Origin of the sequence: Halorutilus salinus (genome assembly GCF_026242195.1) — an archaeon.
Classification (GTDB): Archaea; Halobacteriota; Halobacteria; order Halobacteriales; family Halorutilaceae; genus Halorutilus; species Halorutilus salinus.
The window spans coordinates 24,295-77,158 of the sequence record NZ_RKLV01000011.1 but is presented as its reverse complement, the minus strand read 5'-3'; the positions used below and the strand labels follow the sequence as shown (position 1 = coordinate 77,158).

The 52,864-nt window shown below is 59.0% G+C and carries 69 protein-coding genes and 2 pseudogenes (1 of these 71 cut by a window edge); 41 read left to right on the top strand and 30 right to left on the bottom strand.

The annotated features are described in order from the left end of the window. Positions 1-687 carry the 5' portion of a CPBP family intramembrane glutamic endopeptidase gene (locus tag EGH25_RS10505; RefSeq protein ID WP_266088348.1) on the bottom strand. The gene continues 114 nt to the left of window position 1, outside the view, so 687 of the gene's 801 nt are visible here — the first part of the coding sequence; its start codon is at positions 685-687; the stop codon falls past the left edge of the window. 610 nt (positions 688-1,297) lie between these two features. On the opposite strand from EGH25_RS10505, the gene EGH25_RS10500 reads away from it, so the two are divergent. The 8 genes from EGH25_RS10500 to EGH25_RS10465 all read left to right on the top strand — a co-directional run bounded on the left by EGH25_RS10500 (position 1,298) and on the right by EGH25_RS10465 (position 4,589). After that, positions 1,298-1,594, top strand: coding sequence for a hypothetical protein (locus EGH25_RS10500; protein ID WP_266088346.1), 297 nt, complete (start codon positions 1,298-1,300; stop codon positions 1,592-1,594). After that, positions 1,595-2,107, top strand: coding sequence for a PIN domain-containing protein (locus EGH25_RS10495; RefSeq protein ID WP_266088345.1), 513 nt, complete (start codon positions 1,595-1,597; stop codon positions 2,105-2,107). Positions 2,108-2,342: 235 nt separating this feature from the next. Continuing rightward, on the top strand, positions 2,343-2,681 hold the full coding sequence (locus EGH25_RS10490) for a hypothetical protein (RefSeq protein WP_266088343.1): 339 nt from the start codon (positions 2,343-2,345) through the stop codon (positions 2,679-2,681). Positions 2,682-2,841: 160 nt separating this feature from the next. Beyond that, entirely contained in the window at positions 2,842-3,279 is a 438-nt protein-coding gene (locus EGH25_RS10485; RefSeq protein WP_266088342.1) for a DUF7718 family protein, read from the top strand. Continuing rightward, a complete protein-coding gene (locus EGH25_RS10480) occupies positions 3,276-3,440 on the top strand; it encodes a hypothetical protein (RefSeq protein WP_266088341.1) in 165 nt (54 codons plus the stop codon). Before EGH25_RS10485 ends, EGH25_RS10480 begins: the two co-directional genes overlap by 4 nt. A gap of 131 nt (positions 3,441-3,571) precedes the next feature. Further along, positions 3,572-3,901 (top strand): UPF0175 family protein, encoded by a 330-nt coding sequence (locus EGH25_RS10475; RefSeq protein ID WP_266088340.1) that lies wholly within the window; start codon positions 3,572-3,574, stop codon positions 3,899-3,901. A 48-nt stretch (positions 3,902-3,949) separates the two neighbouring features. After that, positions 3,950-4,195, top strand: coding sequence for a hypothetical protein (locus tag EGH25_RS10470; RefSeq protein ID WP_266088339.1), 246 nt, complete (start codon positions 3,950-3,952; stop codon positions 4,193-4,195). A 7-nt stretch (positions 4,196-4,202) separates the two neighbouring features. After that, entirely contained in the window at positions 4,203-4,589 is a 387-nt protein-coding gene (locus tag EGH25_RS10465) for an HVO_A0114 family putative DNA-binding protein (RefSeq protein ID WP_266088338.1), read from the top strand. Between the two features lie 19 nt (positions 4,590-4,608). Here EGH25_RS10465 and EGH25_RS10460 read toward each other — a convergent pair whose 3' ends face one another. Together EGH25_RS10460 and EGH25_RS12375 are read right to left on the bottom strand one after the other, a co-directional pair. Next, entirely contained in the window at positions 4,609-5,337 is a 729-nt protein-coding gene (locus tag EGH25_RS10460; protein WP_266088336.1) for a hypothetical protein, read from the bottom strand. A 6-nt stretch (positions 5,338-5,343) separates the two neighbouring features. Next, positions 5,344-5,496, bottom strand: a pseudogene (locus tag EGH25_RS12375) (helix-turn-helix domain-containing protein); the annotation flags it as partial. A gap of 168 nt (positions 5,497-5,664) precedes the next feature. On the opposite strand from EGH25_RS12375, the gene EGH25_RS10455 reads away from it, so the two are divergent. Further along, positions 5,665-5,835 (top strand): hypothetical protein, encoded by a 171-nt coding sequence (locus EGH25_RS10455; RefSeq protein ID WP_266088334.1) that lies wholly within the window; start codon positions 5,665-5,667, stop codon positions 5,833-5,835. Here EGH25_RS10455 and EGH25_RS10450 read toward each other — a convergent pair. The 3 genes from EGH25_RS10450 to EGH25_RS10440 form a co-directional block, all read right to left on the bottom strand. Further along, the gene (locus EGH25_RS10450; protein ID WP_266088332.1) at positions 5,828-7,069 is read right to left on the bottom strand and encodes a tyrosine-type recombinase/integrase; all 1,242 of its coding nucleotides are present in this window, start codon (positions 7,067-7,069) and stop codon (positions 5,828-5,830) included. The genes EGH25_RS10455 and EGH25_RS10450 overlap by 8 nt on opposite strands. Positions 7,070-7,136: 67 nt before the next feature. Continuing rightward, positions 7,137-7,442 (bottom strand): MTH1187 family thiamine-binding protein, encoded by a 306-nt coding sequence (locus EGH25_RS10445; protein WP_266088330.1) that lies wholly within the window; start codon positions 7,440-7,442, stop codon positions 7,137-7,139. 22 nt (positions 7,443-7,464) lie between these two features. Next, complete coding sequence (locus EGH25_RS10440; RefSeq protein WP_266088328.1) at positions 7,465-8,130, bottom strand: FAD-binding oxidoreductase; 666 nt, start codon at positions 8,128-8,130, stop codon at positions 7,465-7,467. Between the two features lie 109 nt (positions 8,131-8,239). Here EGH25_RS10440 and EGH25_RS10435 point away from each other — a divergent pair, with 109 nt between their 5' ends. The 5 genes from EGH25_RS10435 to EGH25_RS10415 all read left to right on the top strand — a co-directional run bounded on the left by EGH25_RS10435 (position 8,240) and on the right by EGH25_RS10415 (position 10,600). After that, on the top strand, positions 8,240-8,392 hold the full coding sequence (locus EGH25_RS10435; RefSeq protein ID WP_266088326.1) for a hypothetical protein: 153 nt from the start codon (positions 8,240-8,242) through the stop codon (positions 8,390-8,392). Between the two features lie 32 nt (positions 8,393-8,424). Continuing rightward, positions 8,425-8,853 carry an Hsp20/alpha crystallin family protein gene (locus EGH25_RS10430; RefSeq protein WP_266088324.1) on the top strand — a complete coding sequence of 143 codons (429 nt, stop codon included), beginning with the start codon at positions 8,425-8,427 and terminating at the stop codon, positions 8,851-8,853. A 3-nt stretch (positions 8,854-8,856) separates the two neighbouring features. Then, complete coding sequence (locus tag EGH25_RS10425) at positions 8,857-9,276, top strand: RNA-binding protein (protein ID WP_266088322.1); 420 nt, start codon at positions 8,857-8,859, stop codon at positions 9,274-9,276. A gap of 58 nt (positions 9,277-9,334) precedes the next feature. Next, complete coding sequence (locus EGH25_RS10420; protein ID WP_266088320.1) at positions 9,335-9,544, top strand: DUF8141 family membrane protein; 210 nt, start codon at positions 9,335-9,337, stop codon at positions 9,542-9,544. Between the two features lie 255 nt (positions 9,545-9,799). After that, a complete protein-coding gene (locus tag EGH25_RS10415; protein WP_266088318.1) occupies positions 9,800-10,600 on the top strand; it encodes a TrmB family transcriptional regulator in 801 nt (266 codons plus the stop codon). Here the strand turns inward: EGH25_RS10415 and EGH25_RS10410 are convergent. Continuing rightward, positions 10,597-11,217, bottom strand: a complete 621-nt coding sequence (locus tag EGH25_RS10410) for a DUF7523 family protein (RefSeq protein ID WP_266088316.1) — start codon at positions 11,215-11,217, stop codon at positions 10,597-10,599. The two genes, EGH25_RS10415 and EGH25_RS10410, sit on opposite strands and share 4 nt — an antisense overlap. A 279-nt stretch (positions 11,218-11,496) precedes the next feature. After that, positions 11,497-11,925, bottom strand: coding sequence for a hypothetical protein (locus EGH25_RS10405; RefSeq protein WP_266088314.1), 429 nt, complete (start codon positions 11,923-11,925; stop codon positions 11,497-11,499). Between EGH25_RS10405 and EGH25_RS10400 the strand changes: the two genes are divergently transcribed. Beyond that, positions 11,924-13,123: an argininosuccinate synthase gene (locus EGH25_RS10400; RefSeq protein ID WP_266088312.1), complete on the top strand. Its 1,200-nt coding sequence runs from the start codon at positions 11,924-11,926 to the stop codon at positions 13,121-13,123. The two genes, EGH25_RS10405 and EGH25_RS10400, sit on opposite strands and share 2 nt — an antisense overlap. Positions 13,124-13,130: 7 nt before the next feature. Here EGH25_RS10400 and EGH25_RS10395 read toward each other — a convergent pair whose 3' ends face one another. The 3 genes from EGH25_RS10395 to EGH25_RS10385 form a co-directional block, all read right to left on the bottom strand. Further along, the gene (locus EGH25_RS10395; protein ID WP_266088310.1) at positions 13,131-13,547 is read right to left on the bottom strand and encodes a hypothetical protein; all 417 of its coding nucleotides are present in this window, start codon (positions 13,545-13,547) and stop codon (positions 13,131-13,133) included. 264 nt (positions 13,548-13,811) lie between these two features. Continuing rightward, positions 13,812-14,018, bottom strand: a complete 207-nt coding sequence (locus EGH25_RS10390) for a type II toxin-antitoxin system RelE family toxin (protein WP_266088308.1) — start codon at positions 14,016-14,018, stop codon at positions 13,812-13,814. Then, positions 14,015-14,221, bottom strand: coding sequence for an antitoxin VapB family protein (locus EGH25_RS10385; protein ID WP_266088306.1), 207 nt, complete (start codon positions 14,219-14,221; stop codon positions 14,015-14,017). Before EGH25_RS10385 ends, EGH25_RS10390 begins: the two co-directional genes overlap by 4 nt. A 116-nt stretch (positions 14,222-14,337) precedes the next feature. Here EGH25_RS10385 and EGH25_RS10380 point away from each other — a divergent pair, with 116 nt between their 5' ends. From EGH25_RS10380 to EGH25_RS10365, 4 genes are all read left to right on the top strand, one after another. Continuing rightward, positions 14,338-14,562 (top strand): hypothetical protein, encoded by a 225-nt coding sequence (locus EGH25_RS10380; protein ID WP_266088304.1) that lies wholly within the window; start codon positions 14,338-14,340, stop codon positions 14,560-14,562. A 16-nt stretch (positions 14,563-14,578) separates the two neighbouring features. Next, entirely contained in the window at positions 14,579-15,421 is an 843-nt protein-coding gene (locus EGH25_RS10375; protein WP_266088302.1) for a hypothetical protein, read from the top strand. An 83-nt stretch (positions 15,422-15,504) separates the two neighbouring features. After that, positions 15,505-17,316 (top strand): hypothetical protein, encoded by a 1,812-nt coding sequence (locus tag EGH25_RS10370; protein WP_266088300.1) that lies wholly within the window; start codon positions 15,505-15,507, stop codon positions 17,314-17,316. Positions 17,317-17,336: 20 nt separating this feature from the next. Next, positions 17,337-18,434, top strand: a complete 1,098-nt coding sequence (locus EGH25_RS10365) for an AAA family ATPase (protein ID WP_266088298.1) — start codon at positions 17,337-17,339, stop codon at positions 18,432-18,434. On the opposite strand, the gene EGH25_RS10360 is transcribed toward EGH25_RS10365, so the two are convergent. The 9 genes from EGH25_RS10360 to EGH25_RS10320 form a co-directional block, all read right to left on the bottom strand. Beyond that, positions 18,431-19,096: a metallophosphoesterase family protein gene (locus tag EGH25_RS10360; RefSeq protein WP_266088296.1), complete on the bottom strand. Its 666-nt coding sequence runs from the start codon at positions 19,094-19,096 to the stop codon at positions 18,431-18,433. The genes EGH25_RS10365 and EGH25_RS10360 overlap by 4 nt on opposite strands. Then, positions 19,093-19,668 carry an IMP cyclohydrolase gene (locus EGH25_RS10355; protein WP_266088294.1) on the bottom strand — a complete coding sequence of 192 codons (576 nt, stop codon included), beginning with the start codon at positions 19,666-19,668 and terminating at the stop codon, positions 19,093-19,095. The genes EGH25_RS10360 and EGH25_RS10355 overlap by 4 nt, the downstream gene beginning before the upstream one ends. 54 nt (positions 19,669-19,722) lie before the next feature. Then, positions 19,723-20,151, bottom strand: a complete 429-nt coding sequence (locus EGH25_RS10350) for a hypothetical protein (RefSeq protein ID WP_266088292.1) — start codon at positions 20,149-20,151, stop codon at positions 19,723-19,725. A gap of 6 nt (positions 20,152-20,157) precedes the next feature. Continuing rightward, positions 20,158-22,638, bottom strand: a complete 2,481-nt coding sequence (gyrA, locus tag EGH25_RS10345; protein WP_266088290.1) for a DNA gyrase subunit A — start codon at positions 22,636-22,638, stop codon at positions 20,158-20,160. After that, positions 22,635-24,533, bottom strand: coding sequence for a DNA topoisomerase (ATP-hydrolyzing) subunit B (gene gyrB / locus EGH25_RS10340; protein ID WP_266088288.1), 1,899 nt, complete (start codon positions 24,531-24,533; stop codon positions 22,635-22,637). The genes gyrA and gyrB overlap by 4 nt, the downstream gene beginning before the upstream one ends. 187 nt (positions 24,534-24,720) lie before the next feature. After that, positions 24,721-24,858 (bottom strand): hypothetical protein, encoded by a 138-nt coding sequence (locus tag EGH25_RS10335; protein ID WP_266088286.1) that lies wholly within the window; start codon positions 24,856-24,858, stop codon positions 24,721-24,723. Next, complete coding sequence (locus EGH25_RS10330; RefSeq protein ID WP_266088284.1) at positions 24,855-25,139, bottom strand: DUF5785 family protein; 285 nt, start codon at positions 25,137-25,139, stop codon at positions 24,855-24,857. The genes EGH25_RS10335 and EGH25_RS10330 overlap by 4 nt, the downstream gene beginning before the upstream one ends. Before the next feature lie 48 nt (positions 25,140-25,187). Then, positions 25,188-26,057 (bottom strand): SAMP-activating enzyme E1, encoded by an 870-nt coding sequence (ubaA, locus tag EGH25_RS10325; RefSeq protein WP_266088282.1) that lies wholly within the window; start codon positions 26,055-26,057, stop codon positions 25,188-25,190. A 56-nt stretch (positions 26,058-26,113) separates the two neighbouring features. Next, positions 26,114-27,466, bottom strand: coding sequence for a DNA cytosine methyltransferase (locus EGH25_RS10320; RefSeq protein ID WP_266088280.1), 1,353 nt, complete (start codon positions 27,464-27,466; stop codon positions 26,114-26,116). Between the two features lie 100 nt (positions 27,467-27,566). Here EGH25_RS10320 and EGH25_RS10315 point away from each other — a divergent pair, with 100 nt between their 5' ends. The 9 genes from EGH25_RS10315 to EGH25_RS10275 all read left to right on the top strand — a co-directional run bounded on the left by EGH25_RS10315 (position 27,567) and on the right by EGH25_RS10275 (position 35,043). Next, positions 27,567-27,854, top strand: coding sequence for a BlaI/MecI/CopY family transcriptional regulator (locus tag EGH25_RS10315; protein WP_266088278.1), 288 nt, complete (start codon positions 27,567-27,569; stop codon positions 27,852-27,854). 48 nt (positions 27,855-27,902) lie between these two features. After that, a complete protein-coding gene (locus EGH25_RS10310; RefSeq protein ID WP_266088276.1) occupies positions 27,903-28,760 on the top strand; it encodes a TdeIII family type II restriction endonuclease in 858 nt (285 codons plus the stop codon). A 76-nt stretch (positions 28,761-28,836) separates the two neighbouring features. Then, a complete protein-coding gene (hisC, locus tag EGH25_RS10305) occupies positions 28,837-29,934 on the top strand; it encodes a histidinol-phosphate transaminase (RefSeq protein ID WP_266088274.1) in 1,098 nt (365 codons plus the stop codon). After that, on the top strand, positions 29,931-30,437 hold the full coding sequence (locus EGH25_RS10300) for an adenylate kinase family protein (protein WP_266088272.1): 507 nt from the start codon (positions 29,931-29,933) through the stop codon (positions 30,435-30,437). The genes hisC and EGH25_RS10300 overlap by 4 nt, the downstream gene beginning before the upstream one ends. Beyond that, on the top strand, positions 30,434-31,033 hold the full coding sequence (locus EGH25_RS10295; RefSeq protein ID WP_266088270.1) for a CDP-alcohol phosphatidyltransferase family protein: 600 nt from the start codon (positions 30,434-30,436) through the stop codon (positions 31,031-31,033). Before EGH25_RS10300 ends, EGH25_RS10295 begins: the two co-directional genes overlap by 4 nt. A 110-nt stretch (positions 31,034-31,143) precedes the next feature. Further along, positions 31,144-31,806, top strand: coding sequence for a YIP1 family protein (locus EGH25_RS10290; RefSeq protein WP_266088268.1), 663 nt, complete (start codon positions 31,144-31,146; stop codon positions 31,804-31,806). Beyond that, entirely contained in the window at positions 31,806-33,242 is a 1,437-nt protein-coding gene (locus EGH25_RS10285; protein WP_266088266.1) for a CARDB domain-containing protein, read from the top strand. The genes EGH25_RS10290 and EGH25_RS10285 overlap by 1 nt, the downstream gene beginning before the upstream one ends. Further along, positions 33,239-33,889 carry an ABC transporter ATP-binding protein gene (locus tag EGH25_RS10280; protein ID WP_276591977.1) on the top strand — a complete coding sequence of 217 codons (651 nt, stop codon included), beginning with the start codon at positions 33,239-33,241 and terminating at the stop codon, positions 33,887-33,889. Before EGH25_RS10285 ends, EGH25_RS10280 begins: the two co-directional genes overlap by 4 nt. 17 nt (positions 33,890-33,906) lie before the next feature. Beyond that, positions 33,907-35,043: an ABC transporter permease gene (locus EGH25_RS10275; RefSeq protein WP_266088264.1), complete on the top strand. Its 1,137-nt coding sequence runs from the start codon at positions 33,907-33,909 to the stop codon at positions 35,041-35,043. Here EGH25_RS10275 and EGH25_RS10270 read toward each other — a convergent pair whose 3' ends face one another. Further along, on the bottom strand, positions 35,044-35,931 hold the full coding sequence (locus EGH25_RS10270) for a DUF7979 domain-containing protein (protein WP_266088262.1): 888 nt from the start codon (positions 35,929-35,931) through the stop codon (positions 35,044-35,046). A gap of 99 nt (positions 35,932-36,030) precedes the next feature. Here EGH25_RS10270 and EGH25_RS10265 point away from each other — a divergent pair, with 99 nt between their 5' ends. Then, a complete protein-coding gene (locus EGH25_RS10265) occupies positions 36,031-36,870 on the top strand; it encodes a hypothetical protein (RefSeq protein WP_266088260.1) in 840 nt (279 codons plus the stop codon). Between the two features lie 82 nt (positions 36,871-36,952). After that, positions 36,953-37,423, top strand: a complete 471-nt coding sequence (locus EGH25_RS10260; RefSeq protein ID WP_266088258.1) for a GNAT family N-acetyltransferase — start codon at positions 36,953-36,955, stop codon at positions 37,421-37,423. On the opposite strand, the gene EGH25_RS10255 is transcribed toward EGH25_RS10260, so the two are convergent. Beyond that, positions 37,407-38,330: a beta-ribofuranosylaminobenzene 5'-phosphate synthase family protein gene (locus EGH25_RS10255; RefSeq protein ID WP_266088256.1), complete on the bottom strand. Its 924-nt coding sequence runs from the start codon at positions 38,328-38,330 to the stop codon at positions 37,407-37,409. The genes EGH25_RS10260 and EGH25_RS10255 overlap by 17 nt on opposite strands. A gap of 53 nt (positions 38,331-38,383) precedes the next feature. Here EGH25_RS10255 and EGH25_RS10250 point away from each other — a divergent pair, with 53 nt between their 5' ends. Further along, on the top strand, positions 38,384-39,670 hold the full coding sequence (locus EGH25_RS10250) for an amidohydrolase (protein WP_266088254.1): 1,287 nt from the start codon (positions 38,384-38,386) through the stop codon (positions 39,668-39,670). 1 nt (position 39,671) lies between these two features. Beyond that, on the top strand, positions 39,672-40,112 hold the full coding sequence (locus EGH25_RS10245) for a YjbQ family protein (protein ID WP_266088252.1): 441 nt from the start codon (positions 39,672-39,674) through the stop codon (positions 40,110-40,112). 13 nt (positions 40,113-40,125) lie between these two features. Here the strand turns inward: EGH25_RS10245 and EGH25_RS10240 are convergent, their stop codons facing one another. Then, positions 40,126-40,509, bottom strand: coding sequence for a DUF7522 family protein (locus EGH25_RS10240; protein WP_266088250.1), 384 nt, complete (start codon positions 40,507-40,509; stop codon positions 40,126-40,128). 83 nt (positions 40,510-40,592) lie between these two features. On the opposite strand from EGH25_RS10240, the gene EGH25_RS10235 reads away from it, so the two are divergent. Next, complete coding sequence (locus tag EGH25_RS10235; protein WP_266088248.1) at positions 40,593-42,098, top strand: DUF885 family protein; 1,506 nt, start codon at positions 40,593-40,595, stop codon at positions 42,096-42,098. Positions 42,099-42,216: 118 nt separating this feature from the next. After that, complete coding sequence (locus EGH25_RS10230; RefSeq protein ID WP_266088246.1) at positions 42,217-43,527, top strand: restriction endonuclease; 1,311 nt, start codon at positions 42,217-42,219, stop codon at positions 43,525-43,527. A gap of 83 nt (positions 43,528-43,610) precedes the next feature. Here the strand turns inward: EGH25_RS10230 and EGH25_RS10225 are convergent, their stop codons facing one another. After that, positions 43,611-44,156: a hypothetical protein gene (locus tag EGH25_RS10225; protein WP_266088244.1), complete on the bottom strand. Its 546-nt coding sequence runs from the start codon at positions 44,154-44,156 to the stop codon at positions 43,611-43,613. A 99-nt stretch (positions 44,157-44,255) separates the two neighbouring features. Here EGH25_RS10225 and EGH25_RS10220 point away from each other — a divergent pair, with 99 nt between their 5' ends. Next, positions 44,256-44,993 carry a DsbA family protein gene (locus tag EGH25_RS10220; RefSeq protein WP_266088242.1) on the top strand — a complete coding sequence of 246 codons (738 nt, stop codon included), beginning with the start codon at positions 44,256-44,258 and terminating at the stop codon, positions 44,991-44,993. A gap of 1 nt (position 44,994) precedes the next feature. On the opposite strand, the gene EGH25_RS10215 is transcribed toward EGH25_RS10220, so the two are convergent. Then, entirely contained in the window at positions 44,995-45,282 is a 288-nt protein-coding gene (locus EGH25_RS10215) for a DUF7521 family protein (RefSeq protein ID WP_266088240.1), read from the bottom strand. Next, positions 45,279-45,632, bottom strand: coding sequence for an ArsR/SmtB family transcription factor (locus EGH25_RS10210; RefSeq protein WP_266088238.1), 354 nt, complete (start codon positions 45,630-45,632; stop codon positions 45,279-45,281). Before EGH25_RS10210 ends, EGH25_RS10215 begins: the two co-directional genes overlap by 4 nt. Before the next feature lie 97 nt (positions 45,633-45,729). Here EGH25_RS10210 and EGH25_RS10205 point away from each other — a divergent pair, with 97 nt between their 5' ends. Beyond that, entirely contained in the window at positions 45,730-46,185 is a 456-nt protein-coding gene (locus EGH25_RS10205) for a ferritin-like domain-containing protein (RefSeq protein ID WP_266088236.1), read from the top strand. A gap of 42 nt (positions 46,186-46,227) precedes the next feature. After that, the gene (locus tag EGH25_RS10200; protein WP_266088234.1) at positions 46,228-47,664 is read left to right on the top strand and encodes an amidase; all 1,437 of its coding nucleotides are present in this window, start codon (positions 46,228-46,230) and stop codon (positions 47,662-47,664) included. Positions 47,665-47,698: 34 nt separating this feature from the next. Here EGH25_RS10200 and EGH25_RS10195 read toward each other — a convergent pair whose 3' ends face one another. Beyond that, positions 47,699-48,328, bottom strand: coding sequence for a helix-turn-helix domain-containing protein (locus tag EGH25_RS10195; RefSeq protein WP_266088232.1), 630 nt, complete (start codon positions 48,326-48,328; stop codon positions 47,699-47,701). A 97-nt stretch (positions 48,329-48,425) separates the two neighbouring features. Between EGH25_RS10195 and EGH25_RS10190 the strand changes: the two genes are divergently transcribed. Then, entirely contained in the window at positions 48,426-48,689 is a 264-nt protein-coding gene (locus EGH25_RS10190) for a DUF2249 domain-containing protein (RefSeq protein ID WP_266088230.1), read from the top strand. A gap of 2 nt (positions 48,690-48,691) precedes the next feature. Here the strand turns inward: EGH25_RS10190 and EGH25_RS10185 are convergent, their stop codons facing one another. Beyond that, positions 48,692-49,060: a cupin domain-containing protein gene (locus EGH25_RS10185; RefSeq protein WP_266088228.1), complete on the bottom strand. Its 369-nt coding sequence runs from the start codon at positions 49,058-49,060 to the stop codon at positions 48,692-48,694. A gap of 86 nt (positions 49,061-49,146) precedes the next feature. Between EGH25_RS10185 and EGH25_RS10180 the strand changes: the two genes are divergently transcribed. The 3 genes and pseudogenes from EGH25_RS10180 to EGH25_RS12320 all read left to right on the top strand — a co-directional run. Next, positions 49,147-50,472, top strand: coding sequence for a heme-copper oxidase family protein (locus tag EGH25_RS10180; protein WP_266088226.1), 1,326 nt, complete (start codon positions 49,147-49,149; stop codon positions 50,470-50,472). A 56-nt stretch (positions 50,473-50,528) separates the two neighbouring features. After that, positions 50,529-51,062, top strand: coding sequence for a DUF7998 family protein (locus EGH25_RS10175; RefSeq protein WP_266088224.1), 534 nt, complete (start codon positions 50,529-50,531; stop codon positions 51,060-51,062). Continuing rightward, positions 51,044-51,232 (top strand): annotated as a pseudogene (locus EGH25_RS12320) (DUF3565 domain-containing protein); the annotation flags it as partial. The gene EGH25_RS10175 and the pseudogene EGH25_RS12320, both read left to right, overlap by 19 nt. A 41-nt stretch (positions 51,233-51,273) precedes the next feature. On the opposite strand, the gene EGH25_RS10170 reads toward EGH25_RS12320, so the two are convergent. Both EGH25_RS10170 and EGH25_RS10165 read right to left on the bottom strand, forming a co-directional pair. After that, on the bottom strand, positions 51,274-52,506 hold the full coding sequence (locus EGH25_RS10170) for an RNA-guided endonuclease InsQ/TnpB family protein (RefSeq protein ID WP_266088222.1): 1,233 nt from the start codon (positions 52,504-52,506) through the stop codon (positions 51,274-51,276). 5 nt (positions 52,507-52,511) lie between these two features. Further along, positions 52,512-52,646: an AbrB/MazE/SpoVT family DNA-binding domain-containing protein gene (locus EGH25_RS10165; RefSeq protein ID WP_266088220.1), complete on the bottom strand. Its 135-nt coding sequence runs from the start codon at positions 52,644-52,646 to the stop codon at positions 52,512-52,514. Positions 52,647-52,864: the final 218 nt, after the last annotated feature.

Genomic DNA, 52,864 nt, shown 5'->3' with positions numbered 1-52,864 from the left:
AAACACCGCGGGAACGTCACCGGTAGCCACCGGGGGCATATTATGCGAGGCGTGTGTTATCATCACGACCGGCAACGCCGCTTTCGTGCTGTTGTACAGCCACCCGAAGATGATCGATACAGCGACTATGTTCACCATATACTCACCGAAGTTGGTGAAGTTCCCGAGACCGGCGAGTATCATCGGGACGTGCCAGAGACCCCACAGGAGTCCGATACCTATACTCGCCGAGAGCGCACTGAAACGTCGCTGGAGACGGGGCTGTAAGAAGCCACGCCAGCCTAGCTCCTCTAGAGCGCCGGCGAAAAACAGCGTGAACCCAAAAAGGAATAGATAAGTAGCCGGTGGAGCCGCCGGAGCCGACATGTCACCGCCTAGTATCAACGCGACGATGTTTTCGAACTCCGTCCCGATGACCATAATTCCGACACCAACGAGATACCAGCGAACCCCTACTCGCAGGTTACGTAGCTGACCGAGCCAGTTCCGGAGGCTTTCGTCCGACATCCAGACTGTCACACCCGCACCGACCATCGGACCCCACGCGTACATGGCTACTCTCAGTCTCGGGGATACTCCTCCAAGCACGGTATAGATAGCTGTAGCGACAGCCGTTGAGTAGGCGACTAGTACAGCCAGGAAGAACAGTATCGGACGGTCTGATGCCGTCCCGTTGAGGGTACCCATACTGCTCACCGTTCCCCCTGAGTTACTGTTGGGTGGCTATAGGACGGGTTATGTTGTTCTTGGAGGTATACCTGCCAGGAAGCAAGCGTCCCTAATTCAGTTGCCTGGTACTTGTTTGCTGTTCGTATCATGGTTTTCCTTCGGTGGGTTCTGGCTACACTATATAATCAGGGCTAATGAAAAGTATCTAACGTAAGGAAAAAAGATATTTTCGCCGTCACAGGAGCGGTGTTCAGATGAGCATCTTCCACGCAAACCTGAACACTACCGAAACAGCCCCTAAAATCTACTTCTGTTCTCGTCTTTCCTCCAGTTACAACCTACTCCTATACCCGTGGCTGACCCGGATAAATAGGCACCCTGTTCTACCGTGAAGCACCCCTCAGTCCCGTTACAGATCCAGTCTTGAACCACACTGCAGGACACCGTAAACTACGCCGTACTGGAGTTAAATAGGGGGCGTCGACCGTGAAGCACGTCGGTGCTATTCGGGCAGGTCGCCCTTGACGAGCACCGCGTCGGACCTGTCCGGTGCCAGTAACTGCGAACCGGGAGTACAGGACGAACACCACCCGAATCTTTAACCGTCTCACACTCACAATATACACATATGTCTGAGAAGAAACGCGTTCAGTTTCGCGCGCCGCGGAGTCTCGTGGACCGCGCCGACTCCCTCGCCGAGGTACTCGACACCGACCGCACGGACGTTCTGATAGACGCGTTGCGTGACTACCTGCGCGAAGCCGCGCACGACGACAAGGTGAAACAGGAGATAGCCGACGCCTACTACGACGACAGAATCACGTTTGACGAACTCGCCGACCTTGTGGGGCATGAGGAGGCGGCGAACTTCCGCGTGCTGAAGAAACAGTTGGAAGCCGACGCCGAAGAACTCGCCGACGTATAGATGTCGAGGGTAATCGCCGACATGTCCGCGCTTCTGAGTATCGCGTCCGCACCGGACGTTCTGGACACCGTCTTCGACGAGTACGACGTACTCGTTCCGCGCGAGGTCGTTGACGAACTCGAAGAGACAGCCGAGTACGACGACGAGACGGCGAACACTGCCGACGAGGTGCTAAGCCGTCTCGACGACAACGCCGTCCGAAACGCCGAACTCAACACCGACTTCCCTCTTGACGAAGGAGAGAACGCCGCCGTCTCTCTCGCGAAGCGAGAAAACGTCGACCTGTTCCTCTACGATGGGTTCAACCGTATCGGTCTGATTCACGCGTCCCTCACCGACGTGAGGTTAGTAACGACGCCGAAGCTGTTGGAGGTTCTCGTACACAAGGACGCGCTATCGGAGGAGGAGGCAGTCGATGCACTCGACGACATGACCGAAGCGCGGAGCTGGAAGGGTAACAGCTACGTCCGGCGTGCGCGCGAGATGCTTCTGGGTAACTCACGAGACTCGTAATCTTATAACGAGAAAGTCGCAGACACAGTTGCGAAAATAGTAATTCGACGGTCACGCCAACGAAAACCGCAAGAAAGCGCCGATGAATTACTATTCCCGACGCCGACGAGAAAACCGCACGACACAGACGGCGGAATAGTAATTACCCGTCGCCGTCAGCGAACTTCATAAAACCGCAAGATGGCGATAGCGAAATAGGAAGTTATCCGTCTCCAGTACCTATAGCACGCGTAGCATGACAGAGCTAAACTGCGGATGCGGTCATACGTGGAACTACACGGGTAGCCTCACCGACCATACGACGTGTCCGTCCTGCTCACGGTCGGTGGAGATACCGTCATCGCACGCCGATGACGGTTTTAAAACGCACGACAGCGACGAGGAGATACAGAGACTAAAGGCGCGCGTCAGCCGTCTCGAAGATACCGTCGATAGACTCGTCGAACGCGTCGAGGACGACCCAAACGACCGAAGGAGGAGAGGTTTTAAAACCGATACCGACGAAGCAAACGACGACGAAGACGGTGGGAACGACGAAAACGACGGCATCTACGACCCCACGAAGGGATTTTAAAACCACATACCGACGGACGCTGACGACGACGAAGAGGTTTTAAAATCCGCCTGGTCCATGGGGACGCCGGTTCTATCGAGGGGATGATCGTCTTACTGACCGCACATCTCTCACATATGTCGACAGGACTTAGACAGTTCAGGGTCAAACGAGGAACCAGATGAGTATCGACGACTTCCGTGGGTTAGGTGACCCACCGCCAGACGGTGCCGAGTACCTCAGCTATGATCCGCCGGTGCTTATATTTATGAACAGCTTTTTCGAGAGCGAGGAGAAGAAAGCTCTCGAAAAGTTCATTTCGAAGCTTCTCTACGGACATCACGACTACGGAGAGGAGGAACAGTGGTCGGAGGTGATGCGACTGGACTACAACCCCGGCGCCGAAACAGGTCACGACGAACTTCACCTCGATATCATACGTGACGGCGAGAAGGTTGAAACTATAGACGAGGATGAAATCCGCGACCACTCCGACAGACCTGTTCCCGAGGAACCATACTACTACCCTCATTTCGCCGCATCGTACACAAGAGATAAATGGAAACGGTATGTAGAAGAATATGAAGAGGACTTAGGGATAAGGAGGCTACGAAAATGAGCTCCAAAACGGACAAGGGCGACAGGAAGAATCTGGATGACTTCTCTTACGAGGAGATACGAGATATGTCGCCCAACAAGCTCGTCGAGGTATCACCCGTCCGTCATCATCCGTCTAAGGCTCCGACGGAGGACGACGCCACCGAGTCCGACGAGCGGTGAGTGTCTTGCAGACGTTTCTGAGCGGCTTGCCATCATGACGATATCGGTTCTAAAACCAAACGTCGACGAGATGAATGGCGAATCACACCACCGTTAATCATATAATGTATGAATACATATAATGTATGAAGATGCCCCGAACCACCAGTACCCTCCCCAACGACATCCACCAGCTCGTAGAGGGGAGTATCAAAGCCGGAGTGTTTGAGAATAAGAGCGACGCCATCCGTCACGCTATCAGACAGTACTTCGAAGACGACGAAGACGCACGGATAGCCGCCGCCGTCCGTCTCTACGAAGAAGACGAAATTAGCCTCGGAAAGGCGGCTAGACTCGCCGAGGTACCACGTCAAGAGATGCCCGAGATACTCCGGGAACACGGTGTAGAGGTACGACTCGGACCTGAAGACATGGACGATGCGGAGGATGAGATAGAAGCCGCTCGGAAACTCAATGAGTAGTCCGTCGAGTCCAACTGTTCTTGATGCGACCGTGCTCTCCAACGTTCGGTGGCTCGTGGTGAGGGCGTTACGGTAACCGGGTCGATAGGAATACTCGTAGTTGAAGTGGAGTCCGATAGGGTAAGCGAACAGGAAGCCGATAGATGGCTCGCGGTGGATAGACGAAACCGGATACAGAGCACCTTCGAGGGACCTCCAAGACTTTCTATAGGGATACTGAAGAAGGGGGTTAAACTCGGATACTTCGAAGCGTACGAGAGTTCCGCGAATACGTCAGGGAGAAAGAGGGGGTAGAAAACCTATGGTAACACGAAACACCGACCGGAACGATGATAAAAGGGTTCTAGAGGTCCGCGTAGCGGACGGTGACGACCCGGTTGAGGAAGCGATGAGGGCGCTCGACCACGGCGAGGAGCCGGAACCGAGCTACGGGCTAACTCTACCCGTGGAAAGGCTGAACGAAGTCGTCAACCCCGACAATATAGAGCTGATACGTACGGTAGCCCGTGAAGAGCCGAAGAGCATACGCGAGCTAGCTCGTCTCGTCGACCGGGACGTGCGACAGGTACACGACGCGGTGACGGAGTTAGAGACTCTCGGACTTATCGAACTGCAAGAGAGTGGAAGAGCTAAGAAGCCGACGGTCTGGTACGACAGCATCTCGGTCGATATCCCTGTCGTCGCGTAACGCGGTTTTAGAATCTCGTTCATCCGTCGTGTAGGTCTTCGAACTCGATGACCTCGGAGCGCGTTTCCTCGCCTATCTCTAACTCCATGTCCTTGTGGAAGTCTTCTCCCGCAAGAGGATTGTCTTCCTCTGGGGGATGTTCTATGTCGACGACGTCAACGTTTTTGATGTAAACAGCGTTCTCACACGGACGGAGTAGGTAAGCACCGACGCCGGCGACGTGGAGACGCGGAACGTCGTCTACTACTTCGAACTTCCACTCGGTATTACTGTCCTCTAACCCCGGTGCTGGCGTGTCGAAGTTGCCGAGTTCTTTCTCGACAATAGGGACCGCAAACCGCTCACCTAACTCCGCGGACAGGAGAGCGGTCGTACTGTCAAAACTTTCGGTATCGAATTCGACAGTCGCTACTTCCCCGCCGTACTCGTTCTCCTCCCGCTGTTCCCGGCTGAACGTTCCGGCGGAGGGTATCTCGTCGTACTCGTCGCCGGAGGAAAGTCCTACAACCGTCTTCATGCTTGGACCACCACCGGTAACGACCAGCTGCACGGTGTCGCCGGCGGACACATCTTCGTCGTCATGGGTAGGGACAACCGACATGTCTTTCACTCCGCCTACGAAACGCCCTTCCCAGTAGTTCTTAACCGAGTTTCGTACGTGTTCTTCCTTCGACTCTACGTTGGGAACTGTTTTGATGCCGACCACATAGTATGCCGTCGCGTTGCTGACCTTTATCGAGTCTACCATATCGGTCTCCGCCAACTCTTGGAGTCTGTTCTTCGCCGTTGTCTTGCTCACGTCGGTTCTCTCGGCTACCTGTGCAGCCGTATATACTGGACGGGTTCCGCTTCTCAGTATATCCAAGACATCCTCTTTCGTGAGTTCCCTGTCTCTTCCTCGTGGCACTACCCTGTGTTCAGTCCCCACCGACTTATTCTTTCTGCTTAGTCTGAAACGGACTTCAGCACGAAACCTTATATTCGAGGAGAGGGCTAAATAAGACCGGATGCGCCAAAAACAAAACGTCCAACAGGGAAGATACGAGGAGCGCGGTTCCGGAGCGAGGGGTCAAAGATGAGCCAAGCCGGAGACGGGGGTAGCGAGAACCGTATTGAGGAGCCGGAACCGACCCCGGAGCTGTGTCTGACCGAGGAGCAGAGGGAGAAGCTGGAGCGCGTCGCGCGTAAAGACCTGCCGTCCTCGGAGATAGCCGAGGCGGTACTAAGACAGGATGAACTCAGCTGAGTTCGTCGTCGATGACCTGACGTATCTCAGGACTATCGGATATAACATCGCGCAATGCGAGGAGTTCGTCGCTGAGTTCGGGATTCTCCGCGATATCTTCGACGATGGTGTCCTCGGCTTCGTCAACGGTTTCCGCGGCGTCGTAGGTGAGAGGTGCACCACAACCCGGACAGAAACGCGGCACGTCGTCTCGGAGCGGCGTCCCGCACTGCACACATTCGTCGAGTTCGGGGACTATCTCCTCACCGTCGGCTTCAAGACCGTACTTGGCGAGTATCTGGTCGTTCATCTCCCCCTCGGAGACGTGCGAGTAGATCTTGAAGAGTTGGTCGGAGTCCTTCGACCAGAAAGCGCGGTGCTTAATTTCTTGCTCCGACAGACCCTCCTTTATCCACCGGGTTATCGCGGTATGTCGGAAGTTGTGCGGGTTCGCGCGGTCGCGTTCTATTCCCGCACGCTCAGCGACATCCTTGAGACGAGACTGAATCTGGTTGTACGAGAGAGCGCCGTCGTCGTCACTCTCGTCCACCTCTGTGAGCTTGTGAAACAGAGGAGCGTCGTTGTCCTCGGACCTCGGATGGACGTTGAGCCAGTTGGCTATATGTCCGCGCGACCACGTTATCGGTCGCGTACCCGACGCACCTTTGAGGGCGACAGCATCCTCGTTGATGCGGAACTTACCCGCGCGACCGCTGAGGTCTATATCGCCGACGCGCAGCGTCCCGGCGGCACCTATCCGGAGTCCCGTATCGAGGAGGAACGCGACGAGAGCCTTGTCGCGCGCGTTACGGCACGCGGCGAGCATGGATGTAGTCTCCGTCTGGTCGAAGACCTGGTCCTCGTCGACGGACCTGTCGGGCTTCGAACCTATCTCGATATCCTCCGCCCAGTCCTTGTCCATCCACCGGAAGAACTTGCGGAGAGCTTTCCGGTCTTCGCGGAGCGTCCCCTCGGAGAAGCCATACTCCTCCGCGTGTTTGTAGTCGAACAGGAGGGACTGCACGTCGCTCTGTTCCATGTCCGGGAGAGGTACGTCGCTCCGCTCGGCGAACAGCCGGAGACGCGAGGAGTTCGTCGCGTTCGTACCCACCGAGAGACCGTTGGAGTCCTGATACTCGATAAACTCGCGGATACAACGAGCCTCGTTATCGGTGATATCGTCGCTTTCGACGATACGCTCCAACTCGTTCCTGAGCCGATCCTCGTATCCTTTGATGTCGTTGATGCCAACCATCGTAAGCATAAAAAGAAGGCATGGGAATATAATACCATGGCGTGTATTCCCCGTCGGAACGTTTCTTTCAGTCGCCTCTCCCCTCGCGTCCGAGATGCTTCTCCACCGACTCGACCTTTCCGCGCGCTGTCTGCTCCGTACCGCGTTTGTCGTCGATCTTTAGCGACGTTACGACACGGTTCGAGTCGACGGCTTCGTGCGCCGCCGAAGCCGCGTCGAACAGCGTCGCCGAGTCCTCCGCCTCTATCACCGTCCCCATGCCCGTCACCTCGTAGGAAACGTCGAAGCCTTCGAGCGCCTCCACCGCCTTCGCTATCTCGCCCGACATGCTCTCCTGCGCGGGTGCGACCGTAAGGAAGCCTACGACCGTCATGCACTCGGTTCGTGCTGTTCCGTTATCCGTCTGTCGGTGGATCGGGACCGAAGTTCTCGACCTTAGGCTCACCGTCGTACCCCGCCTTTTCGAGCGCCTCCGTCGCCTCCTTTACGAATCCGTTGAAGCCGTAGACGAAGACCTGAGAAGCCTCACCGACGGTGTCCGCAACCGCTGTACCCAGAGGGCTGTCGGCTTCGAGTATCTCGACCGTCGCCCCTTCGTCGTCCAACGTACCGAGCCTTTCGGCGTGAGCGGGTTTGTCGTCCTTGTAGACGACTGCGACGTTCTCCGCGCCGTGTTCGACAGCGACGCGCTCGCCGATACCGACGGCGGGACCCACGCCGGGTCCGCCCGCGAGGACGACCACATCCTCCTCATCCTCGTAGTACGCGCGTCCGAAAGGTCCGTCCACGGAGACGTAGTCGCCCTCGTCGAGATCAGCGAGGACGGGGCTTAGTTCGCCCTCCGGATCGACGCCTACGGTTATCTCGAAGCTTCCGTCGGGGTACGGCGAAGAGACGGTGTAGTGGCGCGCGACGAACGAGTCACCGACGGATGCGCCTACCTGCACGAACTGACCCGGCGTTATCTCCCATCCGTCGGCTTCCGGCTTCGACAGTTCGATAGCAACGGTTTCGGAACCCACGTCGAGCATATCCTCGACCATCACCTCGGTACCTTCCATACAGTACCGTTGTCGACGGCGCAACAAGTTTCTTCCTCTTCCGCCTCATTCACCGTGTCGTCCGTCCGTCTGACTTAGGCTTTTAACGGTCTCCGTCCAAGCCTCACGTATGCGGAACGTCGAAGTCGAACTGCCGGAGGAGGTCGTCGAAGCCCTCGACGACGAGGCGGAGGAGTCCAACGAGACGAGGAGCAGTGTCGCCGTCGGGATGCTCGACGAATGGCTGTCGCGCACCGAGGAAGCGGGCGGACGGTCTGCGTAAGGTATATTGATGAGGACGGCTATTTAGCCACGATGTCACGGAAGATAAGACCCGTCGAGAGGCTCGAAACCGTCGTAGAACAGCTTGACAGAGCGCTGAGCGAGAGGGACGTTGACGAACTCCCGCGTGCGGGCGTCCTAAGCCCCGTCGACATCGATGTCGTGGACGACGGTGAGGATGTCGTCGTCGTCGCAGACCTTCCGGGGTTCGACAGGGACGAGGTCTCGGTCGAGGCGGACGCCCATAGGCTCAGGGTCGAGGCGGAACGCGACGAGGAGAGCGAGGTCGAAGAGCAAGACTACTACAGACGCGAGAGATCGACGGAGCGCCTAAGCCGAACCGTACAGCTCCCCGTGGAGGTCGACGCAGGAGGCGCGGACGCATCGTACGAAGACGGCGTTCTCTCCGTACGTCTCCCCAAGACGGGTGTCGAAGACGGCGAAGAGATAGAGATAACGTAGACGGTGGAGTTCCATTACGTCGACCTCCGCGGCTTCTGCTACGCCACAGAGGACGAGGAACGCGTCGAAGCCGCCCTACGTCACTACCTGCCCGACGACTACCCTGTGGAGCGCGAGATGACCGAGGGGCACCACGGTGACAGTATAGCCGTCCTCTCAGCGCGCGTCGACAACGCCGACGACGTACGGTACGTGATGAACCGCGTCCTCGAAGCAGGCGAACGCCAACGTATCATCGAAGAGATCGAGGAACGTGTCGACGACGACTGCTCGTTCCATCTACGTCTCGACAAACAGACGGCGTACGAGGACGTGTCGGCGCTCGGCGACGGCTTACATCTACGCGCCAAGGTCGAGGCTTACCCCGCCAAACGCGAGAAAGCCGTCGAGGCGGTACGGAGGTCGCTTGAAGCCGAAGGATAGACAAAACGCGCGTCTGTTCCTACGCCAGCTACTTGTGCCGGAGCCACAACGGTCACGTATGTCGGTGGTACGCTGGCTCGACTCTAAGCCGTTCGCACAACAGATAATCCTACTTTCGGCTGTCTTAGACCCCGTAGGAATCGCCGGCGGGTACCTACTCGGTCCGCGGTTCGACCTCGAACCTATCATGGGTGCCGTCGCGGGCGCTGTAGCCGCGAGTACCGTGGTGTCGCTCTGGATCCTACGGTACCAGCAGAGACACGCTTGATACACTGGTGCCGAAGCTGTCTTCCGAGTATTTCATAAAAACTGCCCCTCGGGGGGAAGGAGAGGGACAGTCGCACGTAGCGTTAGAACGGTTGGGACCCTTCCGGGCTACGTGCTACTCAGACTTGTTGCCTGCCGCATATATAGATGCTGTGATTAACTGAGTTACAGAATATGGTAGAGACGGGGAACGACTTTTAAGCTTAGGCTACTCATTCCGAACCGGTACCGTCGTACGGTGCCGAGGTTGGGACCCATGGAAGGAAATTCAGACGTTGACGAGGCGGTAGAGATCCTCCAGCAGATGGGGCTAAAGGAGTACGAGGCGAGATGCTTCGTCGCACTGACGCGTCTCTCGGAAGCAACTGCGAAACGTATAAGCGAGGTTTCCGACGTCCCGCGGACGCGTGTCTACGACGCCATACGTGTCTTGGAGACCAAGGGACTCGTCGAGGTACAGCATACCAACCCCAAGCTCTTCCGCTCCATCCCTGTCGAGGAAGCCGTCGGAAACCTTCTCGACACCTTCGAGTCGCGGGGTTCACGTCTAAGCGACACCCTCCACGGTCTCGAATCCGTCTCGCCCGACGACAGCCCTGAGGTATGTCACGAGGTCTGGGCGCTCTCGGGCGACCGTGCTATATCCAACAGAAGCTACCAGCTCATCGACGATGCCGAGGAGGAACTGGCTCTCGTCGCCCGTTCGGAGGTTTTCGAAGACGGTGAACTCGTCGCACGTCTGGGATCCGCGCTCGACCGCGGAGTTGATGTCACAGTCGGAACCCTCGACGGCTCTCCGGACGGTCTACGCGAAACGCTGTCAGGCGCAGACGTCTTCTCCTCGGGTGTCGGATGGATCGCCTCGTCCTCAGATGCCGAAGACAGTACAGAGATACGCCGTGTTATGCTCTTCGACCGCGAGACTATACTCGTGAGTTCGGATCACGCGACCGACTCGGATGCGTCTGAGGAGACCGCCGTCTTCGGACACGGGTTCAACAACGGGCTCGTCGCCGTCCTTCGCCGTATGCTCTTATCACGTATACCTGACGGCTAAGCCGAGTCGAAGGTCTCCTCAAGGGTTTCGAGTGCCTTGACGGCGTCGCGTTTCTCGACGACGATGATCGTCTCCGTGTAACACGACGTGATATCGACGATGTTTATCTCCTCCGACGAGAAACGCGAAACCATACGTGTCAGGACTCCGGGAACGTCCACGATCTCGCCGGGCGACTCGACGGTGATACATGTCAGGTCGTCGAGACGTTCGACCACGTCGCCCTCGACGGCTTCCGCAACCTCGTCAGCGCCCTCGTTGTCGACAACCACGGTCGTATAGTCGCGTCCACGGACGAGATGTACGAAGCCGCCTACGTCGGGAAGGTCGCCGTACTCCGTAGCCGTGATAGAGACGACGTTCCCGCGTAGCGAGACGCGCGAGTCGGCGAGCACCGAACGCGCCCCGTCGTCGCCGTCCTCCTCCTGAAGCTCCTCGCCGTACCGCCGTACCGCCGTCGTCACGGCTTCGATATCGACCTCGTCCCCGACAGTCTCCTCGACCTCCGGCTTGACGCGACGAGCGACCGCGCGGTAGTTGACGACGCCCTCGCGGAGACCGTCGAGTATGAAAGGGTAACGCGAGACGGTATCGCGGCACTCCTGTGCGAGTGACATGGTGGCTATACGCCGGATACGGACATAAAACGTCCCCATCCTGTCTTTCCCCGTAGCTTGCGTACGTATGGTTCAGTTCTCGTTATCGTCGTCCGTGTCCGGTAACTCAACGGGCATGACGCAGTTGAACAGACATGAAACGAAACTCGGATAGCTCCTCGTCTCGATCCTTGTCGTCCGAGTCATCTATACGCTCATACGAACATTTCACGATACAGTACAGGATGACACCGATACCACCGATATCCCCCGGAGACTCCGACATCTCAGGTACGCGGTTTAGGCTTCCACGAACTCGTTCTTGTCGGAATCGGACAGTTCGGTATACTCCTGTGCCAACCCCTTCCCGGTAGACAGTACGTCGTCAAACTCGTCCTTCAGCTCCTCGGCGGATAGAGTATGATACTCCGCCGCCTCCTCGAAGTCACCATCCTGCAGAGCGGTTGCAAACTTCTCCGGCTCATCCGCTTCTTCGTAGATGCTTCTCACCTTAGCCGCCGCGGCTAACGCTTCCTTGTCTCCGAGCAGGATCTCCTTCAGCCGGGACAGTACGGACATGGTTTCTGTAGGCGGATCTGGTGCCACGGTAAGATAAGCCCTGTGGCAGACACGGTACCGGTTGTTTCGAACAGCCGCCGATTGACCCAAATAAGCCATTTCTGCAACAAGCACAACAGTTTTACGCGGCGCGCCCGTCGTGTCTCCCATGACGAAGACAGCCGTACTCGCCTTCTCAGGCGGGTTGGACACGAGCGTCTGCGTGCCACTCCTGCGCGACGACGAACACTACGGATACGACGAGGTGGTCGGCGTCACCGTCGACGTTGGACAGCCCGAGGACGACATGGAGGAGGCGTACGACCGCGCGGGGATACTCGACGAACACCGTGTTATCGATGCGTCGGAGGAGTTCGTCGACGAACTCATACTGCCGCTCATAAAGGCGAACGGTAGCTACGAGGGCTACCCGATGGGTACGAGCGTCGCGCGTCCGATCATTGCGCGTCACTGCCTCCGTGTCGCCGAGGAGGTCGACGCCGACGCTCTCGCACACGGATGTACGGGAAAGGGCAACGACCAGCTACGTTTCGAGGCGGTCTGGCGCGCCGGAGAGTTCGAGATTATAGCGCCGATGCGCGAGATGAACCTCACGCGCGACTGGGAGATCGAGTACGCCAACGAGCACGGACTCGACGTTGAGGCGACGAAGGAGGAGCCTTGGTCGGTCGACTCCAACATATGGAGCCGTTCGATCGAGGGCGGCGAGATGGAGAACCCGGCGAACGAACCGCCGGAGGAAATCTTTGAGTGGACGGCGTCGCCCGGCGACGCACCCGAGGGCGGCGAGGTAGCCGAAATCGAATTTGAGGAGGGTGTGCCGGTCGCACTCGATGGAGAACGCATGGAAGGCGTCGAACTTATCGAGACGCTGAACGAGATCGCGGGCGAGCACGGCGTCGGGCGTAACGACATGATGGAGGATCGCGTTCTGGGTCTCAAGGTGCGCGAGGTCTACGAGCACCCCGCGGCAACGACGCTCCTCAAGGCGCACGCCGATCTCGAATCGCTTGTCTTCACGCGATCCCAGCTAAAGTTCAAGTCTGTCGTCGAGAACGAGTGGAGCGACCTCGCGTACGCGGGTCTGGTCGACGAACCGCTTTTCGACGACCTGAACGCGTACGTCAAGTCGTCGCAGGAGGCGGTCAACGGCACCGTACGCGTCAAGCTACACAAGGGAACGGCGCGCGTCGTGGGGCGCGAGTCCGACGACGCTCTGTACAGCGAGGATATGGTCTCGTTTGACACGGGCGGCGTTACCGACGACATCGACCAGACCGACGCCGTCGGGTTTGCGAAGTATCACGGTATTCAGGGGCGGATGCGGAACGCTCAAAACGACAGATGAACTGATATCAGCCGTCCATATCGGCTTCGGTAAATACCATCAAGCCGTCGTTCTGTGACCACTCTTCCACCTTCTTTTCCAACGTATCAAGACTCATATTCTCGAACTTCTCTTTGTACTCCTTACCGTCCTTGATGAACTCCGTGATAGCGTCGTAGTACTTCCTCTCGTCGTCCTTGTCGTAGAGAGCCATCACGAAGAACAGGTCGAACTCTTCCGTCGCGCACCAGACGCCGAGTCCACGTACCTTACCGCCCCTGTCTTTCAGCTGTCGTAGAGGGTACGGAAACTTATCCTCGTCAGTGAGTCCGCTTTCGGGTGTTGCCTCCGTCAGAAAGCCCGCTAACCGACTATCGACCCTCTGACGTGTGCTACCTCCGAGCCTGTCACGGTAGACTTCTGTCGGACTGTCGAGCAGAAGCACGTACCTCGGTTCATCCGGGAGCGGGTGAGCCTTGTTCACGTATAGATCCGAATAGAAGGGTTACAGATCGTCCGCCGACCGGTTCTTCTCCAGAACCTCCTCAGGAAGCGGAAGGTCAAGTTCCTCTTCGTCCTCTTCCGTAACGGACTCCTCTTTGTCAGGTTCAAGCGACATCTCTTTATCGCTGATACGGGAGGCTATCGTATAAATCCGGTGGTGCTCTCGGTTCCGTAGCTTCGCCGTTTACCGGTAGAAAGAAGACTGTCAGTAGCCGTATCTCTTGCGCGCTTCGTCGATAGGTAGAATCTCGGTGACACGCACCTCGTTCTTGTCCTCGTCCCCCCTACCGCCGCCCGGATACGGGTCTTCGGCGAGCTTTCCGAGGTTGTCGCGTACTATACGTTCGCTCTTATCGTCCAGTCCGTGCAGAAACCCGTCGGCGTCGGGATGGAGAAGAACGTCGTAGCTCATCCGTCGGCGTCGAGACGAACGAGGTCGTCGGAGTCCATGCGTTCCGTCTCACGCATCTTCTCGGCGAGTTTCTCACGGTTACGTTTTCTGTGTTCGTCGAGAAGTTCGGCGATAACGTCGTCGTACGAGTCGCCCACCTCCTTGAGTTCGTGTAGCTCCTCGCGGTTTTCCTCCGAAATCCGTATCGTCTTCTCGGCGGACATGCTTACATGTATGCATTGTGTTCGGTCGGGTATATGGCTTGTGGCTAATCTTCTCGGATAGTAGACTCGTTGGGAGCGGCACCAGCTATATTACCCGTCAAACCGAACGAAGCACGATGGAAACCGAACAGGTTTCTTTGACCGAAACGCTCACCGAGGAGAGTCTGAGAGAAATCGGTGGGAGAATCGCAGGCTTACCGACGGGCGACGAGTTCAAGCAGGCGGTGGAGGACGACCTATGGCGCGAGTTCACGGTTGCGGAGAAACCGCCGGAGAGCGTGCTGTGGGACGAACTGCCGGAGGAGAGAGTCTATAATCGGATATCTGGACGAGGAAGATGAGACGGTGCCGTGGTGGTTGGAGTCGTTTGAGTGGGAGGTGAGTTCGATAGGTGAGACAATAGACGACCTCAGCGATAATCTGTCGAATCTGGAGGACTTCGACCCGACGGCTACAGAGATTCACAAGCCAGAACTGTCGGACAGCGGAATCACTACTGTGCTGGACAAGTTTGACGAACTCGCCGACGCTATAGACGAAAACGTCGGTATCGAAACGGAGCGTGACAACTCGCTACTGTCGGAGGTGTTCGTTATAACCGACGGACACGTAGAAACCACCGACGGGTTCGTGAACTGGCTTGAGGGTCTTCTGGAACTATGCCCGCCGTTCAACGAAGAACTGACGTCGCTCGTGATGGTCAATTCGAACGTGAAGGTTGAGGCTGTCGAAGGATTGGTGCCGGACGAACTGCTGGGAAGGCTGAAAAATATCGGTATGATAAACGACGGAAAAATAAATCAGCGTACGTACCATTACCAGCTAATTGGATCTCATGATTCAATACTGAGGGAGTTAGGGCAACTATTCGATATAGAATTGCCTACTGAGTATGAGAGCTTTGAGATGTTATTCTACGAAAGTTGGGCAAGTGGGGTACAAGAGAATGCCGAGTCTCTATCTAAATGGATTGAACGTGCGTCGAAACACAACCCCGGTAAATTAGAAGCGGGTGAACAAGCGAAGTTTGGTTTAGTGTCATTAAACGCTCCTCTCCGGATTAGTACCGAAACACCGGGTTATACTTCGCTGAACATATACGCGTCTTCAAATAGCAAAATGGGATACTGGAGAGACACCGGCAACCGAAGAAGCACGATTAATGAGATAATGCGCTCTGTAGGCTTGATTGAAGAATGACCCGAGACCGAAAGCGGCGACCGTTCGACAGAGATGAGGAATCCGGTTCCGGAGCATCCGAGGAGCGGCGAGAAACAAGCACCGTGCCTACGACGACACCGGAGGACCCCGAGTCCAATGAAGAAGAAACCCCAGAACTCGATGAAATCGAAGTTGCCGTGGTTGACGAGATAGTCTTGGAACGCACCGACGAGTCGGTGGAGAGTCGCGTCGAACCCGCGTCGGAGCTGTCGCGCGTTTCTTCCGCGCGCTTGACCGTCCCGACGCTTCGCACCGATACTGTCGAACTCTCGCGCGTCGAACACACCGTAGAGTCTCAGGTACGTCCTGAATCCGTTGTCACGGAGACCGAAACCGAGGATGAGATTACCGGCACCGTAGAGACACAGATACCCGTCGCCGAGTCTGTCGAAGTTGAGAGGCTTTCGCATGAGGTATCGCAGACCGTCGTGCCCGCCGAGCAACTCGAAGAGCGTGAGGAGTTCGAGATAACCACAGTACAACCTTCGGTAGAAAAGATGGAGAACTCAGTCAGCCAACAGATAGAACCGTTACAGGATATGAGCACCGAACCTGTCGAACCCGACGAAGAAGACCCCGTGTTCGCGTGGGGCGGAGGAACGCCGTACGGCTCCCGTCGACCCAAGCTCGTGATACACAAGAACCGTAAGAACGAGGAAGAAGTGGTTGACACACTCCCGTTCCTCCAAGTCCTGTTACGCGATACGTACACGGAGATGAACGGCGGCGAACCCGACGCCGACACCGTCGAGTTTGTCGGGAACGAACCGCGGTCTCCGAGCGTGCAGGACAGCATCGTTACGCTTGACCTCACCGACGGAGGCTGGAAAGCCGAACTAAACGGCGACGAACCGTCAATACGGCGGAACTCAACCGACATCGTACCCAAACTCCGTGAGGTGGCTTCGACACTCTACACCGGCGAGACAGGCTACTTCGTCGTCGACGCGCCTGCAGAGTGGGAGTACGATGTGGATATCTTCGACAATTCCTTCTTCGAGAAGCTCGTTGCGCACCTTACGCGCGGTTCCATCGAAGAAGAGGACGATACCGATGCTGGCTTTGAGAGGGCAGAGTCGCCGCCGGTCGTCGTCGCGGAACCGAGGTTCGAGGACGATGCGCAGGAGGGGTTCGCCACGAAGGTATCGCGCTACTTCGGCTTCAACCGAGGAAGCAACGTAGACGTACGCCGAACCGAAGCCGAGAACGAACACGTCCTGAGAAAGAACGACTGGAAACGCATCGCCCTGACTGAGCGTCAGAGCACGGGCGACGGCGAGAGCGACGAGCACTACTTCTGGAAAGCGACGATGGTAGAGGGGGTGGCACGAGAGATGTTCAAGCTCTACAGAGAGACGGAGGCGTACCAAACCGACGAGATGGAGGGATTTTCTAACTTCGTTGAGGAGAAGCTACTCGGCGACACCGAAGTAATCGATACCGAACACGGACTCGGAGGAGGCAACGACGAAAAGAGCGAACCGGTCGCTGACGTACGGATTGGTAGCCCTAACGATTGGGCTACCCAAGGTGCCGAACTCTTCCTATCCCAAGACGACGGTGCTACCTTTCCCGTTTGCTTGGAGTTCGAAACAGGGCGCGGCGAGGGCGCGTTCAACTTCCGCAAGGTACGCGAGACGCTGGAAAAATACGAAAGAGTAGATGAGTTCGAGGCGGTTTACGTCGTCGTTCCCCCTCGTCTACTGTTCCGCGGAAGAAGACGCGCGTCCATGATTTCTTCGCTGGTCGAAAGCTGGAGCGAACAGACAGGTAAGGAGGCACGCGCCTACGTACCCGTTCTGAACAGTAGTTACTGTAGAACGCTTGAACGCGTTGAGCAAGTCGTGGACGAAATTTACGGGGGCGAGGAATGACGCGTTCGCTTTCCGAAAAGTTGGACGAGTTCAGAGAGGCACGCGTGTCGGCGCGGAAGAAAGGAGGGTGGAGGGATAGGGAGAATCTAAGGAATTTTTCAAGCGAGGAGCATTCTGTTGAGGAGGTAACTGACACCGAAACACGGTACGTCTTTTCCGCGGAAGACGGCGAAGTCACGGAGTGGAAACGCTACTCGATGCCTGTAGAGGGTATAAAAGCTGACGTAGAGATAGTTGTCGAAGTTCGCGGAAATCAGTCCTTCGAAGTTTCCGATAAAATCGCGGTCGGTGGAAATGTCTTCGAACGCGAACCCGTCGGAGTGAACCACGTCGCAGGCCTTGAAGACGAGAAGGAGAAGATCCTTGACTTCCTGCATGGATTCGACAAAGACTTTGGGCTACGTGAGCAGACAGGCTTGATACTCGAAGGACCGCCAGGGACGGGCAAGACCGAACTCGTGCGCGAGGTTTGTAAAGAGAGGTACGGCTCCGTACCCGTCACAGTTTCCGGTCCTGAGATTCTCAGCAAGTGGGTCGGCGAGTCGGAACGTGCCCTCCGACAGAAGTTCGACGAAGCACGGGAGAAAAGCGGGGTTCTCTACATAGACGAACTCGATGCGATAGGAAGGGCACGTACAGAGTCGGACGGGTCGTACGCCACACAGGTGGTCGCACAGCTTCTCGTTCTACTTGACGGCGTTGAGGCGAAAAGGATGTCTGAAGAGGGAGAGGAACTGAAAGTAATAGCTTCGACAAACGAACCTGATGCGGTAGACCCCGCGCTCAAACGACCCGGACGTCTTGGGAACCTACCCGTTGAGTTCGAAAAGCCCGGTGAGTACGAAAAGAAGGCGATACTACACCACTACCTCGAAAAGGTACGCCGTAGTGAAGACGGCACTCTTGATTCGGATCTGGAAGCCTTGGTGACCGACGGGGATACTGACGGATTGGAGCATAACATCATAGATAAACTGAACGACTCGGTGGAGACAGGCGCGGAGATAGAAGACTGGGTGGTGGAATCAGTCAAACTGCTCAGAAAACAGGGCGAAATGACGTTGGAATCTAAGACGTTGGTCGAAGCAATCCAAAGGATGGATGTGAAAGGCGACTAACGCCCTTCCTCAAGCCTCTCCGCGAGCGACTCGGGAAGACCCGCGCGCCGAATCTCGTCCTGCACCTCCTCCACAGGATACTCGACACGGTGTAGCTCCACCTCACCCGTCTCCTCGTCCAACAGCGCGTACGCCGCGCGCGGGTCGCCGTCTCTGGGCTGACCGACACCCCCCGGATTGACGACAACGCCCTTGTCGTACTCCTCCTTGCCCTGTACGTGCGTATGCCCCATCACGAGTACGTCCTCGTCTCTCAGGAGCGACGGGGCGAAGTCTCGCGGGTAGGTGTAACGGTCGGGCGCGCCGGGTGCCCCGTGGACGATCTTTACGCGCGTATCGCCAAAGACCGTCTCGCGCTCCTGCGGAAGCGCACCGAGCCAGTCCAACGTCTCGCCGTTGACGTGCCTCTCCGTCCACTCTACGGCGCGTCCTGCGGTCGAGTGGAAGCCGAACGACGCGTCGCCCGCTACGGCGCGGTCGTGGTTACCCTGCACGTTCACAGCCCCGAGTTCGCGGAGCGCGTCTACGCAGTCCTGAGGGTACGGGTTGTAGCCGACGGCGTCGCCCGCGTGGACGTAGCCGTTGACGTCGGGCAGGTCGTCCATCACGGCTCCGAGAGCGGGCTTGTTGGCGTGTACGTCGCTGATGAGGGCTACTGTCATGCGTCCCCGTCGCCGTTGTACGCCGCGGTCTCTTCGCCGTAGACGGCACACGCCGCGACGGGGTGCTCGTACCCCATCTCGTACGCACTACGCGCCGCCTCGTCGGCGCTCGAAACGTTGAACCCGACGGCTTCGGGTCGCTGAACCTCGTACGTAGCCACCAGCGTGGGTTCGTCGACGCGTTCAATCACGAGGGAGTCGTGCGTTACGATACCTATGTACGACGCCTCACCGTCACCGCCCACCACACCTGCGATACGCGGCGTGTCGTAGTCGTCCTTCTCGTAGTCCAACGTCAGGAGCGCAAGCGCGAGTGCGTCGCGCGCCGGATAGCCCGCACGTATCTTCTCCGTCACGGGATCGACGTGCGATCCGTTTCCGAGTACGGTTGCGTCGCCCGCGGAGCGCATGCAGTTGTAAGAGACGTACGGGTTGTCGTAGTCGTCCTCAGGCACGACGGCGTATCCGTCGCCCTCGTCGTTCGGTCGTACGACACGGTCGGGGAAAGACCGCGACGAAACGCGGTAAGCGCCGAAGTCGGGAGCTATTACTATAAAACGTCCTACGTACATACACGCGTCTTCGGCGTTCTCCCGAATAGTAGTTACGAGAGAGTCACGGTACCGTCACGAAAGCGCACGGTACAGGAGGTAGGCTGAGAGAACAGCGATACCGACGGGAACCAGAAACCTCGCCGCGAACTTGAGTACGACGCCCGCGACGGGTACGAAGACTCCTGCAAGCGCAAGTGCGACAGCGACGATACCCGCTATCTTTAGGTAGTCGCGGTCGTCCGTCTTTACAGGAACCGTGTCGGAGCCGTCGGCGTCATCGAATGCGTCGGCGGTCACGTCCGACTCGACGACCTCACCCGTCTGGAGCATCGAGTCTATCTCGTCAACCGTTCTGTAGGTTTCGACGCCTTCGTCGAGCGTCTCGACCGTCGCCACCGTCTCGTCGCCTTCGTCACGAAGTTCGAGAACCCTGTAGGTGAGGTCGAGTTCGGTGTTGGTGTAGATATCGCCGACGTTCACGCCTCCCTCACCCCGTGGCATGGCTTCCTACCTCTCCCCTTCATCCTCGGAGGTTCCGAACGTCGCCACGTCGGCGACCTCGTCACCGTCTTCGAGACGCATCAGTATGACGCCCTGTGTGTTCCTGCCTATCTCCGACACCTCGTCGACACGCGTCCGTACGACCTGACCGTCCTCGCTCGCAACAACGACCTCCTCGTCGCCTTTGACACGGTCAAGAGCGACACGTCCTTCGTCGTCGCCCGTCTTTATATCGACGAGACCTTTGCCCGCACGCCCCTGACACTTGTACTCACTAAGAGGCGTGCGTTTGGCGTATCCGTCGGACGTGACAGTGAACAGATGCTCGTCACCCTTAGGCAGATCTATAGTCGTCACGTCCGCCACGGCGTCGCCCTCTTCGAGTTCAACCGCACGTACACCGCGTGCGCTCCGTCCCATCTCGCGCGCGTCTCCCTCGGCGAAACATATGGTCATACCGTCACGTGTTCCGACGACGGCACAGCCTTCACCGTCCGACAGTTCGACGCCGACGAGTTCGTCACCGTCTTCGAGCGACGTGGCGATGATACCCGTGGAGCGCGGGTTGGAGAACTCGCTCGCGCAGACGCGTTTGACGTAGCCGTTACGCGTTACCATGACGAAGCATCTGTCTTCGTCGAACGAGTCGACGGGGAGCGTCGCCGTGACGCGTTCGCCGTCGTCGAGATCTATGAGGTTTACGACGCTCCTTCCGCGTGCCGTCCTACCCGCCTCCGGTATCTCGTACGTCTTTAGCCAGTACGCGTTTCCGTGGTTGGTGAAGCACAGAAGGAAGTCGTGGTTGTCGGCAACGAAGGCGGAGGTAAGGGCGTCGCCCTCCTTGAGATCCGCTCCGATAATCCCCTTGCCGCCGCGTTTTTGTGTCTCGAACTCCTCCATCTCCATACGTTTCGCGTAGCCGTCGCGCGTCATGACGACGAGTACGCGTTTCTCAGGCACGAGATCCTCGCGCGTTACCTCGTCGCCGCCCTCCTCTATACGTGTCCTGCGCTCGTCGGCGTACCTGTCCTTGATTTCGAGGAGTTCGTCCCTGACGACCTCCATAAGCTCGCCTTCGTCCCCGAGTATCTCCTCCAGACGTTCGATACGCTCCTCAAGCTCGGCGTGCTCCTCCTCAACGTCGTCGCGTTCGAGCGAGGTCAGGCTACCCAACTGCATACGTACGACGTGCTCCGCCTGTCTCTCGGAGATACCGTACTCGTCACGTAGCCCCGTCTTTGCGTCGCCGCGGCTGTCCGAACCGCGTATCAGATCGACGACGTCCTCGGCGTTGTCGATCGCCACGAGGCGTCCTTCGAGGACGTGTGCGCGCTCCTCCGCCTCGTCGAGTTCGTGCGCGGATCGCCGGCGTACGACCTCGCTTCTATGGTCGAGGTACTCGTCGAGCATCTCGCGTAAGGACAGAACACGCGGCTGTCCGTCGACGAGCGCGAGGTTTATGACGCCGAACGTCTTTTCGAGGCGCGTGTGTTCGAAAAGACGGTTGCGTACGAGTTCGGGCGACGCGCCGCGTTTGAGTTCGACGACGACACGTACACCGTCGCGGTCGGACTCGTCACGTATGTCGCGGACGCCCTCCACCTTGCCGTCTCCGACGAGGTCAGCGATCTTCTCTATGAGATCCGCCTTGTCGACCTGATAAGGCATCTCGGTGATGATGACACGTCCCTCGTCTTCGTTGAGTTCTGTGATACCCCGAACCGTCAGCTTCCCGCGTCCCGTCTCGTACGCCTTCGCTATCGCGTTCCTACCGACGACCTTTCCGCCCGTCGGGAAGTCGGGTCCCTCAACGTGCTCCATCAGGTCAGCCACGGTTGCTTCGGGGTTTTCGATAAGTTCGACGGCGGCGTCTACTACCTCACCGAGGTTGTGCGGCGGTATGTTGGTCGACATACCGACGGCGATACCCGAAGAGCCGTTTACGAGTAGGTTAGGGAAGCCTGCGGGCAGAACCTCCGGCTCGTTGAGACGGTCGTCGTAGCTCGACTGCCAGTCGACGGTGTCCTTGTCTATGTCGGCGAGCATCTCCTCGGCGAGGGGTGACATACGCGCCTCGGTGTAACGCATCGCCGCGGGGGGGTCGCCGTCGAGCGAACCGAAGTTGCCCTGTCCGTCGACGAGCGGGTAACGCATCGAGAAGTCCTGCGCCATACGGACGAGGGCGTCGTATATCGCCTTGTCGCCGTGAGGGTGCCAGTTACCCATCGCCGTACCCACGACGGACGACGACTTACGGTGTCCCGACGACGACGTGATGTCCTCGTACTCCATCGAGTACAGTATACGCCGGTGGACGGGCTTCAGACCGTCGCGCACGTCGGGGAGTGCGCGTCCTGCGATAACCGACATCGCGTAGTCGATGTACGACTGCTCCATCTCGTCCTCTACGCGTACGTTGTCTACGTTCGATGCCTCTACGTCTGGATACATGCCCCCTTCGGGTGTGTTTGCGTCTTCGGTGCTCATATGTCGACCCAGTCCGCCTCGTCGGCGTTCTCCTTGATAAACTGTTTACGCGGCGCTACCTTGTCGCCCATGAGTACGTCGAACATACGGTCGGCGGCGCTCGCGTCCTCGACCGTAATACGTTTGAGGACGCGCTCTTCGGGGTTCATCGTCGTCTCCCATAGCTGTTCGGGTGTCATCTCTCCGAGACCCTTGAAACGCTGTACGTTGTCCGCCTCGCCCCCGCAGTTCTCCGCAACGACCTCCTCGCGCTCCTTCTCTGTCATAACGTCGTACGTCTCGCTCCCGCAACGTATACGGTACAGAGGCGGCTGTGCGGCGTAGACGTGTCCGCGTTCGAGAAGCGGGCGCATGTACCTGTAGAAAAGCGTGAGGAGGAGCGTCCGGATATGTGCTCCGTCGACATCTGCATCCGTCATGAGGACAACACTCTCATACCTCAGGTCTTCTATATCAAACTCCTCGCCCACACCCGTACCGAGCGCCGTGATGAGCGAACGTATCTCGTCGTTTTCGAGCACCCTGTCGAGCCTGTGTTTCTCGACGTTCAGTATCTTGCCGCTAAGGGGTAGTATCGCCTGCGTCTCACGTTTACGCGCCTGCTTGGCGCTACCGCCCGCGGAGTCGCCTTCGACGATGAAAAGCTCGCTGTCGTCGCGCTCGCGTTTCTGGCAGTCCGCAAGCTTTCCGGGAAGCGATGTGGATTCGAGCGCGCTCTTCCTGCGCTGAAGCTTGCGCGCCTTCTTCGCCGCCCTCCGCGCCCTCGCTGCCTCAGCCGCCTTTTCGGCTATCGAGCTCCCTGCGTCGGGGTTCTCCTCCAGATAGGTCGACAGACGGTCGTTGACGACCTTCTCGACCACACCCCTGACCTCGCTGTTCCCTAACTTCGTCTTCGTCTGCCCCTCGAACTGGGGTTCGGGCACCATGACGCTCACGACGGCGGTGAGGCTCTCACGTATGTCCTGTCCCTTCAGGCTCTCGTCGGCGATCCCTTCGCGTTCGGCGTAGCCCTTGACGACGTTGGTCAGAGCCTTCTTGAAACCCGTAAGGTGTTCGCCGCCCTCCTTCGTCTTGATATTGTTGGCGAACGAATGCACCGCACCCGTCGGTTCGTCGATCCCCTGTAACGCCACCTCAACCTCGACGCTGTCGCGTTCCTCCTCGAAGTAGACGACTTCTTCGTGCGTCTGCGTCTTGTTCTCGTTGAGGTACTCGACGAACTCACGGAGACCGCCCTCGTAAAGGAAAACCTCCTCGCGTCCCTCACCCTCGTCGTCGCGTCCGTCACGGAGCGTTATCTCAAGCCCTTTGTTGAGGAAGGCGAGTTCGCGCAGGCGTCCTTCGAGCGTCGAAAAGTCGAACGTCGTCGTCTCGAATATCTCCCCGTCAGGCTCGAAGCTTATCCTCGTACCCGTCTCCGAGGTCTCGTCGACCCTTTCGAGTTCCGTAACGGGTTCGCCGCGCTCGAAGCCCTGTTCGTACACGCCCCCGTCCCTGCATACTTCGACCGTGAGGTGTTCGCTCAGGGCGTTGACGACGCTAACACCGACGCCGTGCAGACCGCCCGAAATCTGGTACAGGTCGGAGTCGAACTTACCGCCCGCGTGTAGAACGGTCATGACGACCGTGACCGCGGACATACCGTGTTTCTCGTGCGTGTCGACGGGTATACCCCGTCCGTCGTCACGTACGGATACTGTACCGTCGTCTTCCAGAACCACCTCTATCTCGTCACAGTGTCCTGCAAGCGCCTCGTCTATCGAGTTGTCTACTACCTCGTAGACGAGATGATGGAGACCCTTCGAGTCCACCGAGCCGATATACATCGCGGGGCGCTTACGGACAGCCTCCAGCCCTTCGAGACTTTTTATTCCTTCGGCGTCATATCCTGACATCTTAGAGTATAATCTTCCGTTGTTCCGTAGCTATATTTATCGGTGACACGTTACCCAAATAACCTACTATACAGTACGTTAGGAACTGACTTAAGGCTACCGTTTGGGAGTGTTCGTATGCATGTTGTCTGGGATGAAATAAAACCGCTGTCAGTTATTTTGTCCCTCTCTTTCTGACACTCTTCTGTCACCTCTTTCCACCCATTCTCTCTGGTGTTCCCGTCCACAGTCTGTCTTTTCCTCCGTACCACCCATCGATCCGTCCTTTCCCTTCTTTCTCTTCTTCTACTCTCTCTCTCCTTCCCCTCTTTTCTCTCCTACTCACCCCTCGGCGTCCACGTACCTCTCACGTACACGTCCGTTGACGACACGGAACCCCTCGCCTATAGCGCCCCAGAAGTCGACTATATCCTCGTACTCCTCCTGTTCGACATGCTCCATGATGTCGCCGAAGGTCGTCTCGGTGTCGTATCCGAGCATCATCTCCTTGTCGGCGAAACGTGATACGAGGTCGTCCTTGGTCGTCGGAAAGTCGTCCTCTTCGACCCAGTTTGCGACGGCGGACATACCGTACGACTTGCCGTCGTCAGGCTCGTTTATCGGCATGGTAGAAGGATGGCGGAGAGGGCTAATTAAACGTCCGCTTCGGCTCTCTCAGTCGTCCGCCTCGCCCGCTATCGGTTCCTCGTCACCGTCTCCCTCGCCCGTCGGTATCGAGCACGCCTGCGTGTACTCGACCTCCCCGACAGACTCTATCTCGGGGCTGTCAGAGCAGACGGGGCAGTCGGGATCCTTCCGTATCTCGACCTCGTCGAACGACATGTCGAGGGAGTCGTAGAAAAGCATACGTCCGTCGAGGGAGCGTCCCTTTCCGAGCACGTGCTTGACGACCTCGGTCGCCTGTATGACGCCTATGATACCCGGAAGAGCGCCTATGACGCCCGCGGTGGCGCAGTTGGGCACCATGCCTTCGGGGGGCGCTTCGGGGAACATGCAACGGTAGCACGGTCCGTCGGGGTCGGTGAACGTCGTTACCTGACCCTCGAACTTGAATATAGCGCCGTGCGAGAACGGCTTGTCGGCGAGCGTACACGCGTCGTTGACGAGGTACCGCGTGGCGAAGTTGTCGGTGCCGTCGACGACGAAGTCGTAGTCTGCGATAAGATCCTCTATGTTCGACGCGTCGAGACGTACGTCGTGTTTCTCGACCGTAACGTCGGGGTTGAGCGAGTTGACGAACTCCTCGGCGGAGTCGACCTTCTTGCGTCCTATGTCGTCGTCACCGTGTATGACCTGTCTCTGGAGGTTCGACCGCTCCACCACGTCGTCGTCGACGATACCGATGGTTCCGATACCCGCCGCGGCGAGGTACTGTATGATAGGCGCGCCGAGACCACCCGCGCCGATACACAGAACGCGTGTATTGAGGAGCTTTCCCTGACCCTCCGGACCTACCTCGTCGAGTATGACGTGCCGGGAGTACCTATCGACCTGCTCGCCGTCAAGCTTCGCTGGCTCTGTCATTACCTCATGTACGTAGGATAGGTTAATTACGGTTGTGGTACCGGCATAATCTGCATTTAGATTCTAATCGGGGCTGATTCGTCCGTTTCCACCCCTGCACTCTCCATAACGAACCGACCAACACGGTAAGAGAGTAGGGGCGGAACGGCGTTCCCTATCTGTTCCGCTATCTCGCTGAAGCTCCCGTGGAATACGAAGCTGTCGGGAAAGCTCTGTATCCGCGCACCCTCACGGAGCGAAAGCCCACGGTTCTCGGTGGGATGTAGCTTCTCGCGCGGGCTGAACGAATGGGTATCTAATGTGTTTGACACGTCATTTCTGTCAAGGCGCATATACTTCGGGCGGACACCGCTCTTTGAGTTTATATCGTACGTCTCATCGTGACCTCCGTAGTCTGTCTTTCTTCTGAGCCAGCCATTTTCGAACAGACTGCGTACCGCTTCGTCTTCTGCTTCTATCTTTTCCAATGGCACATAATCGGGTCCGTTCTTGTCGGTAGCCTTGTAGCTCTTTCTAGTTCTGTGGCGAGAGATGAACCAGAGCGCGTTCTGTTCTTCCTCGGAGAATCTGTCTTCGAAAAGCTCCCAAGCCTGCACGTACATATCACCGAAACGGCTTGAGCGGTACATCTTGCCCTCAGGTATCCGCTCTACTATTCCCATGTCATCTTCGTTGGGGTGCTTAGCAACGTGGTTGTGCACCTCTTCTCCGTTACGAACCCACTCCTGATATCTGTTCTGTGGCTCTGTCAGCAGTTTGGCAGTCTTATCCTCTGATACAGGTTCCGGCAGGTCGGACAACGCTTCGCCTACAAGAACCGTCTCCTCCTTCATTTCGAGGTCATCAAACGTGGCTTGTGTGTCGTCAGGTAGCCTGTGAGTCGGCTCAGGAAGTCGAGGATAATCTTCCACATCATCTCTGACACCGATGGTAAAGTATCTTTTTCTGCTCTGAGGTACGCCGAACTCAGCGGAGTTGAGAACACCGTCCTCTATCTCGTAACCAGCATCTTCGTACCTTTCCCTGACCTGCTCCAGAAAGTCTCCGGATATGTTCTTTATTCCGGAGACATTCTCCATTATGACGTACTCCGGCTGTAAAACATCTATCCACCGCACAAAATCAAAGACAAGATTGTTCCTTTCGTCGGTTTCGTTGCGCTCGCCTTTTGCATGACTAAAGCCCTGACATGGGGGGCTACCGAAGACCACATCAAAATCTTCTTCGGCTATCTTTGCTGGCACTTCTTCGGAGATGTCGTAACAGATAGCTTCAGCTTTGGAATGATTCGTATCAAACGTTTTGAGTGCTTTCTCTTCTATGTCTATCCCATATAGAACTTCGATACCCGAAAGCTCAATACCATGACTGAAACCCCCACAGCCGCAAAATAAGTCAATTGCTTCCATCTTGAGTATCCTTTGGAAGTCAACCCAATATAATGTTTCCATTCCTTGTAGTCAATTTTGGCTACTATTTTTTATTGACAAGGGGATACAGTACCCCAGTATGGAGAATAAAAAGATTACTGAAGGAGAAGAGATAGTAACTTTATGTTCTGCACTATCGAATGAAAAGAGAGTTCGGTTATTACAATATATTCATGAAGTTGGTCAAGTAACGCTGAGAGAAGTACACGAAAATTTCTCCAACGAAATTGGTTTATCTCATAGAGAGACCACCCACAAATATTTAGAGAAGCTTGTTGACAGCGATATATTAAAAAAAGAAAGAGACGCCGAAGTCAACGAATTTGTGTATTTTACGGATTTTGATTGCGTAGAAATAATTCTGTAGGCAGACCCGCCTACAAAGGATTATGAGGTTATCTTTCACATCACGAACATGAAAGAAGAAAAAGATGAAGAATTCGATTATATAGGTGGATGTACGCTTGATGACAAGACAAAAAGAGAATTAAAGAAGGTGACCGACGACTTCTTTGAGCGACCTATAGAAAAAGCAGAAAACTTTGACTGGGAGGAATTCAAAAGAAATGAGACGTTCAAAGCCATCATGATGCCATCTGAGTTATTCTGGATATTAGCTAACTTTGAGCGGAGCTTTACACAGAAACTGGGGGAACAGATGTATGAAAAATTTGCCAAGGCAGTTGCAAATGCTAATGATGATATAGGTGATGCGGAGACCCAATATGAATTAATAGGCAAGAGATTGACAAATGAGCAAGAAAACATTATAGAAGACATAATATCTGGACTAGATAATCGTGATAGAGATCCAGATTGGGAGAAAGAAAAGAAGGAGGTCAAGGAAGTGTCATTAGACAAGCCTACCAAATCGACTGGTAAAATCACCTGGGATTTATGGATTAAGGATTTCAGTAACGGAAGACCACTGGCTGTGGAAATAAAAACCCCCAAACCAAATAAAGACCAGTCAATGGAGTCTAAACGACAGATGCTAAAAACTGTGGCTGTATATGAGCATGAGGATGAACCATGTCCAATAGTGCGATTCGTCTTCCCATTTAATCCATATGGGGATTTAGCAGATTACGGTCACTGGCCGCCTCAAAGCATATTCAATGTAACCGAAGGGGATGGAATGTTGGTTGGAAAGGAATTTTGGGACTCGATAGGGGGCGAAGGAACCCGAGAAGGTCTGTATAATTTTCTCCTTGAGGAGTCGGGCGACAACATTGAAAAGCTTGAAAGGCTCGCCGGAGACTCTGAGCTTTAAACTGAGTTAATTTCGCCGTATCGGTTCCTATACTTCATCAAGTTCTTTATTATGAGTCGCTACATCTCCGATATAGATGAAGATACTCAGAGACCTGTCGGAACTCGACGAGTACGTCCCGGGACGCGGCGTCGAGGAGGTCGCGCGCGAACACGGTCTCGATCCCGACGAACTCGCAAAGCTGGCTTCGAACGAGAACCCTCTTGGACCCCCGCCCGCCGTCGAGGAGGCGGTACGTGAAGCCGCGCCGACCGTCAACGTCTACCCGACGGCTTTACACGAAGACGTACGCGGGGAGGTCGCCGAGGCGGTCGGTGCTCCCGTCGAGAACGTCGTTCTGGGTGCGGGTGCCGACGGCGTCTTCGACACTGTTGGGCGCGCGGTTCTCGAAGACGGCGACGGGGTTCTGACGCCCTCGCCCGGCTTCTCCTACTACGGCATGTCGGCGCGCAACCTCGGAGGCTACGAGAGTAGCTACGGTCTGCGGACTGACGACGGCGGCTTCGGCTACGACGCCGGACGTATAGTCGACGCCTACGACGGCGAAAAGATCGTCTATATAACAGCGCCGAACAACCCGACGGGGACGGACACGACGGTCGAAACCGTCGAACGTGTCGCCGACGAGGTCGACGGACTCGTCTTCGTCGACGAGGCTTACCACGAGTTCTCCGACCGTGAGAGCGCCGTACCGCTCGCCCTCGAACGTGACGACGTTGCGGTTGCTCGCACCTTCTCGAAGGCGTACGGTCTCGCGGGTCTGCGTGTCGGTTACGGCGTCCTCCCCGACGGTATGGCGAGCGCATACAGGAAGGTCGTCACTCCGTTCTGTGTCGGCGGTGTTTCGTTACGTGCCGCAAGCGCCGCTCTGGGTGACGACGGGCATGTAACCGAGACGGTCGAACTCGCACGGTGGGGGCGTGAGTACATGACCGAGAACCTCGACGCGCCGACGTACGACACCGCCGCAAACTTCGTTCTCGTCGACGTATCGCCGTGCGACGCCTCGGAGGTTGCGGGTGAACTCGAAAGACGCGGCGTAATCGTACGTGATACCACATCCTTCGGTCTCCCCGAATGCATACGTGTCTCCGTCGGTACACGCGAGGAGACACGGCGTGCGGTGCGCGAGATAAACGACGTTTACGCCGACGCACGGGGTGAAAGTGGATGAGGATCGCGGTTACAGGGACGCCGGGCGTTGGAAAGACGACCGTCGCGCGCCGCCTCGCAGACGAACGCGGTGTGAGCTACGTCGATATAACGCGGCGTGTCCGTGAAGGCGCATCGAAGGGGTACGACGAGGAACGCCAAGCCCCTGTTGCTGATGTCGACGCACTACGCGACGATCTACCCGAAGACGCCGTCTTCGACGGACATCTCTCGCACCGTCTCGAACCCGGCTTTACGGTCGTCCTACGTTGCGAACCCGACGTTCTGCGTTCACGTCTCGAAGAACGCGGCTGGGGTGACGAGAAGATAGACGAGAACGCCGAGGCGGAGGCTCTCGACGTTACGACAGCCGAGGCGCTCGACACGGAAGCGCCCGTCTTCGAGTTCGACACGACCGAACCGACTGTGGAAGAGACGGTCGAACGCGTCGCGCGGGCTGTCGAGGAACGCGACGAACGCACCGGTGTTGTCGACTGGTCGGCGTACGTGGAGGGACGTGTATGACGCTCGCCGATCTCGATGAATCCGCCGAGGACGCCTTCGAACCCTTCGTCTCTGGGATCGAACGCCTCGGCGCAACGCCGAATCAGGTTTCTGTCGTCTCCTTCCTCGTCGCCGTCACAGCCGCGGGGAGCTTCTACACCGCCACGACAGCCGGATACGTCGGTGGCTCGCTCCTCGTCGCCGTAAGCGCCGTCCTCGACGCCGTCGACGGTCAGTTAGCGCGCCGAACCGGAAAGGCGAACCCCCAGGGCGACATGCTCGACCACACGCTCGACCGTTACTCAGACCTCGTACTTATCGCGGGTATCGCGGGCGGTGTCGGTGCTTGGGCTGTCGGTTTCTTCGCTGTCACGGGCGTCTTCCTGACCTCGTACATGGGCACTCAGGCGCAGGCTGTGGGTGCGGGACGCGACTACGGCGGACTCCTCGGACGCGCCGACCGTATGGCTCTCATCATACTCGTCGGCGTCGTACAGCCCTTCGTCCCACTCGTCGAGGGTCTGACGGCTCTCGGATGGTTGCTTGTCTTCTTCGGCGTCGTCGGCAACCTGACGGCTGTACAGCGTTTCCGTGCCTCGTGGAACCAGCTGTCCTAAGCGGATACCCGAAAAGGTATTTTGGGCTTACGCCAGCTACTTTAAGCCGGCTCCACAAAGGTTGTTCATGTTGATCGGTATACGACACAAAGACCGCGTAGGTGGTGACGGTGGCTTACAGGGCGCATAACCTCGTTCTCGACCCCGACGGCTTCTTCGACGCCGAGTCCCAAACCCCACGTCTATGGATACCCGCGGTCGTCGTTCTTCTGATAGGCGTCGTCCGTGCAGGAAGAGGTCTTTACGTGAGCAACTACACGACGTCCGCTATGGAAGCCGGAGGAAGCGCCGGCGCGGGCGCGGGTACAGGGATGCGCGTACTTTTCACGCTCCCCTCGCTGATCATACCTTTCGTACCGTGGCTCGTTGTTGGTGGTATCTTCGTCGGTGTCTGTACCTACCTCGGAGGCGAAGGGGGCGGCACAGAAACGCTCTCAGTCGCAGGATGGGGCTTCGTACCCGCGCTCTTCGGTGCTCTCGTAACCTTGGGCTTGACGCTGTACATACTCGGAGGCACGAACCCGTCGGGTATTCAGGAAGCCGTAGAGGTACAGCGTACGATGTTCGAGACGCTCCGTTCGGTTCAGGTACGTGCGCTTGGGTATGTCTTCGTTGGATGGCAGGCTTTCATATGGAGCTTCGGGATTAAACACGTCCACGGGCTCGAACTTCGTAAGGCTACGGTGCCCGCCGTCACGGCTGTAGCTGTCATCGTCGCGTGGGATCTCTTCGGTGGCGCTCTCCTGACAGCCGTAATGGGGGTGTTCTACTGATGCGGCGTACTGTAGCCGTCTTGGGTATGGTCGTACTCCTGTTCGTCTCCGCCTCCGCCGTCTCTGCGCAGTCGGGGACGGAGGGTATACATATCTCAGACGTAAACGTAACCCCCGAAACGCCGCAGGTCGGCGAGACGGTGACCGTGACGGCGACGGTGGAGAACGACGGAGAGACTGCTTTCTCACTAAGTCAGGTCAGTCTGCTCCGTTGGGAGGAGTCGTCAAGCTTAGGAACCACCAACATAGGAACCATCGCGCCGGGCGAGAGCATACAGGTTCCGTTGACGACGACGTTCGAAACCGAAGGCACCAAACGGTTCGAAGTACGCGCGAGCGGAAAAGGTACAAACATCGGAACCGTAAACTACCCGGTTTCGGTGGACGTTGAGGACAGCCCCGTGAGGGCGGACGCGTCCGTCCGTTCAGCCGCCGTCGGCGCGTGGAACCCGGTCGAGGTAGAGGTTTCGAACGGCGGTGCGGGCGAGATACGTGGTCTCCGTGTGACCGCCGACGGATACGGCTTTACGACAGAGAAGGACGGCTTTCTCACCAACCTGTCGGCGGGTGAGACAGGGACGGTCGACGTTCTCGTCTCGTCCGACGTAGCTGGTGAGAAGGATATACGCGTCTCCGTCGGCTACACCAACTCAGACGGAAACAGCCTGACCGTCGAGGATACGGTCACCGCACGTTTCGAGGAACGCGACCACGAACTCGGGTTACGCGCCTCCTCGTCGGAGAACGGTGTGGAGGCTACGGTCGCCAACGTCGGTAACGCCGCCGTACAGAACGTCCGTGTACGCGGAGGCGTTGCGGTTTCGTCCGTCGATGTCGGCGACCTCGGCGCGCGTTCCTCTGAGACGGTCGTTATGAACGTCACGGGCGTACAACGCGAGACGACGGTCGAGGTTACCGCCTCGTACGAGCTCGACGGCGAACGCAGGACAACGACGACAACGATCGACTACACGCCGCGTTCCAACATACGTCTAACCGGTACCTCGGTCGAAGGCGCTGGTTCTGTTACGGTCACGGGTAGCGCGAGCAACGTGGGTGTCGAGGACGCAGAGGGCGTCGTGGTCGGGGTCGCAGAGACACCCAACGTCGAACCCGCGCCGCCGCAGTCGGACTACTTCGTCGGAACCGTACCCGCGAGCGACTTCGGTACGTTCGAGCTCAACGCACGCGTGACGGGAAACGTGTCCGAGATACCCGTCTTGGTTAGCTACGTAGCCGACGGCGACTCAGTCGAACGCGTCTACAACGTCACGTACTCGGCTGTCGGCGCGGGTATGACGACGCAGGCTTCCGAAGCCTCGTCGTCTCAGGACGGTTCGGGTGAAGGCTCGTCAGGTGTACCCACGTCCGCCTCGGTCGTTATCGCTGTTCTGGTCGTCGGCGTCGTCGCCTACGGCTGGAGGAAACGCGGATGATAGCCCGGCTTGAGAACGTCGTAAAACGGTACGACAGCGGCGACGAGACGCTGACAGTCCTCGAAGGCGTCGACTTCGGTGTCGAACGCGGCGAGTTCGTGACCGTCATGGGTCCGAGCGGATGCGGAAAGACGACGATGCTAAACATACTCGGACTCCTTGACGAGCCTTCGGAGGGAACCGTACGGCTCGACGGCGACGACGTGACGGGTCTCGACGACCGAGAGCGCACGGAGGCGCGCAAGAGGTTCGTGGGCTTCGTCTTTCAGTACTTCTACCTCATACCTTCGCTGACGGCTCAGGAGAACGTCGAAGCCCCCACGGTCTTCTCAGGCGGAAGCGGCGGACGCGCCGGCGAACTCCTCGAAAAGGTCGGTTTAGGCGACAGAAAGGAGCACAAGCCCGCGGAGCTTTCGGGCGGTCAGAAACAGCGCGTCGCCATAGCGCGTGCGCTCGTAAACTCGCCCGACGTGATCCTCGCCGACGAACCCACGGGTAACCTCGACAAGGAGACGGGCGACGAAACGCTTCAGCTCATACGTGACCTGTGTGACGAAGGCGTCGGCGTCGTCGCCGTCACACACGACGAACGTATCAAGGACTACTCCGACCGCGACGTGGAGCTTGACGACGGGGTGGTACTCTGAGACGTCTTTACCGTCTCATGCCGAGCCTTCTGATGGCGCGCAGGAACCTCGTACGTAACCCTCTGAGGTCGGGTCTTGCGTGCTTCGGTATCGTCATAGGCGTCGTCGCCATAGCGTCGCTCGGCATACTCGGCTTTACGCTTCAGGCGGGTTTTACGCAGAACATGGGCGATGTTGCAAATCAGGTCGAGGTCGTCCCTGCGACGGATACGGACGCCGGCTTCGGTACGGTTACGAGCCAGACGCTTACCGACCGTGAGGTACGTGACGTACGCCGCACCGCCGTGGGTGCGACGGTTACGCCCGTAAAGCAACAGACGGTGGATATTAGCTACGGCGACACGTCGGCGGGGAGGAACGCGTACGCCGTCGAGAACCCCGAAGCTCTCTTTGAGGCGGACGAAGGACGCGTGCCCGCGAGCCTTTCGAGCGGTGTTCTCGTGGGTAGCACGTTCGCCGACCAGCTGGAGATCAACGTCGGTAGCGCCGTTACGGTCGACAACTCGTCGTACCGTGTCGTCGGCGTCCTCGCAGAGGAGCCTTGGACAGCGCCCGTCAACCCTAACTTCAACATCGTCGTCCCCGAAACCGAGCTACGTGACGCGGGGTACAGCCGCGTAATCGTGGAGGAGGGGTCGGCGAGCGCCGCCAACGAGACCGCGCAGGATATACGTGAGAGCATGAACAGACGTGAGGAGGTTGTCGAGGTTCAGGAGAACAGCGAGCTTATAGAGCAGGTACGGTCACAGCAACGTCTTCTCAGCCTGTTCCTTATCGCCGTCGGCTCCATATCGCTGTTCGTCGCGGGTGTCAGCATACTCAACGTCATGCTGATGTCGACCGTCGAACGCCGCGAGGAGATAGGCGTCCTCCGTGCCATCGGCGTACAGCGCACCAGCGTTCTCAAGATACTCCTCGCCGAGGCTACGCTTCTCGGCTTCGTCGGCGGTGCTGTCGGCGTCGTCGTCAGCCTCCTCGTGGGCGGCGTCATCAACCACTTCATGCTCGACGATGCACTCATGGTGCTCCGACCCGGAAACCTGCGTTACCTCGGTATGGCTCTCGGATTCGCCGTCGGTATATCGTTGCTCAGCGGCGCGTATCCCGCATGGAAGGCGGCGAACGAACGCCCCGTCGAGGCGCTCCGAGGATAGCTATCCTCCGTCTTCCACCACGTTCGGGGTGTAACTCATCTCCGCCCGGTAGGTCGTACCCTCGTACTCGACGACCCACTCGCCACCCCATTCGTCCTTCGTAACCGCCTCGTGTTCGCGGAAACGCCGGACGAGCGACTCGAAACCCTCGCTCGCGCTCCCCTCGTAGTAGCCTCCGTCGAGAGCGTCGTCAACGATCGCGCGCTCCTCATCCGACAGACCGTCGAGCGTAAAGCTGTACTCGTCCCGCGCCCACGCGCCGAACCCCTCCGCGTCCTCGGCTACCTCGTCGGCGGTGTACGTAAACTCCTGTCTCTCGATACCCCGGCGTCGTTCGGCGTCGACCTCGTACCTCAGCCCCTCGTGGACAACCGTCGCGCCGTCGATGAGGACGGAGGCTCCGTACTCCCCCTCCCCGTACGGGAACTCGGTGCCGCCCTCGAAACCTTCGTCGGTCGCGTTCTCGTCCCCGAAGACCTCCATGAGTGCGCGTCTGTCGGCTTCGGGTAGCTCGTCGTAAGCCATCTCGCCGTCGACCGACGACGAACCGACGTTCTCGACACGCAGGACGTAAAGGCGATCCTCCGAGACTGTTCTCGCCTCCACCGAGAGGTCGTAGTAGGCTCCTTCGTAGAGAACGGAACCGGCTTCGACGGGCGGTTCGAGACCCGATTCGTCGCCTTCCGTCGTGTAGCTTCGGTTCTCGACGGCGCGTCGTACGACCTCCTCGTCGTCCGTACCTTCGACCTCCTCGGCGACCCTGTCGGCGAGTTGGGTGTCGTTCACCTCGTTCAGTATCAGTACCGCGCGCGGGTCGGCGCATCCCGCGACGGCGACGGCCGACGCACCCACGGCGCTCCTCAGAAAGCCGCGGCGCGTTAAGTTCATAGGGTTCGTTGTGCGTCACCGTACAAGTAACCTGCGTAAGCCGAAACGGATCTTTGACCTACCCCGTGGATATAACTGACACACGTACGATGTCGGGGTATGGACACGGAGATAGATCCTGTCAGGATACTGTACGCCGTTGGCGTCCTGCTCGGAGTGATCGCCACCTTCTACTTCGGCTTCCGTCTACTCGAAGACTTGTCACCGACGACGACTTCCGCGACGCTCTTCCTCGGGTTCGTCGTCTTCCTCTTCGCGGGTCTTTACGCCAGAAACGGAAGCCTCGACACCGTCTTCTACGCCCTCTCCGCAGGCTCGTACCTCGTCTTCGTAGCCTACGTCCTCGAAACATACGACCTCGGCGACGGCGGTGTCTTCGCGCTCCTCGCCGGCTCTTCCGCCCTCTTCGTCGCGCTCGGATACGCGTCGAGCAAGGGCGTGTTCGAGGTCGACCGCACCAAGGCGGTGGTCGGTATCGCCGTCGTCCTCGTACTCGTCGTCGGTCTCCTCGTCTTCGACGCCACCGGTGCACAGCCGGGTTATTCGCAGGAGTTCCGTGACACGGTCGATATACCCGATGGTATCGACGAACAGGTCGTCGTTGGCGAGACGGTGGCGAAGAACCCGTTCGTCCTTTCGCGCAGAGCAGATCCCCCGTCTGTCACGGGCTGTCTCTATACACCCGAAAGGAGACACGTCTCCCTCAGACGCGACGTCCCGTACAGCCTTGTACTCGGAGGCGGTGAAACGCGCGGATTTGACGTTACCGTCGCCGGAAGCTCCTTCTTCGACCACGAGGACGGGGAACTCACGAATCTCATGCCGAACCGCGAAGGTATACCCGTGGAGGTTTCCGAAGCATGCCCCGAAACGGCGGACGAGCCGAAGCTCGTCGTCGTGACGGGCGAAGAAACGACGGCGCGACCCGTACCGCCCTGACGAGGACGGGGCGTCGCTCCGACCGCCCGTTCGGAGCCATCCACCCGTTGGAATTATATTCCATCCTTACGTAAACCGTGTAGTGCGTTACGAACGTAGCCCGCCCGACGACACCTCCTACCTCGACGAGGTCTGGGAGCTGAAACAGGATATACGCCGCGAGGAAGGCTTCCTACGCCAGACGTGGGACTTTTTTTCGTCCGCGTACGAACGGAACACGGCGTACGTACTCCTCGACGAACAGGGTGCGGTAGGCTTCGCGGTCGTCCGGGGCGACGGCTACGTGCTGTTCCTCGCGGTACGTACCGACAGGCGCGGCGAGGGTGTCGGAAGAAGCCTCGTCGAAAAGACCGCCGAGGATCACGACAAGCTGACGTGCCATACGCGCGTATCCAACACCAACGCCGTCGAGTTCTACCGTCATCTCGGCTTCGAGGTCGAGAGACGTGTCGGCAACTACTATCAGGACGGTGAGACATCTGTATACCTGTCGCGCGACCGGTCGTCGTCGCTCCGTAGCCGTATCACGGACGTGGTCAAGAGGGAAGACTGACGCGCGCGCCCCTGTTGTCGGGACACGCGACGTAGCTTTCGGCGTCGATCGAGTTAGCCACGTCCTCGGCGTCCTCGGCGGTCGTTACGGCGTAGACCGAAGGACCCCAAGACGACTGACCCGCGCCTGCAACGTCGTCGCGGTCAGAAAGGCGTTCGACGAGGGGTTCCGACTTACGGTGGTAGACGCCGTCCTGTTCGTCAGCGTACCGTTCGCCGTTGAGACGGTCTACTTCGGCAACCCCCGCGCCGAACGCGTCGATGTCGCCCTCCGCGGCTCCGGGAAGGACACGACCCACGAACTCACGTCGAACCGCGTCGCCTATACCGGCTTCGTCGCCGACGACACGACGCATGCTTCTTTCCTCCGCCTCACCGTGCGCCCCTGCGCCGTCGGGAACCGCGACGACGAAACGCCAGTCCGACGGTAGGTCGTGACGGACGGCGACCGAAGGGATCCGGCGTTCGCCGCGGTCGGCGTCGACCGGATGTCCCGCGTCCACCACGAAACCGCCGCCCTCGAAGACGGCGCGTCCGACGCCCGAACGTACGCCGCGTCCCATCTCACGGACGTGACGGCGTTTAGCCTCGACGCCGTTTGCGCCCGCGACGGCTTCGAGAACCGCGGACGCGTGCTGTGTGCCGCTACCCAAGCCGACGTGTCGTGGAACTGAGTCCTTGACACTGAGACGTGCGCCACCGACACCGAGTACGTCGACGGCTTCGCGTACGAGTTCCTCGAAGTAACCGCCCGCATCCGTCTCAACGCCGTCCGTTTTCTCAGCCTCTACGACGGCACGCGGACGGTCTATTCCGATACCGACGCCGCAGAACAGACGCCCCGTCTCACCCGAAAGATCGAGGAATCCGAAATGCAGACGTGCGGGCGTCTCTACGGTGACAGTCATCAACTGAGGTAGCCTACCGACGCACTTTAGGCTTCGGCAGACGACGGTCGGTCATGGAGCTACTGATAGAGGACGGACACGTGTATACGGACGGCGAGGCTGTCGAAGCCGATGTCGGCGTCCGCGACGGACGTATCGCCGAGGTGGGTGACGTCCGCGACGCCGACCGTGTTCTCGACGCGTCGGGATGTCTCGTACTTCCCGGAATGGTGAACGCACATACGCACGCCTCTATGTCTCTTCTGCGCGGGTACGCCGACGACCTCCCTCTGGATAGATGGCTTGAGGAGCATATCTGGCCCATAGAGGCGCATCTCGAACCCCAAGACATCCGTGTGGGCGCGGAACTCGCCGCTGTCGAGATGATAAGAACGGGCACAACGGCTTTCGCAGACATGTACTTCGGTATGGACGAGGTCGCGGACGCCGTCGATGTATCGGGTCTACGCGCCTCACTCGGATACGGTATCATTACAGTCGGGAAGGACGACGACGAGGCGCGCGAGGAGCTAAACGAAGGCGTCGGCTTCGTACGTGAGTACGACGGTGCAGGGGACGGACGTATCTCGACGATGCTATGCCCTCACGCGCCGTACACGTGCGACGAACAGACGTTACGCGAAGCCGCGAGGGCGGCACGCGACGAGGGGGTGACGCTCCATACGCATCTAAGCGAAACCGACGGAGAGGTTCGGGACTCGGTCGATTCACACGCCGAACGTCCGCCGGCGTATCTCGAATCCTTAGACTTCTTCGATGGTGACGTATACGTCGCCCACGGCGTCCATCTCGACGGTGACGAGATAGAGATGCTCGCAAACCGCGGCGTAGGCGTCGCACACTGCCCGTCGGCAAACATGAAGCTGGCGTCGGGAACCGCGCCCGTCGCAGAGATGCTCGACGCCGGTATGACGGTGGGTATCGGTACCGACGGACCCGCGTCGAACAATACGCTCGACATGTTCAAGGAGACGCGTCACACAGCCCTCGTCGCAAAGAGCCGCGAGGGCGACGCCTCCGTCGTACCCGCACGCGAGGCTCTCGACGCGGCGACGCGCGGGGGCGCTGAGCTACTCGGCACCCAATCGGGCGTTATCGCCGAAGGGCGACCCGCCGACATCGCCGTCGTCGACCTCGACGCGCCACATCTGACGCCGCGCCACAGCCTCGTTTCGCACGCCGTCTACGCCGCAAACGGCGGCGATGTCGTACATACGGTCGTCGACGGCGAAGTTCTGATGGAGGACGGACACGTCGAGACGGTCGACGCCGGAAGGGTCACCGCCGAGGCGGAGGAGAGGGCGCGTAGACTCGCCGAACGCACAGAGGCGGAGGCGTAGAATGCGTAGCTTCGAGGTCGAAACCGACTCGCGGACACAGGTCGCCGGTATCACGGATCGCGTCCGTTCGGCTGTCCCCGACGACGCGACGGGCGTCTGCACCGTCTTCGTTCGCCACACGACAGCGGGCGTCGTCGTACAGGAGAACGAGGATCGTCTCGTCGACGATATCGAGGACTTTCTCCGTGACCTCGTTCCCGACGAAGGGCACGCACACGACGCGCTCGACGAAAACGTTCGTCAGACGCGGTCTGACGAGCCATCCGGAGCCGACGGTTCCGGAAATGCGGACTCACATCTACGCGCGACGGTCATCGGTTCGGACGTTTCTATACCTGTCGAGGACGGCGAACTCGCGCTTGGGACATGGCAGAGCGTTCTTTTCGTGGAGTGCGACGGATCCAGGACGCGCGAGGTGACCGTCGCCTGCACCCCCTCGTAAGAGGGTTCCGCGACTAACCGTAGTATCCCTCAGCTATCCCGTACAGCGTCCGAATACCGGGGTCAGCATCGCCGTCGAGTGATACGAACAGCCCTTCCTCGTCGTCCGTGGGCCAGAAATGCGCAACCGTCCCGTTCTCGAATATACGTATCTTGCCCCTTACGTCTCCCATTTCGTGGAAAAGGGTCTCGTGGAACACGGAGCCGACGTCCTGTAGCACCACGTCGTCGTAGATACTCTCTATATCCTCCGGCGAGTACTCGTCGTCGATACCTTCGGCGGAGTACTGCAGACTGTAGCTGTCCTGATCGTACGTTGCGACCGCCCTTACCGAACCGGGGTATCTCTCCCGAAGCTCCGAAACGACCGAGCCTTGGGATGTTTCAGAACCGGGCATCGTGTCTAACTGTAGGCACCGCGGGTATAAAAAAGGTACCGCGCGTCCGTTCCAGTTATACGTCGCGCGCCGTAACCCTGAGTATGACGCTCAACGATCTGCTGGACGGGTATCTCGACGGTACACTCGAACGGAACCCCCACGTCGCCACCGTTCTCGGTGTCCACAAGTACGACGACGAACTTCCAAGCGGTACGCGCGCATCCGTGGAGGAAGAGATAGACACGGCGCGGTCACTCCGCGACGAACTCAACGGTACCGACGGCTACGAGGCGGAACTCGTACGTGCCAGCCTCGACTACGATCTTTACGAGATGGACGAACTCCGTCTATGGGAGCGCGACCCGCAGGCGGCGGACGCCGTCGTCTCCTTCGTCTACCCTCTGTATACGCGTAACTTCGCACCGTTTCACGAACGCGTCGAAAGTATCGCCGACCGTCTCGAAGACGTCCCCGGCTATCTTGAGGAGTCGCGCGAACGCGTCGTCGAACCCGTCGATGCATGGGTCGAGACGGAGAAGGAGGCGTGCGAAACGGTACCCGGCTTTCTCCAGCTAATCGCCGACGAGGCGGGCGGTATGGAACGTCAGGATCTCGCTTACCGCGTCAGCGTCGCGTGCGAGAATACTGTCGACGCCCTCGACGAGCATCTCGAATGGCTCGAATCGCTCGGTACGCGCTCCGACTGGCGTATAGGACGCGATGCTCTCGACGAGCTTCTCGCGCGCCGGTGTATGCCACCGTCGGACGAGGTTCTCACGCTCGCGGAGGAAGAGGTCGAGAAAGCGAACGACGCACTCGCCGACGCCGTCGAGGCGCTCGGTGCGGAGCCGACCGACGCCGTCGACGCTGTCGAACACGACAGACCCGAACCCGACGCCGTCCTTGACGAGTACCTCGGCGCGGCGCGTGAGGCGCGTTCCTTCGCGTCGTCGGTCGTCGAACTCCCTGAGGAGGGCGTCAACGTCGCCGAAACGCCTGAGCATATCGCACCTCTGGTTCCGGATACGGCGTACCTCGAACCCACGCCTTTCGGCGATGAGACGCCGGCTTACTACGTAACACCGCCGGGCGACCATCCGCGCGCCGAGATAGCCGGACGCGCCGTCACCGACCTGTACCCCGGCGAGCATCTCCAGAAGACCTTCGAGCGCGCGTCGGCTTCGAACCCCGTCATACTCGCAGGACGTTTCAACGCCTTCGGCGACGACTTCGCCGAGGGATGGAAAGGGTACGTCGAACGTCTCGGCGTTGAGCACGGATACGGCGACGCGCGTTACGAGGCTTACGTCGCGCGCAACCGTCTCGTCGCCGCGTGTCGCGCACTCGTCGACATCAAGCTACAGACGGGCGAGATGACGGTACGTGACGCCGCCTCGTACCTCGCCGACGAGGCGGGTGTTGAGGGCGAGGAAGCTGTTGCGGAGGTACGCGGATACGGACGTGAACCCGGCGCGCAGGTCTCGCGCCTCGTCGGTACGCGCGCACTCCTCGAACTCTGTGACGGACGCGACGCCTCCTTCCGGAGCCGTCTGCTCGAAGGCGGCGGCGTCCCCGTCGAGTTCCACAGAAGGAGGATCGGGGACTGAGGCACGGACAGCGTAAACGTTACCTCCGGTGGACGTTCGGAACTGATGGAGATCATGGACAGCGACACCGGGCGGCGTAAACGTTACCACCGACGGATACGTACACCGACCCGGACGGATGACGCTCTTGGACGAACTCTCAGGCTACGAGTTTGAGGAGAAGACTGTCCGTATCTTCGAAAAGCTCGGGTACGAGAACGTCCGACAGCTACCCAGAACCGGCGACAAGGGACGCGATGTCGTCATGGAGGACGGCGACGGAACCGTCGTCGTAGAGTGTAAGCATACGGAGACCTTCGGACGTCCCGTCGTACAGAAGCTACATTCGGCGGTCGAGACGTACGAGGCTGACGGATCGACGCGCGGTATGGTGGTCACGACGGGACGGTTCACGTCGCCCGCGCAGGAGTACGCCGAGAAGGTCGGTATCGAGCTAACCGACGGACGCGACCTGCGCGAGATAGGCGACGAGATAGGTATGGACATGTACAACGGACGTATTGAGGTACTCTGCGACCGGTGTTTCGAAGCCGACGACCCCGCGGTGACGGTCAGAGACGCCTTCCGCGGTATCGAGAACTTCCCCGCGTCGCTCGCCGACGAACCCGACACAGCGCTGACGCTCCATCCTGTCGTGGCTGTCGAGACGGAGACGGACGCCGTCTTCGAGACGGGTGTCGGCGTCGTACACCGTGTCCACGACTCTGACACCGTCTACCTCGACGCAGGTAGACGTGGCGGCGACACGTTACCGTCGGAGGTCGAGGCTCTCGTATCCCGAGACCTCGGAGCGGATACGACGGTGGAGATCGACGACGGCTTCGAGGATCCCTTCGACGAGGTCAACGTCCAGAGGTTCGAGGGGACGGAGGAGGACTACGTCGACCCGGTCGTGGAACGCCGACGCGACGAACACGCGACGACCGTCCGTTACACGGGCGACAACAACGTGACGTACACAAAGGACTGCGTACCCGACGGGTCGGACGTCGATGTCGTCGACCTGACACCCGTCTACCTGCCCCGCGTCCGCGCCAACGTCGATGCACGCGGCTACGACTACCCGTACGAGTGGTACGAGACGACGACCGCCAAGGAGGTTACGGAGGACGGCGTCCACCGGTGCGTACAGTGCGGCGGTTCCGACGCCGAGACGTACACTTTCTGCGAAAACTGCGGTAGCATAAACTGCCCGTCGCACACGAAGACGGAGCGCGTCGAGGGTGAACCTGTCTGCACCGGATGTGCCGTAACGGAGAGGTTCGCGTTAAGCAAGAAGTACTTCTACGACGAAACGAACCTCGAATCCTTCCGCGACGAGTACGCCGGGATGCCCGCGCACGAGAAGGCGATGGAGAACAAGCCGCTCGTCGGCGCGGCGGCGGTTGCGCTCGTACTCGTCGTTCTTTTCGCCGTACAGATGTTGTGAGAGGTGTCATACCGTCCGAAGTACATCCGAGGGTTCGACGCGGAGAGCCACGGGGGCGACCACCTGCGACGCGACGGCTTCGATCACGATCCACCGCCCTGTGTGACGCCGCACCTTTCCGGATGTCCCGCGCGTCCGAGGAAGAAGACGAGGAGAGCCAGACCGCCTACACGGAGAAGCGTTCCGTCGTACGGCATAGCGGCGAGAGCACCTGTCAGACCGATGAAGCCGAGTAGACCCGCGCCACAGCTTGCGCAACCCGAGGCGAGGAGTCCGGGAACAACACCTACGAACTCCTTTGGCTTTGACAGACCCACGGCGCGTATCTGCCCGACCGTATTGACGACGGCGACGCCCGTCAGGACGGCGTAGAGTACGACGAGCGAGACGCCCGTTAGACCGCTTGACCGGTACGTCGTCTCTGTCAGGGATACGACGACGTAGCCGAGCCAGCCGACGCCGTCGCTCAGCATCTGCGCCGAAAAAGTCGGCATCGTACTGAGGACGAGTACGACGTACATCACGACGGAGATAGACAGGGCGAGTACCGACCTCGGTAGGGAGCCGAACGGGTAGGCGACCGCGTCCGAGAGATCTTTCAGGAACCGCTCGTGCGTTCCGTGTTCCATGTAGGTCGTAGACGTGACGGCTGTAAAAGGCTCGCCACGGTTTACTCGGAGTGAAAAACGCCTGAGGTCTTTATACTACGCCGCTACCGATACCGGGTTATGGAGATATCGAGACGTTCACTGCTCGCTGTCGCCGGCGTCGCCACCGCGGCGGGAGGCGGCTACCTCGTCGGATCCGGAGGAGGAGACGGAGAAGATGTCGACCTGAGCGGACACGAACCCGCGGTTTCGCCTTCCTTCCACACCGACGACGGCACCGGATACGAGGGCGTGGCTTTCGACGGTAAGCCGATCTTAGGTTCGTCGGACGCTGACGTTGAGATGTACTACTGGATGGACTTCCAGTGCCCGTTCTGCGAGAGGTTCGAGCGCCAAACCTTTCCGGATCTGTACCGCGACCACGTCGAGACGGGCGACGTCCGCATGGTTCTGACGACAGTCCCCTTCTTCGGCGAGGACTCGATGACCGCCGCGGTTGCTTCGTCGTGCGTCTGGGACGAGGTCAGGGGTGGCGACGCATCGAAGTACTGGAACTGGCACACAGCGGTCATGTCACAGCAGGGTGACCGTAACTCAGGATGGGCGTCCGCCGACAGCCTAACCGCCATCACCGAAGCGGTGTCGGGCATCGACGCGGGGCGCGTGGAGGACTGTCTCGCGTCCGAGAGGGGCGAACGCGCCGAGGTCGTGCGTTCGCAGGCGGAAAAGGCGCGCTCCCTCGGTGTGCGTGCCACACCCGGCTTCGTCATACATAACCGCGACACGGGGCGCTCGACTTCCCTTTCGGGCGCACAGCCCCTCGAACTCTTCGAGCGCGGTATAGACGAGGTTTCCTGAGTCAGGACGCGCCCTCGTTTCCTTGGCGCGTGAGCGAGACGAGAACGAACAGCATACCGCTTGAAAATATGACCGCCTGTACGGCGGCGGCGGATACGAGCGTCGTGTCGAAGACGCGGTAGACGACACCTTCGCAGACAGCCCCGACGCCGATGAGTATGAAGCCGACGGCGACGTACAGCATCGCTTCGTTGCCGCTCCTCGTGTATCCATGGTAGGCGAGGTATGCAACAACGAGGCTAAGCACGAGGGCTACGAGCTTTACCGCCACGAAGCCGGGCTGTATCATCTACTGTCCTGTATATCCGACCACAGTGACGTGAAGCTATCGGCGAGCTCGTCACGTTTCTCGACCGTCAGCGAGAACGAACCGTCCGAGAGTTCAGCATGCACCGCCCCAACCGCTGTTACGAACTCCCTCTTATGCGAGGCTTCCGGGTCTACCGTCGACCTCTCGTCTACGAGACCGTGCTCCTTCAACGTCGAAAGACGTCTGTAGACCGTGGTTAGCGATGCATCGGTCGCGTCGCTGAGTTCCTGTGCCGTCTTCGGCTCCTCAGCCGCGGCGAGTATCTCGCGCGCGTAGTCGTCGCCCAAGAGACGGAAGATATCGGCTGTCGACGGTTCGTTCCGTGTCATTGCACAAAGATCACCCGATAGCGCAAAAAGGGCGGCGTTCCTCGCCGACACGCACGACCGCCGGCTATATCCGACGCGCCTTCTTACCTCGTATGTCATGTCATCGAAGAAGGTCGTCGAACTACTGAGGAAGGCGTACGGCGACGAGATGGAGACAGTAATGAACTACCAGACGAACGCGATCGTTCTCGATGGCGTCCGTGCGGAGGAGATAAAGGAGAGCCTGAAGGCGGATATACAGGAGGAGCTTGGTCACGCCGAACAGCTCGGACGCCGTCTCAAACAGCTCGATGCGCGACCTCCCGGCTCGTCCGAGTTTACGCCGCGTCAGGACTCGCTCCAGCCGCCAGAGGAGTCGACAGACGTTCTGTCGGTGATACGCGGTGTTCTCGACGCCGAGGAGGACGCTATAGCGACCTACCGCGAACTCATCGAAGCCGCCGAGGAAGCACAAGATCCCGTGACAGAGGATCTGGCGGTGACGGTACTCGCCGACGAGGAGGCGCACCGTACGGAGTTCCGTGGATTCGAGAAGGAGTACAGCAACGGCTGACGACGCCGCAAACGTTAATCCGGGCGCGTGTCTGGTTCTTACATGGACGTTTTTGACTCCGCGACGAGGATAGCGCGCCGTGTTCGCTCCGGCGAACTCGACCCCGTCGATGTCGTCGACGCGTATCTTAGACGTATCGACCGGACGGGCGACAGGACGAACGCGTACGTGACGGTTCTCGAAGACGAGGCACGCGAGGCGGCGCGCGACGTACGCGGACGCGTCGAGGACGGCGAGGATCTACCCCTTGCGGGTGTGCCCGTCGCTGTCAAGGATCTGTCGGAGACGAAGGAAGGGGTGCGTAACACGAAGGGACTCGCGCCGTTCGCCGACAACGTCGCAGACGAGACATCGGTCACCGTACGGCGTCTCCAAGACGCGGGTGCCGTCGTCGTCGGTATGACGAACACGCCCGAACTCGGTCATACCGTCCGTACCGACAACGAGCTACAGGGATCGACAGCGACGCCTTTCGACCTCGAAAGAAACGCCGGTGGTTCGTCAGGAGGTAGCGCGGCGGCGCTCGCCGACGGTCTCTGCGCACTCGCAACGGGTTCGGACGTTGGTGGCTCGTTACGTAACCCGGCTTCGTGTTGCGGCGTCGTCTCCGTAAAGCCGAGCCACGGCGTCGTCCCGCGCGGGAACCGCACGAACGGCTTTCGGGGTCACACGCCCGTCGGCGTACTCGGACCCATGGCGCGTAACGTACGTGACACGGCGGTCGCACTCGACGTTGTCGCCGGAAAGGACGCCACCGACCCGTTCAGCGTTCCCAAGGAGGGTTCTTACACCGACGCCGTCGAGGAAGCCCCCGACGTCTCCGAACTGTCGCTCGCCTACTCGCCCGACCTCGATCTTTTCGCGGTCGCGCCGGAGGTACGCGAAGCCGTCGAGGAAACCCTCTCGACCGTCGAAGATGCGGGAGCAACCGTCGAACGCGTCGAAGTCGGAACGCCGGATTTTGGCGACCTGACCTACGCATACACCGTCGCCGTCACGACGTTCTTCGCGACCGCCGTCGACGAGATAGACAACGAGTACGGTGTAGACCTAACCGAGGATCACGTCGACGAACTCCCGCGTGACCTTCTCACGCTCGTCGAAACGGGACGTACGAACGGTATCACCGAGTACACACGGTCGGACTTCGTAAGAACCGATCTCTACCACGAGATAGAGGATACCGTCTCACGTTACGACGCACTCGTCTGTCCGACGCTCGCCACACCGCCGTTGACACACGACGAACCGATGCCGACGGAGATAGACGGCGAGACTACGAACGGACTCCCTACATCATGGATGCTGTCGTGGATATTCAACATGACGGGACATCCGGTCGTCAATCTGCCTGCAGGAACCGCCGACGGTCTTCCCGTAGGCGCACAGTTCGTAGGCGGGACGTACGAGGAAACGTCGTTGCTCGGCGTAGCGCGTGCTGTCGAAAGAGAAACGGAGTGGACGTACCCGGACGTATAAGTCAAGAGAGAGGCAGGTACGCGTTTAGACCGTCTTAACCTTCCAGAAACTCGGATACGACCTTCCCCTCGGCGCGGTGGAGGATCTCGCTACACGTCGACTTGGCTATATCCATCTCGTTAGCCACCTCGGACAGTGAGATCTCGCGCGGTGTGTCGTAGTATCCGAGTTCGTGCGCTTTGCCGACCACCTCCCTCTGCTTTTCGGTAAGGAGACACGCGTCTTCCTCAACGTCACGGACGTACTCTATGGTGTACTCCATACCCATCGAATCGAATGCGGAACCGAGTTCGGAGAGGCTTTCGTGCGAAGCTCTCAGACGCCACTCACCGACGCCGTCCTGTATCTCGAACGGCATCTCCATTGGAACGCCCGACTGCGACGCCTTCTGCAGGATCAGGTGTTTCTGTGACTTCAACTGTACCAACGCCGTTCTGTTTTCGTCTTGCTCGTACAGAACCTCGCTATCGTGGATAGCTTCGTGCTCGGAGATGTCGTCAAGCGCATCCTCGTACCCCTCTCCCTCTATCTCTACGACGCCCACGCCGTGGTCGTCACCGGGTAGCGCCGAGACGACACGGAAGACTGTGTCGGGGTGGCTCTTTGAGACATCGTGAACCCACATCGACTCCGGAACGTTTGCGGATATCTTGGCTTCGGGCAACGTGACCAGCCTAACGGGACGCCCTCATATACCCCTTGCGCCCGTCGGTGAACATATTCGGCGCAAGAGTTGGTTCGGTCGACCGTGTAGGTTCTGTATGGAGCCGGAAAGCTACCTCGGAACCGACGGTGTTCCCGAAGACGCGCCGTTTGAGAGGATAGACGCCGTCGAACTCCCGCCCCCTGAACCGTTGACGAAGATGCTCGAAACCCTCGCCGAACTCGATGACAGAACCGTGCTCGTCCAGTCGAACGACCGCGCGCCACAGCATCTGTACCCCAAGCTTGAGGAGCGCGGCTACGACTACGTCACGCACGACGAGTCGGATCGCACGGTGACCGTCATCTGGAAGCCGGACTGAGTTCAAGGCTCGAAAACCCCTTTACGTAGACCTTCGCGCACCTTGTCGTGGTCGTCGTCGGTCGGCGGCGGCGATGTGACGAGAAGGGCTTCCAGACCTTCGTCGCCCGCGCGTACTCCTCTTTCGACACCTGCTGGCACAGAGACGACGTCGCCTACACCGACCTCGTGTTCGTCCTCGCCGTCACGCACCGTACCGTCGCCGTCCTGAACCACGACGGTTAATGTGCTGTCGGGCGCGTGTACGGGTATGAACTGTCGGGGTTCGAAGTATCCTAGTACGGTCTTCTGTGCACCGTCGGAGTAGAACACCCGTGCGGAAAACCTCTCGTCGTCGTACAGCCTCTCGTCCCCAAAGCTCGTCTCAGGCATACGTGTAGATGGCGCGCCGTAGAGGTTGGTGTTACCCCATACATGTTCGGGGTGAACGGTTCAAAAGCGGGGACTGTATGCTGTATATGGGAACCGCTCTGGGACAGGTGGATGCGGAGACGGGTCCGCCTTCCGCCGTACCGTTACAGCACTTCGTCGTCGCACTCGTCTTTCTCGTAACCGGCGTGTCGGCGGGTGCTCTCGCCGTCTTCCAGCTCGTCCACGTACTCCCGCACGTCCATCTCCTTCTCGTAGGCTGGGTCTGTATCAGTATAATGGGGGCTATGACACAGTTCGTGCCCGTCTGGTCAGGCGTTTCGCTCCATTCACGAAGGCTGGCACGTGCGGCGCTCGTAGCCACCGGTTTCGGGGTCGCAGGTCTCGCCGTGGCGTTCGGTTTCGGACGTTACACGGACGCCGTGCTACCGGGCGGTGTACTTCTCGTCGGACTCTGGGGCTTCGTCTACAACATCGGACGGACGCTCCCGACGGTCGACGTACGCCGCCTCGACGTTACGGAGACGCATTTTCTGTTCGCGCTCGTGTTCGTCCTCGTCACGACCTCGCTCGGCGTTACACTCGCCCTCGACTACCGGTGGAGCCTTCTCGCGGAGACGCCGTTCGGAAGAGGTGATGTCGTCGGTACGCACGCCGTCTTCGCCGTTTTCGGCATCGTCGTCACGACGGTTCTCGGAGCGATGTACCAGCTCGTGACGATGTTCACACAGACGGAGCTACATAGATTGGGTACCTACGTCAAGAGGTTCGAGATACGTGCGTATCCCGTAGGCGTCGTCGCCCTCGGCGTCGGGAGGCTTCTCTCCGCCGAAGCGGTCGTCCGTATAGGAAGCCTGCTCGTGCTCGTCTCCCTCTTGGGGTTCGGCGTCATCGTTCTCAGAAAGCTGTACGAGAGCCGTGTCAGCATTCTTGGACATCCGATGCTCGTCAGGTACGCCGTCGGCGTGCCAGCCCTGATCGTATGGACGGTCGTCGTATCCCCTTCGTGGGTAAGCCATCCCCTACCCTCAGGCTTCGCGGGCGGTACGGCGAGCGCGCACGTCCTACTCGCGGGCTTCGTCGGATACGTGGTCGTCGGTACTGTGTACCATATCATCCCCTTCCTCGTCTGGGTCGAGAGCTACAGCGACCGTCTCGGTCTGGAGGACGTGCCTATGATAGACGACCTGTACGACCCACGCCTCGAACGTGCCGACCTCACCATGACAGCCGTGGGGACTGCGGGCGTCGTGGCGGGTACGGGCGTCGGTAACGTAGCCGTCGCGGGTGCTTCGGGTGCGGTCGCAGTCGGCGGATACGCCGTCTTCGCCGTCAACGTCCTCCTCACCGTGCGGAGACACAAGCCTGGCGGCGTAACGGGTCTGTTCCGACGCGCCGACGCCGGAACCGAATGACGCGCGGGTGACATGTACGGGGTAGTTCTTATTCGGCTACGAGGTCTATGTAACGTATGTCACTACTCGGCGGAGAGGAGGATTTTGACGGGTACGACGACTTCGTACGGGGGAACATCCCGGAGACGGGTGGTTTTCTGCGCGGACAGGATGTTCTCGAAGGCGACGAACACGTCGAGTTCCACCGTACCACGCGTGATATCTTCGAGGAACGCAAGGTCTACGACATGACGTTCAACTACAACCTCACGCGTCTCAACCTCGACAGCCGACATCCCGACGCAGGGTACAGGTACGCCGAGGACACGGAGGACGACGGCGTTCTACGCGCCGAGTTCACGCCCACTACAGAGTTCTGTCCTCAGAGTCATACGCTCGCTATCGGCTCCTTCCGTGCGTGGAACGGTCTGAGCGACCGTCACGGCTATGACGAGGTTCGTGTCCGTGTCGACGACCACCACAACAGCGACGACATAAACGAACGTATGCGCGAGATAGAGGAGCGGTACGGTGGCGAGGACGTGGACGCCGTCAACGCCGCGGGGGGCGACGTTTCGTCTTCGGACGGACGGTGGGCGGAAGGACCGTGAAACGCCGTATACGCGGCTACGCCCTCGGCGACGATGGTGATACGGTCGCCGTACTCGACTGCGGTCATACGCAACACGTCCGCCACGACCCGCCGATGGTGCGGCGCGAATGGGCGACGACGCCCGAAGGCAGACGTGAGCATCTCGGTACGACGGTCGACTGCGTCGACTGTGACCGCGGCGAACCGCCTGACGTGAACCCACCCCGAGGTCAAGCCTCGGGGCTTCCTGCTTCCACGACGCGCTTTGCAGGAACCGCGAGGGTTCCCGTAGGGAGCGCAGTCTGCACAGGCATTGATTCGGAGCGTCCCGCCCCTATCTGTGAGCGACCGCGAGAAAGGATGTTCTTCGCCGCGTTCAGGTCCCTGTCCTCGGTGTGACCGCAGGCCGGACAGGAATGTTCTCGAATCCAGAGTGGTTTCGACGTTTCCACACCGCACTCGGAACACTCTTTGGTCGTTCCTGCTGGTTCGACTCGAACGACGTGAGTACCATGCAAGTCGGCTTTGTACTCCAAGAGGTCCAGAAAACGCGACCATGCGGCGTCCTGCTTGTTTTTGGCGTTCTGGCTGGTTTCCAGCATCGGCTTTACGTCCAAATCTTCGACGGCCACCAAATCGTACTCTCGAACTAGCCATGTCGTGAGTTTGTGCTGGTAGTCCAGCACTTTCCGCTTGATTTGCCGCTTCGCCGTGGCGACGGTCTGCCGTTGTTTCTCCCAGTTGTTCGACCCGTGTTCTTTCCGGTCGAGTTTCCGCTGTTCGCGCCCGTAGCGGTCGTACTCGTCGGAGAGGTCGAGCATATCCACCGCTGTATCGTCGCTGGTGTGGATGTACGAGAGAATCCCGAGGTCTACGCCCACGCAGTCGGCGGGGTCGAGTGCATCTGGACTGGGTTTCTCGGGTAGGTCCTCGTCCGGTCGTTCCGTGACGAGACAGACGAACCAGTCGCCGGTTCGCTCCTTCTTCAACACGACGCGCTTGATGTTCTCGGTGGCGGGAAGCTCTCGGTGCGCTCGAATCGGGATGTGGCCGATTTTCGAGAGTCGGAGTGTTGCGTATCCGTCTTGGCCCGTGGTGTGATTCACGTCGAAGCCTTCGGACTGATACGCGACTGACCGACGTTCGCCGCTCCCCTGCCACTTCAACCGGCCTGTCTTGTGGCCGTTTTTCCGCCGCCCCTTCTGTGTCTCGACGTTTTTGTGTATCTCCGAGACGGTCTGTTGGGCGGCGTGTGCCGAGACTTCCGAAAAGAGCGGCCACCGCTGTTTCCAGCCGGTGAGTTTGCGGTGCTGGTCGTAGGCGGTTGGCCGGTTTCCGTAGTCGTGTGAGTAGTAGTCGCGGATGGTGTGGTTCCGTATCTGTCGATGGATTTCGATGTGACGCCACGCTTCGCTGGCGGTTTCCTCGTCGGGATACGCACGACAGCGAAGCGTTACGTCCATGCGAGTTAGTCCAGTCGTTCGACAGTGAGTTTGATTCGGTCGCCCGGTTCGATACCGAGCGGGTCGCGTACATCTTCGGGAATTGTGACCTGTCCTCGGTCACGGACAGTCGGGTAACATTCCATCTCTTTCTGACCCATATAGACTTGTTCTGATTCGGTCGAATTAAACGTTTCGACACTGTAGGCCTGTGGGCCGGGAGAGACACCCCGGCGGCTGGTCGGCCACTGTCGGCTTCACCCTCGGGGTCAAGCCCCGAGGCACTCGCCTCGAACCGCCTGGGAGAGACACCCCGGCGGCTGGTCGGCCACTGTCGGCTTCACCCTCGGGGTCAAGCCCCGAGGCACTCGCCTCGAAC

Bases quoted from the DNA above. Each gene is read 5' to 3' on its own strand.
- EGH25_RS10500 (WP_266088346.1), top strand. From the start codon at position 1,298: ATGTCTGAGAAGAAACGCGTTCAGTTTCGCGCGCCGCGGAGTCTCGTG.
- EGH25_RS10495 (WP_266088345.1), top strand. From the start codon at position 1,595: ATGTCGAGGGTAATCGCCGACATGTCCGCGCTTCTGAGTATCGCGTCC.
- EGH25_RS10490 (WP_266088343.1), top strand. From the start codon at position 2,343: ATGACAGAGCTAAACTGCGGATGCGGTCATACGTGGAACTACACGGGT.
- EGH25_RS10485 (WP_266088342.1), top strand. From the start codon at position 2,842: ATGAGTATCGACGACTTCCGTGGGTTAGGTGACCCACCGCCAGACGGT.
- EGH25_RS10480 (WP_266088341.1), top strand. From the start codon at position 3,276: ATGAGCTCCAAAACGGACAAGGGCGACAGGAAGAATCTGGATGACTTC.
- EGH25_RS10475 (WP_266088340.1), top strand. From the start codon at position 3,572: ATGCCCCGAACCACCAGTACCCTCCCCAACGACATCCACCAGCTCGTA.
- EGH25_RS10465 (WP_266088338.1), top strand. From the start codon at position 4,203: ATGGTAACACGAAACACCGACCGGAACGATGATAAAAGGGTTCTAGAG.
- EGH25_RS10460 (WP_266088336.1), bottom strand. From the start codon at position 5,337: ATGGTAGACTCGATAAAGGTCAGCAACGCGACGGCATACTATGTGGTC.
- EGH25_RS10455 (WP_266088334.1), top strand. From the start codon at position 5,665: ATGAGCCAAGCCGGAGACGGGGGTAGCGAGAACCGTATTGAGGAGCCG.
- EGH25_RS10450 (WP_266088332.1), bottom strand. From the start codon at position 7,069: ATGGTTGGCATCAACGACATCAAAGGATACGAGGATCGGCTCAGGAAC.
- EGH25_RS10445 (WP_266088330.1), bottom strand. From the start codon at position 7,442: ATGACGGTCGTAGGCTTCCTTACGGTCGCACCCGCGCAGGAGAGCATG.
- EGH25_RS10440 (WP_266088328.1), bottom strand. From the start codon at position 8,130: ATGGAAGGTACCGAGGTGATGGTCGAGGATATGCTCGACGTGGGTTCC.
- EGH25_RS10435 (WP_266088326.1), top strand. From the start codon at position 8,240: ATGCGGAACGTCGAAGTCGAACTGCCGGAGGAGGTCGTCGAAGCCCTC.
- EGH25_RS10430 (WP_266088324.1), top strand. From the start codon at position 8,425: ATGTCACGGAAGATAAGACCCGTCGAGAGGCTCGAAACCGTCGTAGAA.
- EGH25_RS10420 (WP_266088320.1), top strand. From the start codon at position 9,335: ATGTCGGTGGTACGCTGGCTCGACTCTAAGCCGTTCGCACAACAGATA.
- EGH25_RS10415 (WP_266088318.1), top strand. From the start codon at position 9,800: ATGGAAGGAAATTCAGACGTTGACGAGGCGGTAGAGATCCTCCAGCAG.
- EGH25_RS10410 (WP_266088316.1), bottom strand. From the start codon at position 11,217: ATGTCACTCGCACAGGAGTGCCGCGATACCGTCTCGCGTTACCCTTTC.
- EGH25_RS10400 (WP_266088312.1), top strand. From the start codon at position 11,924: ATGACGAAGACAGCCGTACTCGCCTTCTCAGGCGGGTTGGACACGAGC.
- EGH25_RS10405 (WP_266088314.1), bottom strand. From the start codon at position 11,925: ATGGGAGACACGACGGGCGCGCCGCGTAAAACTGTTGTGCTTGTTGCA.
- EGH25_RS10390 (WP_266088308.1), bottom strand. From the start codon at position 14,018: ATGAGCTACGACGTTCTTCTCCATCCCGACGCCGACGGGTTTCTGCAC.
- EGH25_RS10385 (WP_266088306.1), bottom strand. From the start codon at position 14,221: ATGTCCGCCGAGAAGACGATACGGATTTCGGAGGAAAACCGCGAGGAG.
- EGH25_RS10380 (WP_266088304.1), top strand. From the start codon at position 14,338: ATGGAAACCGAACAGGTTTCTTTGACCGAAACGCTCACCGAGGAGAGT.
- EGH25_RS10360 (WP_266088296.1), bottom strand. From the start codon at position 19,096: ATGACAGTAGCCCTCATCAGCGACGTACACGCCAACAAGCCCGCTCTC.
- EGH25_RS10355 (WP_266088294.1), bottom strand. From the start codon at position 19,668: ATGTACGTAGGACGTTTTATAGTAATAGCTCCCGACTTCGGCGCTTAC.
- EGH25_RS10350 (WP_266088292.1), bottom strand. From the start codon at position 20,151: ATGCCACGGGGTGAGGGAGGCGTGAACGTCGGCGATATCTACACCAAC.
- gyrA (WP_266088290.1), bottom strand. From the start codon at position 22,638: ATGAGCACCGAAGACGCAAACACACCCGAAGGGGGCATGTATCCAGAC.
- gyrB (WP_266088288.1), bottom strand. From the start codon at position 24,533: ATGTCAGGATATGACGCCGAAGGAATAAAAAGTCTCGAAGGGCTGGAG.
- EGH25_RS10330 (WP_266088284.1), bottom strand. From the start codon at position 25,139: ATGCCGATAAACGAGCCTGACGACGGCAAGTCGTACGGTATGTCCGCC.
- ubaA (WP_266088282.1), bottom strand. From the start codon at position 26,057: ATGACAGAGCCAGCGAAGCTTGACGGCGAGCAGGTCGATAGGTACTCC.
- EGH25_RS10320 (WP_266088280.1), bottom strand. From the start codon at position 27,466: ATGGAAGCAATTGACTTATTTTGCGGCTGTGGGGGTTTCAGTCATGGT.
- EGH25_RS10315 (WP_266088278.1), top strand. From the start codon at position 27,567: ATGGAGAATAAAAAGATTACTGAAGGAGAAGAGATAGTAACTTTATGT.
- EGH25_RS10310 (WP_266088276.1), top strand. From the start codon at position 27,903: ATGAAAGAAGAAAAAGATGAAGAATTCGATTATATAGGTGGATGTACG.
- hisC (WP_266088274.1), top strand. From the start codon at position 28,837: ATGAAGATACTCAGAGACCTGTCGGAACTCGACGAGTACGTCCCGGGA.
- EGH25_RS10300 (WP_266088272.1), top strand. From the start codon at position 29,931: ATGAGGATCGCGGTTACAGGGACGCCGGGCGTTGGAAAGACGACCGTC.
- EGH25_RS10295 (WP_266088270.1), top strand. From the start codon at position 30,434: ATGACGCTCGCCGATCTCGATGAATCCGCCGAGGACGCCTTCGAACCC.
- EGH25_RS10285 (WP_266088266.1), top strand. From the start codon at position 31,806: ATGCGGCGTACTGTAGCCGTCTTGGGTATGGTCGTACTCCTGTTCGTC.
- EGH25_RS10280 (WP_276591977.1), top strand. From the start codon at position 33,239: ATGATAGCCCGGCTTGAGAACGTCGTAAAACGGTACGACAGCGGCGAC.
- EGH25_RS10275 (WP_266088264.1), top strand. From the start codon at position 33,907: ATGCCGAGCCTTCTGATGGCGCGCAGGAACCTCGTACGTAACCCTCTG.
- EGH25_RS10270 (WP_266088262.1), bottom strand. From the start codon at position 35,931: ATGAACTTAACGCGCCGCGGCTTTCTGAGGAGCGCCGTGGGTGCGTCG.
- EGH25_RS10265 (WP_266088260.1), top strand. From the start codon at position 36,031: ATGGACACGGAGATAGATCCTGTCAGGATACTGTACGCCGTTGGCGTC.
- EGH25_RS10255 (WP_266088256.1), bottom strand. From the start codon at position 38,330: ATGACTGTCACCGTAGAGACGCCCGCACGTCTGCATTTCGGATTCCTC.
- EGH25_RS10250 (WP_266088254.1), top strand. From the start codon at position 38,384: ATGGAGCTACTGATAGAGGACGGACACGTGTATACGGACGGCGAGGCT.
- EGH25_RS10245 (WP_266088252.1), top strand. From the start codon at position 39,672: ATGCGTAGCTTCGAGGTCGAAACCGACTCGCGGACACAGGTCGCCGGT.
- EGH25_RS10240 (WP_266088250.1), bottom strand. From the start codon at position 40,509: ATGCCCGGTTCTGAAACATCCCAAGGCTCGGTCGTTTCGGAGCTTCGG.
- EGH25_RS10235 (WP_266088248.1), top strand. From the start codon at position 40,593: ATGACGCTCAACGATCTGCTGGACGGGTATCTCGACGGTACACTCGAA.
- EGH25_RS10230 (WP_266088246.1), top strand. From the start codon at position 42,217: ATGACGCTCTTGGACGAACTCTCAGGCTACGAGTTTGAGGAGAAGACT.
- EGH25_RS10225 (WP_266088244.1), bottom strand. From the start codon at position 44,156: ATGGAACACGGAACGCACGAGCGGTTCCTGAAAGATCTCTCGGACGCG.
- EGH25_RS10220 (WP_266088242.1), top strand. From the start codon at position 44,256: ATGGAGATATCGAGACGTTCACTGCTCGCTGTCGCCGGCGTCGCCACC.
- EGH25_RS10215 (WP_266088240.1), bottom strand. From the start codon at position 45,282: ATGATACAGCCCGGCTTCGTGGCGGTAAAGCTCGTAGCCCTCGTGCTT.
- EGH25_RS10210 (WP_266088238.1), bottom strand. From the start codon at position 45,632: ATGACACGGAACGAACCGTCGACAGCCGATATCTTCCGTCTCTTGGGC.
- EGH25_RS10205 (WP_266088236.1), top strand. From the start codon at position 45,730: ATGTCATCGAAGAAGGTCGTCGAACTACTGAGGAAGGCGTACGGCGAC.
- EGH25_RS10200 (WP_266088234.1), top strand. From the start codon at position 46,228: ATGGACGTTTTTGACTCCGCGACGAGGATAGCGCGCCGTGTTCGCTCC.
- EGH25_RS10190 (WP_266088230.1), top strand. From the start codon at position 48,426: ATGGAGCCGGAAAGCTACCTCGGAACCGACGGTGTTCCCGAAGACGCG.
- EGH25_RS10185 (WP_266088228.1), bottom strand. From the start codon at position 49,060: ATGCCTGAGACGAGCTTTGGGGACGAGAGGCTGTACGACGACGAGAGG.
- EGH25_RS10180 (WP_266088226.1), top strand. From the start codon at position 49,147: ATGGGAACCGCTCTGGGACAGGTGGATGCGGAGACGGGTCCGCCTTCC.
- EGH25_RS10175 (WP_266088224.1), top strand. From the start codon at position 50,529: ATGTCACTACTCGGCGGAGAGGAGGATTTTGACGGGTACGACGACTTC.
- EGH25_RS10170 (WP_266088222.1), bottom strand. From the start codon at position 52,506: ATGGACGTAACGCTTCGCTGTCGTGCGTATCCCGACGAGGAAACCGCC.
- EGH25_RS10165 (WP_266088220.1), bottom strand. From the start codon at position 52,646: ATGGGTCAGAAAGAGATGGAATGTTACCCGACTGTCCGTGACCGAGGA.